The 54,263-nt window shown below is 40.6% G+C and carries 42 protein-coding genes, 8 tRNA genes and 1 pseudogene; 36 read left to right on the top strand and 15 right to left on the bottom strand.

The features are described from left to right. Positions 1-94 precede the first annotated feature (94 nt). Positions 95-319, bottom strand: a complete 225-nt coding sequence (locus tag FTU09_RS10760; protein WP_180080282.1) for a hypothetical protein — start codon at positions 317-319, stop codon at positions 95-97. Positions 320-383: 64 nt separating this feature from the next. Next, on the bottom strand, positions 384-2,441 hold the full coding sequence (gene metG, locus FTU09_RS10755; protein ID WP_180080279.1) for a methionine--tRNA ligase: 2,058 nt from the start codon (positions 2,439-2,441) through the stop codon (positions 384-386). 278 nt (positions 2,442-2,719) lie between these two features. On the opposite strand from metG, the gene apbC reads away from it, so the two are divergent. From apbC to FTU09_RS10720, 7 genes are all read left to right on the top strand, one after another. Next, complete coding sequence (apbC, locus tag FTU09_RS10750) at positions 2,720-3,973, top strand: iron-sulfur cluster carrier protein ApbC (RefSeq protein ID WP_004975505.1); 1,254 nt, start codon at positions 2,720-2,722, stop codon at positions 3,971-3,973. Positions 3,974-4,345: 372 nt separating this feature from the next. Beyond that, positions 4,346-4,939 (top strand): LysE family translocator, encoded by a 594-nt coding sequence (locus tag FTU09_RS10745; RefSeq protein ID WP_070152620.1) that lies wholly within the window; start codon positions 4,346-4,348, stop codon positions 4,937-4,939. 446 nt (positions 4,940-5,385) lie between these two features. Then, positions 5,386-5,955 carry a dCTP deaminase gene (dcd, locus tag FTU09_RS10740; protein WP_004975507.1) on the top strand — a complete coding sequence of 190 codons (570 nt, stop codon included), beginning with the start codon at positions 5,386-5,388 and terminating at the stop codon, positions 5,953-5,955. 243 nt (positions 5,956-6,198) lie between these two features. After that, complete coding sequence (locus tag FTU09_RS10735; RefSeq protein ID WP_180080277.1) at positions 6,199-8,289, top strand: hypothetical protein; 2,091 nt, start codon at positions 6,199-6,201, stop codon at positions 8,287-8,289. A 13-nt stretch (positions 8,290-8,302) separates the two neighbouring features. Next, positions 8,303-9,022: a hypothetical protein gene (locus FTU09_RS10730; protein ID WP_179989682.1), complete on the top strand. Its 720-nt coding sequence runs from the start codon at positions 8,303-8,305 to the stop codon at positions 9,020-9,022. Positions 9,023-9,055: 33 nt separating this feature from the next. Further along, complete coding sequence (locus FTU09_RS10725; RefSeq protein WP_180080274.1) at positions 9,056-11,302, top strand: DUF6160 family protein; 2,247 nt, start codon at positions 9,056-9,058, stop codon at positions 11,300-11,302. Positions 11,303-11,316: 14 nt separating this feature from the next. After that, on the top strand, positions 11,317-12,723 hold the full coding sequence (locus FTU09_RS10720) for a hypothetical protein (protein WP_180080271.1): 1,407 nt from the start codon (positions 11,317-11,319) through the stop codon (positions 12,721-12,723). A 58-nt stretch (positions 12,724-12,781) separates the two neighbouring features. On the opposite strand, the gene FTU09_RS10715 is transcribed toward FTU09_RS10720, so the two are convergent. From FTU09_RS10715 to FTU09_RS10700, 4 genes are all read right to left on the bottom strand, one after another. Further along, positions 12,782-14,497, bottom strand: a complete 1,716-nt coding sequence (locus tag FTU09_RS10715) for a proline--tRNA ligase (RefSeq protein ID WP_167846167.1) — start codon at positions 14,495-14,497, stop codon at positions 12,782-12,784. A 123-nt stretch (positions 14,498-14,620) separates the two neighbouring features. Beyond that, on the bottom strand, positions 14,621-17,725 hold the full coding sequence (locus FTU09_RS10710) for an efflux RND transporter permease subunit (RefSeq protein WP_180080268.1): 3,105 nt from the start codon (positions 17,723-17,725) through the stop codon (positions 14,621-14,623). A gap of 63 nt (positions 17,726-17,788) precedes the next feature. Further along, positions 17,789-18,922, bottom strand: a complete 1,134-nt coding sequence (locus tag FTU09_RS10705) for an efflux RND transporter periplasmic adaptor subunit (RefSeq protein WP_180080264.1) — start codon at positions 18,920-18,922, stop codon at positions 17,789-17,791. 49 nt (positions 18,923-18,971) lie between these two features. Next, positions 18,972-19,616, bottom strand: coding sequence for a hypothetical protein (locus tag FTU09_RS10700; protein ID WP_180080262.1), 645 nt, complete (start codon positions 19,614-19,616; stop codon positions 18,972-18,974). 275 nt (positions 19,617-19,891) lie between these two features. Between FTU09_RS10700 and pilG the strand changes: the two genes are divergently transcribed. From pilG to FTU09_RS10670, 6 genes are all read left to right on the top strand, one after another. Beyond that, entirely contained in the window at positions 19,892-20,275 is a 384-nt protein-coding gene (gene pilG / locus FTU09_RS10695) for a twitching motility response regulator PilG (RefSeq protein ID WP_004975524.1), read from the top strand. A 32-nt stretch (positions 20,276-20,307) separates the two neighbouring features. Then, a complete protein-coding gene (locus FTU09_RS10690; RefSeq protein WP_004975526.1) occupies positions 20,308-20,676 on the top strand; it encodes a PleD family two-component system response regulator in 369 nt (122 codons plus the stop codon). Positions 20,677-20,679: 3 nt separating this feature from the next. After that, positions 20,680-21,216, top strand: a complete 537-nt coding sequence (locus FTU09_RS10685; protein ID WP_004975527.1) for a chemotaxis protein CheW — start codon at positions 20,680-20,682, stop codon at positions 21,214-21,216. 46 nt (positions 21,217-21,262) lie between these two features. After that, entirely contained in the window at positions 21,263-23,338 is a 2,076-nt protein-coding gene (locus tag FTU09_RS10680) for a methyl-accepting chemotaxis protein (RefSeq protein WP_179988579.1), read from the top strand. 169 nt (positions 23,339-23,507) lie between these two features. Continuing rightward, positions 23,508-28,082, top strand: a complete 4,575-nt coding sequence (locus FTU09_RS10675) for an Hpt domain-containing protein (protein ID WP_180080259.1) — start codon at positions 23,508-23,510, stop codon at positions 28,080-28,082. A gap of 3 nt (positions 28,083-28,085) precedes the next feature. After that, a complete protein-coding gene (locus tag FTU09_RS10670) occupies positions 28,086-28,544 on the top strand; it encodes a hypothetical protein (protein WP_167846162.1) in 459 nt (152 codons plus the stop codon). 81 nt (positions 28,545-28,625) lie between these two features. Here FTU09_RS10670 and dapE read toward each other — a convergent pair whose 3' ends face one another. The 3 genes from dapE to FTU09_RS10655 form a co-directional block, all read right to left on the bottom strand. Further along, positions 28,626-29,759, bottom strand: coding sequence for a succinyl-diaminopimelate desuccinylase (dapE, locus tag FTU09_RS10665; RefSeq protein WP_179988577.1), 1,134 nt, complete (start codon positions 29,757-29,759; stop codon positions 28,626-28,628). 141 nt (positions 29,760-29,900) lie between these two features. Continuing rightward, positions 29,901-30,047 (bottom strand): entericidin A/B family lipoprotein, encoded by a 147-nt coding sequence (locus FTU09_RS10660; protein WP_004968261.1) that lies wholly within the window; start codon positions 30,045-30,047, stop codon positions 29,901-29,903. Between the two features lie 120 nt (positions 30,048-30,167). Beyond that, positions 30,168-31,052, bottom strand: a complete 885-nt coding sequence (locus tag FTU09_RS10655) for a DUF1853 family protein (protein WP_154320467.1) — start codon at positions 31,050-31,052, stop codon at positions 30,168-30,170. An 87-nt stretch (positions 31,053-31,139) separates the two neighbouring features. Here FTU09_RS10655 and FTU09_RS10650 point away from each other — a divergent pair, with 87 nt between their 5' ends. The 11 genes from FTU09_RS10650 to FTU09_RS10600 all read left to right on the top strand — a co-directional run bounded on the left by FTU09_RS10650 (position 31,140) and on the right by FTU09_RS10600 (position 33,873). Continuing rightward, positions 31,140-31,520 carry a YbaN family protein gene (locus FTU09_RS10650; RefSeq protein WP_004968265.1) on the top strand — a complete coding sequence of 127 codons (381 nt, stop codon included), beginning with the start codon at positions 31,140-31,142 and terminating at the stop codon, positions 31,518-31,520. Positions 31,521-31,529: 9 nt separating this feature from the next. After that, positions 31,530-32,054, top strand: coding sequence for a cell wall-recycling L,D-carboxypeptidase ElsL (gene elsL, locus FTU09_RS10645; protein WP_131261501.1), 525 nt, complete (start codon positions 31,530-31,532; stop codon positions 32,052-32,054). Between the two features lie 273 nt (positions 32,055-32,327). After that, positions 32,328-32,403 (top strand) — tRNA-Val (locus FTU09_RS10640). Positions 32,404-32,429: 26 nt separating this feature from the next. Continuing rightward, a tRNA-Asp gene (locus tag FTU09_RS10635) sits at positions 32,430-32,506 on the top strand. A gap of 51 nt (positions 32,507-32,557) precedes the next feature. Beyond that, positions 32,558-32,634 (top strand) — tRNA-Asp (locus tag FTU09_RS10630). A gap of 20 nt (positions 32,635-32,654) precedes the next feature. Further along, positions 32,655-32,730, top strand: a tRNA-Val gene (locus FTU09_RS10625). Positions 32,731-32,744: 14 nt separating this feature from the next. After that, positions 32,745-32,821: transfer RNA gene (locus FTU09_RS10620), tRNA-Asp, on the top strand. A 101-nt stretch (positions 32,822-32,922) separates the two neighbouring features. Next, a tRNA-Val gene (locus FTU09_RS10615) sits at positions 32,923-32,998 on the top strand. Positions 32,999-33,063: 65 nt separating this feature from the next. Next, positions 33,064-33,140 (top strand) — tRNA-Asp (locus FTU09_RS10610). A 101-nt stretch (positions 33,141-33,241) separates the two neighbouring features. Beyond that, a tRNA-Val gene (locus FTU09_RS10605) sits at positions 33,242-33,317 on the top strand. Between the two features lie 94 nt (positions 33,318-33,411). Further along, the gene (locus FTU09_RS10600; RefSeq protein ID WP_004977378.1) at positions 33,412-33,873 is read left to right on the top strand and encodes a DUF2750 domain-containing protein; all 462 of its coding nucleotides are present in this window, start codon (positions 33,412-33,414) and stop codon (positions 33,871-33,873) included. 25 nt (positions 33,874-33,898) lie between these two features. Here the strand turns inward: FTU09_RS10600 and FTU09_RS10595 are convergent, their stop codons facing one another. The 4 genes from FTU09_RS10595 to yccS form a co-directional block, all read right to left on the bottom strand. Further along, positions 33,899-34,717 carry a YdcF family protein gene (locus FTU09_RS10595; RefSeq protein WP_131261500.1) on the bottom strand — a complete coding sequence of 273 codons (819 nt, stop codon included), beginning with the start codon at positions 34,715-34,717 and terminating at the stop codon, positions 33,899-33,901. Between the two features lie 167 nt (positions 34,718-34,884). Next, positions 34,885-37,503, bottom strand: a complete 2,619-nt coding sequence (locus tag FTU09_RS10590; protein ID WP_180080256.1) for a sulfite reductase flavoprotein subunit alpha — start codon at positions 37,501-37,503, stop codon at positions 34,885-34,887. A 156-nt stretch (positions 37,504-37,659) separates the two neighbouring features. Next, entirely contained in the window at positions 37,660-38,220 is a 561-nt protein-coding gene (locus FTU09_RS10585) for a YcxB family protein (protein WP_004977388.1), read from the bottom strand. A 147-nt stretch (positions 38,221-38,367) separates the two neighbouring features. Beyond that, positions 38,368-40,542 carry a YccS family putative transporter gene (yccS, locus tag FTU09_RS10580; protein WP_026438465.1) on the bottom strand — a complete coding sequence of 725 codons (2,175 nt, stop codon included), beginning with the start codon at positions 40,540-40,542 and terminating at the stop codon, positions 38,368-38,370. 251 nt (positions 40,543-40,793) lie between these two features. Between yccS and FTU09_RS10575 the strand changes: the two genes are divergently transcribed. The 3 genes from FTU09_RS10575 to gltS all read left to right on the top strand — a co-directional run bounded on the left by FTU09_RS10575 (position 40,794) and on the right by gltS (position 45,502). Beyond that, positions 40,794-41,978 (top strand): multidrug effflux MFS transporter, encoded by a 1,185-nt coding sequence (locus FTU09_RS10575; protein ID WP_180080285.1) that lies wholly within the window; start codon positions 40,794-40,796, stop codon positions 41,976-41,978. A gap of 400 nt (positions 41,979-42,378) precedes the next feature. Continuing rightward, positions 42,379-43,644, top strand: coding sequence for a DcaP family trimeric outer membrane transporter (locus FTU09_RS10570; RefSeq protein WP_180008760.1), 1,266 nt, complete (start codon positions 42,379-42,381; stop codon positions 43,642-43,644). Positions 43,645-44,260: 616 nt separating this feature from the next. Beyond that, positions 44,261-45,502: a sodium/glutamate symporter gene (gene gltS, locus FTU09_RS10565; protein WP_180080253.1), complete on the top strand. Its 1,242-nt coding sequence runs from the start codon at positions 44,261-44,263 to the stop codon at positions 45,500-45,502. Between the two features lie 91 nt (positions 45,503-45,593). Here gltS and chrA read toward each other — a convergent pair whose 3' ends face one another. After that, positions 45,594-46,820, bottom strand: a complete 1,227-nt coding sequence (gene chrA / locus FTU09_RS10560; RefSeq protein ID WP_180080250.1) for a chromate efflux transporter — start codon at positions 46,818-46,820, stop codon at positions 45,594-45,596. Positions 46,821-47,090: 270 nt separating this feature from the next. On the opposite strand from chrA, the gene FTU09_RS10555 reads away from it, so the two are divergent. From FTU09_RS10555 to FTU09_RS10545, 3 genes are all read left to right on the top strand, one after another. Next, entirely contained in the window at positions 47,091-48,065 is a 975-nt protein-coding gene (locus FTU09_RS10555; protein ID WP_165492535.1) for a patatin-like phospholipase family protein, read from the top strand. 355 nt (positions 48,066-48,420) lie between these two features. Next, positions 48,421-48,591 carry a hypothetical protein gene (locus FTU09_RS10550; RefSeq protein ID WP_004977313.1) on the top strand — a complete coding sequence of 57 codons (171 nt, stop codon included), beginning with the start codon at positions 48,421-48,423 and terminating at the stop codon, positions 48,589-48,591. A gap of 358 nt (positions 48,592-48,949) precedes the next feature. Continuing rightward, a complete protein-coding gene (locus FTU09_RS10545) occupies positions 48,950-49,471 on the top strand; it encodes an acyl-CoA thioesterase (protein WP_019837477.1) in 522 nt (173 codons plus the stop codon). Positions 49,472-49,656: 185 nt separating this feature from the next. Here FTU09_RS10545 and FTU09_RS10540 read toward each other — a convergent pair whose 3' ends face one another. Further along, entirely contained in the window at positions 49,657-49,869 is a 213-nt protein-coding gene (locus FTU09_RS10540) for a hypothetical protein (protein ID WP_096901473.1), read from the bottom strand. 521 nt (positions 49,870-50,390) lie between these two features. Between FTU09_RS10540 and FTU09_RS10535 the strand changes: the two genes are divergently transcribed. From FTU09_RS10535 to FTU09_RS10510, 6 genes and pseudogenes are all read left to right on the top strand, one after another. Further along, entirely contained in the window at positions 50,391-51,413 is a 1,023-nt protein-coding gene (locus FTU09_RS10535; RefSeq protein ID WP_180080247.1) for a GTP-binding protein, read from the top strand. Between the two features lie 92 nt (positions 51,414-51,505). Then, complete coding sequence (locus FTU09_RS10530) at positions 51,506-52,036, top strand: YaeQ family protein (protein WP_131262033.1); 531 nt, start codon at positions 51,506-51,508, stop codon at positions 52,034-52,036. 58 nt (positions 52,037-52,094) lie between these two features. Then, on the top strand, positions 52,095-52,436 hold the full coding sequence (locus FTU09_RS10525) for an FKBP-type peptidyl-prolyl cis-trans isomerase (RefSeq protein ID WP_004977304.1): 342 nt from the start codon (positions 52,095-52,097) through the stop codon (positions 52,434-52,436). A gap of 146 nt (positions 52,437-52,582) precedes the next feature. Beyond that, a complete protein-coding gene (locus FTU09_RS10520; RefSeq protein ID WP_180080243.1) occupies positions 52,583-52,783 on the top strand; it encodes a hypothetical protein in 201 nt (66 codons plus the stop codon). A 220-nt stretch (positions 52,784-53,003) separates the two neighbouring features. Further along, a complete protein-coding gene (locus FTU09_RS10515; RefSeq protein ID WP_180080240.1) occupies positions 53,004-53,678 on the top strand; it encodes a hypothetical protein in 675 nt (224 codons plus the stop codon). A 93-nt stretch (positions 53,679-53,771) separates the two neighbouring features. Beyond that, positions 53,772-54,263: pseudogene (locus tag FTU09_RS10510) on the top strand (RNA-guided endonuclease TnpB family protein); the annotation flags it as partial.

Genomic DNA, 54,263 nt, shown 5'->3' with positions numbered 1-54,263 from the left:
TCAACAATACAAAAAATTTCTGTAAAATCGTACATGGTAGTTAGAGCCTTTGGGTTGTGTCGTAACTTTCTAAATGGCTCTAACTACCTTTTTTTCAAGGGCTTTTCTTATCCGTAATTCGGGTTAAATATGTTCCAACATCAATAAAGTGGCCTGCTAAATTAAAGTACAACTTTAATACAATACTGTTTTTATCATATTTATCCAACGCATTTAATGTTACTTCACAACCTAGTAGAGCATCAGACCATTCATCTTGATCAATATAGTTGGAAATAGCATTTATCGTTTCGTTAATTTTTTGTAGTTCCAGTTTCATTTTGAATTTTTTATAAAAAAGCCCTACTTGAATATAGCAGGGCTTTTTATAAGTGTCTAAAATCTTAAGACACTTTATCACCTGGTTTAGCGCCAAATTCAGGTGAAATCACCCAAACACCGTCGCCATTACCTGCTGCAAGCACCATACCGTTTGAAATACCAAAACGCATTTTACGTGGTGCAAGGTTAGCCACCATCACCACCAATTTGCCTTTTAAATCTTCTGGTTGATAAAATTCACGAATACCACTAAACACATTACGTGGCTCAGCTTCACCTACATTTAAAGTTAATTGAAGCAGTTTGTCTGAACCTTCAACGGTTGCAGCCTCTAAAACTTCTGCAACACGTAAATCAATTTTGACAAAGTCATCAATCGTGATAATTTCCGCTTCACCGACTTTAGGTTCTGCTTTTTTCTCTTTGGCTTTTTCTTTTTTCTTTTCCGTTTTTGGTGCTTCAGCAGGTGCGGCTAAAGAATCTTTAGATGCATCTACCATTGCAGCTACCGCTTTCGGATCAACACGTTGCATGAGTGGTTGGAACAACGCAATTTCATGACCGACTAAAACAGTTTTACGTGATTCAAAGTTAAAGCTATCTAACTGCAAGAAAGCTTGAACCTGTTCAGCCAAAGTCGGCAATACAGGAGCCAAGTAAATCGCCAATTGACGGAACAGGTTAATCCCCACAGAACATACGTCATGAACTTGCTGTTCTTCACCTTCAATTTTGGCTAAAGCCCAAGGCTTTTTCTCATCAATATATTGGTTGGCGCGGTCTGCAAGTGCCATAATTTCACGAATGGCGGCAGAGAACTCTCGCTCTTCATAGGCATTGGCAATTGAATCACCTGCAGCAATAAAGCTTTGTACTAACTCAGGTTCTGCACAGCTCGCACTTAATTTGTTATCAAATTTGGTGTTGATGAATTTGGCACAACGGCTGGCAATATTTACCACTTTACCTACAAGGTCAGAGTTTACTTTCTGCACAAAATCATCCAGATTTAAGTCAGAGTCTTCAACTTTATCAGACAGTTTTGATGCAAAGTAATAGCGTAAATATTCAGGATTTAAATGCTGTAAATACGTTTCTGCTTTAATAAATGTGCCGCGAGATTTCGACATTTTTTGACCATTTACAGTCAAGAAACCATTTACAAATAAACCTGTAGGCGTGCGATAACCCGCACCATCTAACATTGCAGGCCAGAATAAAGCGTGGAAATATACGATGTCTTTACCAATGAAGTGATAGACTTCTTTGTCTGAATCTTTTTTCCAATAATCGTCAAAATTTAGGTCAGGGCGTTTGGTTTTTACGTAGTTTTCAAAACTCGACATATAACCAATTGGTGCATCAACCCATACATAAAAATATTTATTTGGTGCGTCTGGAATTTCAAAACCAAAATATGGTGCATCACGTGAAATATCCCAGTCATTCAAGCCATTTTCAAACCATTCATCTAATTTGTTGGCGATCGAAACTGGCAAACGACCTTCATCGCGCGTCCATTTTTGCAAATATTCGCCAAAATTAGGCAATTTAAAGAAGTAATGATCTGATGATTTTTCTACTGGCGTTGCACCGCTCAAAGTCGATTTTGGATTAATCAGCTCAGTCGCATTATAGGTTGTGCCGCAAACTTCGCAAGAATCGCCATATTGATCTTCCGCTTTACATTTTGGGCAAGTGCCTTTAATAAAACGATCTGATAAGAACATGCCTTTTTCAGGGTCAAATAATTGCGTGACGGGACGAACAGCAATATTGCCTGCATCACGGTTTTTGACATAAATTTCGCTGGCACGTGCGCGGTTGGTGTCGCTATGCGTTGAATCATAATGATCAAAATGCACGCCAAAACCGTCAAAATCGCGAATGTGTTCTTGTTGCACATTGGCAATTTGCTGTTCAGGGCTAATCCCGTTGGCTTCGGCACGCAGCATGATTGCTGTACCATGCGCATCATCCGCACAGACATAAGTCACGTCATGTCCCATTGCACGCATGGCGCGAACCCAGATATCTGCCTGGATATAACCGAGTAAGTGACCCATATGGATCGGACCATTGGCGTATGGTAGGGCGTTAGTGACTAAAATTTGACGCACGGATATAACTCTCTCAAATAGGGACGATGCAATTCGGGCAATTTTACCTTAGATAGCACATAGATGCACAAGGGATTCCAGGAATTCTTTTCAAATCCGCTTAGAAGGCTAAATACAATATCGAAACAAGCTCTTGGTCTGCATTTGAAGATAAATCATGTCAAAAACCAAGCAATATACTCAGAATTAAGTATTTCAGTGATAGCACGACTTAACCTTATACTGAATTATCGTTACACTATCAAAATCGCGGTATTTCCAAACTTTGGAGTAAATCTATGTCTTGGCTTTCTTCACTTAAATCAGTTTTTTCACCTTCGCATACGGTGAATGAGGAAGCTATTCAGCACGTGCTACAAAGTTATATATTGCCTGAATCTGAACATGCTTTAAAAGATCGTATTTCTCAAGTGAATGTGCAAGGTGATATTCTGCAAATCACCATCAATACTTATCCTGAAGAAAAACAACATTTACAACAAATTCATGATGAACTGGCAGATGCTTTAGAAAAATGCGGCATTAAAGAACTGAATATGCATGTGATTCAGCAGAAATCTGGACAGAAAAAAGAAAGTTGTGGGCATCAACATGCTGAAGATGAAAGCTGCGCAACATCGACCACACAGACTGCAACATCTCATTTACCACCGGTGGTCGATGCTGCGGGCCAAAGTTCAATGCAAGAAGCCGATCCGAATAATCCACCGATTCAAAAAGCTGCGCCACACCAACGTGATGTGCCGAAACATCCGCGTATTCAAAACGTAATTTTGGTATCTTCAGGCAAAGGCGGGGTTGGAAAATCTACCACTACAGTAAATTTGGCTTTAGCTTTGCAAAAGCTCGGCTTAAAAGTTGGCGTATTGGATGCCGATATTTATGGTCCAAGTATTCCGACCATGCTCGGCAATGCAGGCAGAACCCCAATGATTGAAGCCGAGCAGTTTGTACCGTTGGATGCTTTTGGGATGCCTGTGTTATCCATCGGACATTTAACAGGTGACCACAATACACCTGTAGCGTGGCGTGGACCAAAAGCCACAGGTGCATTAATGCAGCTCTTTAATCAAACCTTATGGCCAGATTTAGATGTGTTGATGATTGATATGCCACCAGGAACGGGGGATATTCAACTGACCCTTGCACAGCGTATTCCTGTAACGGGAGCGGTGATTGTGACTACACCACAAAATGTTGCCTTAATGGATGCTGTGAAAGGCATCGAGCTGTTTAATCGTGTGCAAATTCCTGTGATGGGCGTAATTGAGAATATGTCGACGCATATCTGCTCAAACTGCGGCTACGAAGAACAAATTTTTGGTCAAGGTGGTGGCGATAAACTGGCAGAACAATATGACATTCCGTTACTTGGGCGTTTACCATTGAATGTCAGTATTCGTGAAAATGTCGATGCAGGTACGCCGTCAGTGATTGCAGGCGATGATGCTGCCGATAGTTACATTGCGATTGCCAAGCAAATTGCAAAAAAACTGCCTAAAGCTGAAAAAGATCAGAATCGTATTTTCTAGTGAGGGATCTCAGCTTGGAATGATTGCAGTTGCAGTCATTAAGTTATCATCCTTTAAATTTTGACTGATTCACCTTTAAAAGCTAAATCACAATATTTTGAAAATTTGGCTCACTTCGGTGAGCTATTTTTTTTGATTAAAAAATACACAAGCATCTGATTTAATGGTGTTTAATCTCTAAATACCTTAAAAATGTTAAGATAAAATGACTTATAAGTTACCATTTAATTAAAAAATATTTTTTATATAAGTGATTGAATAAAATAATAAATTTAAAATGTTAAACTGATCAAGAATTTGTCTTACAAAATACTTTTTGCCAATTGCAATGAACTATTTTAATCTGCGCTCATTCAGTAGTGAGGTCAATGCATGATTTCATGGTTTTTTATCGGTTTGGTGATCACAATTTTATTGACACCAGGGCCAACCAATACCTTGCTTGCATCATCAGGTATTCAGGTTGGTATCCGCAAATCTTTCCGATTAATTCCAGCAGAAGCATTGGGTTATTTGATTTCTATTACACTTTGGGGCGCCTTAATTGGTACGGTGTCTACTCATCTCCCGTTGTTGCCCACCATTCTAAAATTATTCAGTGCAAGCTATATTATTTTCTTGGCGATTAAATTATGGCGCACGGCTAAAGTCGAGCAAAGCTTTAATCAACCTACGATCCGTGCGAGTGAGCTATTTTTAGCGACTTTACTGAATCCTAAAGCATTGTTGTTCGCCTCTGCAATTTTCCCAACGATTGCATGGGTAAAAGCAGACTATTATGTGGCACACATGCTGGCATTTTTATGTTTAATCGTGCCGATTGCCTTTTTCTGGACATTTATTGGTTCCGTGCTTGCTAAAAATAAAATTAGCTGGCTCAATCAGTGCAATCTACAAAAAACAGCTTCTATTGTGTTGCTGAGCTTTTCAATTCCTTTAAGTTATTCGGCTTTGTTGAGTCTATAAAACCAAAGTTGTATCTAAAAGTTGTATCTACTGGAAATAGGGTCTGTTGACATTTCATAAATGGCTTGCGCTGTAGGCTAAAACTGAGCAGATCAGGCATGAAACGCAGGGAATAGTGGGTCTATTGCCAAGTTTCATAACGCAATCTGAGAAAGTTTTAGCCACATGAGCGAGAACAAAGCATTGCTTTGTTTGCTGCGCAAGGGGACAAGCATATTTTTTGCTGCTATTGCGTTATGTGCCAGTCATTTAGAATGACTAAATTTCCTGTCCCATGCCTTATATCAGCTAAAAAATATGCGTTGTCGCAAACATAGACGAATTGTCAACAGACCCTAATCATTGCACTTAAAAAAGCGATGTGAGGGAAACGGCTGGTTTTCATTAACTTAGATTTCAGTTAAAGTACAGCACAGTTAAACATTCATATTTTGGATAGAAAATAAATGGCAATTAAGTCTGATCGTTGGATTCGCGAAATGAGCGAAAAACACGGCATGATTGAACCGTATGCAGAAAACCAAGTTCGCTTTGACGAAAATGGCGAGAAACTCATTTCTTATGGTGTTTCTAGTTATGGTTATGATGTACGTTGTGCACGTGAATTTAAAGTCTTTACCAATGTTCACTCCGCAATTGTCGATCCAAAAAACTTTGATGAAAAAAGTTTTATCGATATTGAGTCAGATGTGTGCATCATTCCGCCAAACTCGTTTGCATTGGCGCGTACCGTTGAATATTTCCGTATTCCGCGCAATGTATTGACAGTGTGTTTAGGTAAATCGACCTATGCACGTTGCGGTATTATTGTGAATGTGACGCCACTGGAACCAGAGTGGGAAGGTCATGTAACTTTAGAGTTTTCCAATACCACGAACTTACCTGCACGTATTTATGCAGGCGAAGGTGTGGCACAAATGTTGTTCTTTGAATCAGATGAAGTTTGTGAAACCTCGTACAAAGACCGTGGTGGTAAATATCAAGGGCAGACAGGCGTGACCTTGCCTAAAGCATAAGTGATTAACCCATCACAATTTTTCTGTTGAACAAGCGAGCCAATGTGCTCGCTTTTTTTTCATTCATCGGAAAGCTGTGCTGTTTAGCCAGTTTGTTTTGCATTTGCATAAATATTCAGCATAATTAAATATGAGAATGGTTTGGCATAATCACGTTTTTAAGGATAAAAACACTCAAATAAATAGCCAAGCTATAGATAAATAAAAGAAAGATGCGGAGCATCAGATAAAAGGAAGGTCGAGATGACTGAACACGCAATTACTTTCCCTTTTCGTAAGCGTTGCTTAGCCACTGCTATAGGCTTATTTTTGACGAACCCGAGTTATGCTTTACAAGCACTCTCCGATGACTCTTTGTCAAATACCACAGGCGAAGGGGTTGCTTTAGTCCTTGATGATTTCAAAATGGTGTTTCAGCAACCGAATGACCTATCAACAGGGTCGAGCTATACACGTGGGCTAGAAAACCCAAGTCAATATGATACGGGCTTTATTCGTATTATCCCGACGGGGGAGAATTATGCGCAGTTGGCAGAAAGTGCATACCATACGGTTTATAACAATACTTATAATCAAAGTGTTTTAGAAGGTAAGGCAGCACATAAATATAACGAAACTTACCGTTCAACTTATGAACAAACCTATACAAGTCAATATTCAACTCTGTATCAAGAATATACTAAAAATATTGAAAAAGATGTTGAAGCGAAAACAGAAACATTTACATTTGATGTTCGTGAAGGTTTTTTTAATAATGAGACACTCAAGTATTATTACAATCAACGTCTTGCAGACTATAGGGATGGGACTTGGGGGCGTAGAAAGAGTTTAAAAAAAGATGGAACTACTGCATATACCACACGACCAGTTAGCGAGGATCCAACTGGCGTTTTAGAGTATGAAAAGAAAGCAAAAGAATATGCTATTACAAACACTTATGAAATGCTTGATCTTTTATATGGGAGTCGGTCGGCAGAAGCTAATAATGATTTATTGAATTCTGATTTTTATAAAGGGCTTGGCAACTTTACTCGAGCAGACCAAGTTGGCTCACAAGTAGACACATTAATACAGGCTGAAATAATCAAAGAAACAGCATCGGCTGATATTCGGGCTAAATATAATGCGAGTCAACTTGCAGAAGATACAGCCAAGTCTGCTGTGGCAGAAGTTTATGCTCAAATTATACAATCGGCTGAACAGGCAGCGGAAATTGCTGCATTAGGTTCTCCTGTGCAATCTTTAAGAACCAAAGCAGATGTCTTTATTTATGGTCTGGCATTATCTAAAAGTGATAACTCTTTAAGCAGTCGTTATAGCAATCAGGGTTTTAACTGGGGTTCTGCAGACAATCCATGGTTATTCCGTGCAGGTACAGAAAAAGTCAAACAATTTAAAAATGTAGAAAAAGATGTCGGTTATTTGGCACTTGAGGCACCGCTCGCAACTACTACAGCAACTGAAAGTGATAATAATATTAAATTGGGCTTTTGGACTGATATTTTTTCGCGTCAGTTGAAATCAAGCGCAGAGGTTGATCCGAGCACTGGAGCACCAAAATCGGGTTTAGATAAAGAGCACCGTTTACGCACTCAGTTTGTTGCCAATGGTTTAAGTCTAAATGGTTCACAGACCCGAATATTTCAGACTTTAGACTCGGATAACCCAAATCATCATCAAACCTTGGGTATGGCAAGTGTATTGCGTTTAAATACCAATGATAATCCTGCGAATTTAAGTTTCACAGATTCAAACTTAGACAGTAAAGGGATCCGCATTAGTACAGCAGCGAAATCAGATACTTTGGATGGAACGGCGGTCACACCAGCAATAGATGGTTCATTGGCACCAGTTTTTCATGATACAGAGGGTTTGTATTTATACAGTCCGAATATAAATTTAGTTTTAGGGAATATGTATCAGCCTTTTGTGGTTGGTTCTGAGGGCAATAATATTGTGCTAGAAGTAACACGTATTCCGAATGTTCCTGAAATTTACAATAAAATTTATCAAAATTATGAAGATGGAAAGGGTGGGTATTTAGGTTCTACAGCATTTACAGGTTCTACCTGTAATGTGGTGAGTTGTGGCACACCGCTAAAAGCCAATGTCAATGACAGTGCTGCGATGTATCAAGGACGTAATGCGACGCATAGTAGTATTGCAATTGGTACTGTAGAACGCTTGCCAAATAATATGTTGCGTGCCAAAGATCATACGGATGCCACAGGTGTTGTATTTAAGGGTGTAGATGGTACTGCTAAGAATCTAGGTTCAGTTGCAATAGATGGTGTGCTGATTCAGCACCTTAAATTTAAAACAACAGGTCTATAAAAGGAGAATCATCATGTTGAAAAAACTGTCTTGTATTGCATTGATGTGTAGTCCTTTGACCCATGCCAATTTAATTGCACTGGAAAATCATGAATTAACGCAGGCTACTGGTCAAGGTGGAGCAGACCTCAGTTGGACGTTATCGTTAAACCATGAATATGCCGAAAATTTAGAACTCAGCAATATTTCTAAATTTAATGGTGGGACTAAACCTACAGAAGTTTATTATCGCTATAGTAAAAATTGTGCTGACAATAATGTGCTTTGTCGTTTAGCGATTGCACCCAATAACCATGAAGATAATAACGGCAATAAAAAATGGCTGGTATTTAAACAAATTCAGGGCACCATACAAATAGATAAATTTTCTTTAGATGGCACGACTATTATTAATCATAAAAATGACCCACAAACGGCAATGCAGCTTAAGTTTTATGATGATAAGCCATTAAAAATAAGAAATTTGGGTTTTGCAACCATGGCGATCGAAACAGGTACAGGGCAGGGAGCAAATGAAGGTTATGCAAATTCAGAGGTATATACCAAATTTCAAGGAAGAAATTATCAGCAAAATGGTAGTTATAGCCCAGTTGAGCAAGAAGATGTCCCTTTGTTTGATCAGGGCGCTGAAAAAGGATTTATGGGCTTAAATATTCACGGCAATATGCACATGTCTGGCAATGTGAAAATATTTAGCTACAACTGTACAGGTTCAGCAGCAAGCCGTTGTTGAATATAGGATTAAGTACAGTATCGGGAAATAAAAATGAAAAAAATAATGCAGTTAAATTTATTAACATTGAGCGTACTTTGTGCGCAACAAGTATATGCTTTAGAGTTGATTGCAGACCAGCATTTGTCTGATGTAAGTGGGCAAGATGGTATTGTAATCACCCATGAAATGTCCAAAGCCACGATTAATCAAGTCAATTGGTATGATCCTGATTTAGTGGGTGGAGCTCAACTGGGTCTAGGCTTACATAATGTAGAAATTAAAGGACAGAATAACCAGCCTATTATCAGTAAGCTTGCTTTAGATGTGGGTAAAACTGATGTTGGTGCAGGTGTGCGTATCGATGCGAGCATTGATGCTTTTCAATCGACTGCAGATTTAAACTTAGTCAAAAGAAACTGTGTTGGAAATAGTTGTACCAAGGAAACACAAAGCTTGGGTCAGTTCGGCTTAGAAATTAAATCACCTTTAAAAGTTCTGTTAGAAACCAAAGCAGGTTTATTTAATCAAAATGAAACGGCACATTTAAATTTTCAGCTGCAGAATGCCAAAATTAGTCATGGTTTAGGTAAGCATCAATTATCTATGCATGATTTTAACTTTAATTTTGCGACTGACGGCTATATGTACATTGATGCCGATGAGGGATTGGTCTTTACCACTAAAAATAGTACCACCGACCATTTTGTTAATCTTGGACGAGTGAAAGACCTGAGTGATGTTGCTAGTAGCCGACAAAATGCAACTAACCCTGGGGTCAATATTGACTTGCGTTATGATGATAAAAATTTAATTCGCTTTGGTGCATCAGGTGCGGTAAGCAATGCGAAATTGTTTTTTAATGGGCATCAAAAAAATGTTGCCAATTTTGACGTTTCGAATAAGGTCAATGGTGTAATTGAAACTAAAAATACTGCAGTTACAGGCTACGATACTGTGGTGGGGCAAGGTGGTTTGCATTTGGGCTTATCTGCTGATTTTACCAATCAAAATACGGCAGGCTTGGCTGCAGGGCAATTACCAACAACCTTAGAAATTGGGCACACAGGAAAAGGCAGTTATGCGGTTGAGTTTTCGAATTTAAGACCGCTAACCACACGTGATGCACAAGGTGCTTTGCACAATAAAAATGCTTATATTGATTTTGGCGATATTTATATTAATACCGTACAAGCGAAAAACCTCAATTTTTTAGTCAATGAAAATATTAAAAATACCATTGGTGCAACCAGTCCTATTTTAAACCAGTTGCTATCGAGTAAGCTTGAAGGTGACCAGTTCTCACTGATCGCTGTTCGTGGTATGGACTTTCAGTCTATTGCAGCCAAAGCTAGAATTATTTCTGACAACTCTTTAAATGAATTGACAGGAGATGGTGGTTCTTGGGGTATTGGGATTCCAATTTATAATTTAAATGCCAATGTGGCCTTGTCGGGTAAACAATATCTGTCACCTTATGATGGAACGAACAAAACTGGAATTGGTTATAACGCTATTGTTTCTACCGAAGGTTATGGCATTGATTCAAAAACAGGCTTACCAAGTACCACTTCTATTATCTTAATTGACGGGCAAGACAGCCTGCATGCTGGTGAAGCTGTCAACTATTATGCTGGTTTAAGAAATATTGATGCATTAATTCAGTCCGACGGTGTGATTGGTTATGAAGATGAAGGGATTTATATTCGTGCAGATCATTTATTAGTTGCAGCAAAAGCAGAGTTAGCGATTGGACAATTACCAGGTTCGAAATACAACTGCGTCACAGGATCAACTAAATGCGGTGGTTTTGTACCTTACGATAATTTCTCTAAGAAAGATGATGTGTTGACCACAATTGCTTTTAAATTAGATGGCAATGGTGAATTGTTGGTAATTCCTGGAATGGATCCTACCGATACTAATCCGAACTCAAACTTTTTGTCTTTTGATGCGAACTTTAAGTTTAGAAGTTTAGATAGCACAGAAAAGTCGAATCCGAAGAACTTAGGTAGTTATTTTAGTTTAATTAATGAAGATCAAGTGAATAATGAAACTGTTCAAACTTCTTCAATAAACTTGAATCGAATGGAAGGTCATTTAGGTGTTAAAGGAAAAGTTGTTGTCAGTGCAGATACGGTCACTTTAGACAATCAAGTTAAATTTAATTATAAAAATGATATTGCTCAACCCTTTAAAACAGACTTTGCAATGTCTACCAATGGCAATATGCAGAAAATCGCATCTGTCGTGCTTACAGGTGGAACCATGCGCAGCACATTGGGCATTACGCCACGCTAAAGGATAGAAATAAAATGAAAAAAACAATTTTAGTTGCATCTATTTTAAGTACAGCTTTTTCATTCAATTCTGCTCAAGCGATGCAGGCTTTAAATGATGATCAGTTATCTCATGTACAAGGTCAGGCACTTTTGAACCTGATGACTGCGACAGATCAATCGCAAGGGTTAAATTTTTATAAACTAAGTGTTGATGCACTCATGGAGCTTAATGCCAACATTAAAACGCTACAATTAGGTTGTGGCGGTGTAAATAATGCGATTGGTGGTAAAGCGGGATGTGATATTGATATTTCTAATATTTCGTTAAGTGGTTTGAATGAATCCTATGATTCAACAGGTAGTCCCAAGTTTAATGGTGAACGTGCGGGTACCAGTGCACAAATTACCAATCCATTTATTGAATTTGCGATTAGTGGAAATAGTGCGTCAACACGTGAAGTGGTTGGTTTTCGCTTAGGTGCAGAAGAAATTTTAGGTCTACTGACTTTGGGTACAGATAACGTGCAAAACCCAAATGACGGGATTAAAAGTTTCAGTGGTTATATGAAAATGGCACAAACGCAAGGGCATTCATTTACTAAAGAAGCTAAATTTGGTAATGCCTCTGACCAAAAAATTAGTGGGATACTGACTGCGTTGGGGCAGGATCGTGTCTATACAAGTAAACCTGGCGCAGAAGGACATACTGGGATTACCGTTCCATCGATGCGAGCTGATTTTACGATGCCTGAAACAGTAGTGACTGGTCAGCGTATGGAATCCGCTGTAGTTACGGGTATCCGTTCAACATTAGCTTCTATTCCGCTAGCGGCAACAGAGTCTGGGACATACACTGGTGATGTAAATGGAACACCTGACTTTTCAAAAGACCAGTTATATGTCACATTTCCTCCTTTATTGTTTGGTTCTGTTGGTGATCACTCATTCTTTAAAATGAGTAAGGGTTCTACATTAGAAAATTTGAATATGGATATTACTTTTGTCCAAGCCCTAAATATGATTCACAATATTCCTCTGACAGGAACAGGTGGATATTTATCTTTACAAAGCAAGCCAGTGCAGTGGATGGGTGCAGATGAAAAAGATATTGCACAACAAGGTTGGTGGATGTCGTTTAAGGAACCAGTGCAATTAGGTTATTTGGCAACTGCGGATTTGGTAGATGTTTCTGCAGTACTACCACAGGTCGCAAAAGCATTAACTTCTGAGTTAATGCAAGATAAGCATAATGTAGATGTAAGTTTGTTAGAAGCATTAGGTTCATTGGCTGGTACACCAATCGAGCGTAAAATGAATATCGATGTTGGTAGTTACACAGGATATTACACGGGTCAACCAGCCAGATTAACACTTAATAATCAGGTTTTACAAAACCAAAATGTTACCCCTAACTGTTATGGTGGTATGAAATTCTGCTAATCCCAAATGAAAAAAATCCCGCAACTTGTGCGGGATTTTTTATACTCAGTGTTCAATCTTATTTGGCAATTTTGATGAGTAATTCTTCTTTCGTTAGGTTGCTAGATTCAGCATCACGACGACCTTTATATTCAAAAGTACCTGCATCTAAACCTTTCTCACCAATCACAATACGGTGCGGAATACCTGTAAGCTCAAGGTCAGAGAATTTCACCCCAGGACGTTCATTACGATCATCCAGTAATACATCATAACCCGCAGCTTGAAGTTCAGCATAAAGTGCTTCTGCTGCTTCTAATGTGCGAGGTGATTTATGTGCGTTCATTGGTACAATCGCAATTTCAAATGGTGCGATGGCTGCAGGCCAAATAATCCCTTTATCATCAAAATTTTGTTCAATGGCAGAGGCAACGACACGTGTTACTCCAATCCCATAGCATCCCATGGTAACAGTAAACGGTTTGCCATCTTCACCTAATACTTTGCAGCCCAACGCTTCTGAGTATTTAGTACCAAGCTGGAAGATATGACCGACTTCAATACCGCGTTTAATTTGTAGAGTTCCTTTGCCATCTGGAGATGGATCGCCCTCAACGACGTTACGTAAATCGTAAACTTCAGTATATTGCGCATCGCGTTCCCAGTTCACACCTGTTGCGTGTTGATCAACTTGGTTTGCACCTGCAACGAAGTCAGACAATATCGATGCAGCACGGTCTACAATCACTGTTATGCCTTTTTCAACCAAACCTTGTGGACCAACAAAACCAGCAGTTAAACCTAAAGCTGCAATTTGTGCATCGGTTGCAAAAGTAAGTGGTGCAGCAATCTGTGGATGCTTTTCTGCTTTAATTTCGTTGAGTTCATGGTCACCGCGCAGGAATAATGCAATCACAGGCACTTGACCTGTTTCATCTGCAATACCTTGAACCAAGAGCGCTTTGACTGATTGGTTGCTATTTGTACCTAAAAATGCAGAAACTTCCGCAATGGTTTTTTGATTTGGTGTATCTACAATGTTGAGTTCTTGCGTTGCAGCAGCACGTTCACCCACCAAAATAGCTTCAGCCATTTCAATATTGGCTGCATAATCAGATTCGGTAGAGAAGGCGATATCATCTTCACCGCTTGAAGCCAGAACGTGGAATTCATGTGAACCAGAACCACCAATAGAACCTGTATCAGCTTGTACTGGGCGGAAGTCTAAACCTAGGCGCGAGAAAATACGGCAGTAGGTGTCGTACATTACATCGTAGGTTTCTTGTAAAGAAGCTTGATCGGTATGGAAAGAATAAGCATCTTTCATAATAAATTCGCGTGAACGCATTACCCCAAAACGTGGGCGAATTTCGTCACGGAATTTAGTTTGAATTTGATAGAAGTTGATTGGCAATTGCTTATAGCTTTTTAATTCATTACGCGCCAAATCGGTAATGACTTCTTCATGTGTTGGGCCAAGTACAAAAGGATTGTCGTGGCGATCTTTAAAGCGTAGTAATTCAGGACCGTATTGCACATAACGCCCTGATTCTTCCCAAAGTGAGGCAGGCTGAGTGACAGGCATAAAAGTTTCTAAAGCACCTGCGCGATTCATTTCTTCACGAACAATGGCTTCAACTTTATTTAGCACACGCACACCCATTGGCAGCCAAGTATATAAACCTGAAGCCAATTTACGAATCATACCCGCACGTAACATCAGCTGGTGAGAAATCACCTCGGCATCGTTTGGGGTTTCTCTTAACGTAGCAAATAAAAAGCGACTCGCGCGCATGGAAACTGTCCTAAAAAGTGAAGCGTTAAATGGAGTTTTTTCAAAGCCAGATTATACAATAAAAATCGGGCTAAACTTGCGTTAAAATTTAGCCCGAGCGATTGTGTGATTTTACGTGAGATTTTAAGAAATGAGTTTACGTGTTTGGCGTAACATAAAATTCTTAAAATCGTCTAAATAAGTGAAAATGACAGGTACGACCACCAAGGTGAGTAGGGTGGATGTAATTACACCGCCAATGACTGCGTGTGCCATAGGCGCACTTTGTTCGCCGCCTTCACCCAAGCCAAGTGCGAGTGGCACCATCCCCATCACCATTGCACTGGTGGTCATTAAAATAGGGCGTAAACGGGTTTTCCCTGCAGCTATAATTGCATCATAACGTGAATCGCCCTGATCCATGGCTTTTTTAATAAAATCAATTAGTAAAATCGCATTTTTGGTGACCAATCCCATCAGCATAATAATACCGATAATAGAAAACAGGTTCATGGTCGAGTTAAAAATAAACAGTGCCAAGAATACTCCAATCAACGATAAAGGTAGGGAAGCCATAATTGCTGCGGGGTGAATGAAACTGTTGAATTGCGAACCTAAAACAATATAAATAAACACAATAGACAGGGTAATTGCAGTCAGTGCATAACCTGCAGATTCAGCCATGTCAGCATTGGCGCCTTGAGTGTCGAAGCTATAACCTGCGGGTAATTTAAAGTTATCCTGAATTTTTTGAATGTCGGCACCAATGTCACCTGCAGGACGTCCAGCAGTGTTAGCTACGACCAAAACTTCACGGGCCAAATCACGGCGGTTGATTTGCGCTGCACCTAAACTTTCTTCAAACTTCGCCACACTTGCTAGAGGCACTAAAATATTTTGTCCATTGGCATCGGTTTTTTGTGAAGTTAAATACATATTTTGCACATCGCTCGGCAAGCTACGATGGTTTTCTGTAAGGCGAACATTGACATCGTAGGTTTCGCCACGTTCATCTTGCCAAGTGGTGACATCATCCCCCGCAATCAGTGGGCGGATAATATTGGCAATTTGATTCACCGATAGCCCTAAATCGCTGGCAAGGACACGGTTAATATGAACACCTAATGTAGGTTTAGGAGCTTTTAGCGAGCTTTCTAAATCGACAATACCATTCACCTGAGCAATTTCGGTCATAAAGCGGTCAGAGATTTTTTGTAATTCTGCTAAATCAGGGCCTTTAATAGACACCATCACAGGTTTTTGCCCACCAGAAACCGTTTCATCGGCAGATGCGACAGAGGTAATGGTGATGCCTGCAATACTTTGTAGACGCTGGCGAAATTCGTTATTGAGTTCGGTCAGCGTTTGTTGACGTTCATTACGCGGGCTGACAGTTACACGCAAGTTAACATGATTTTTCCCGCGATCTGTCACGCTGTTAATGGCTCCGTAAGTCGCGCGAACTTCAGGGTGTTGACGGATGATTTGATCTACTTGTTTTAATTTTGCTTGTGAATATTCAAGTGAGGCATCCACAGGTGTTTCAAATTTAATCCGAATCTCACCTTTGTCGGGTACAGGTACAAACTCCGTACCAATCAGTTTGGATAATCCGAGTGCTGCAAATAATGAGCCCACTGTAATCAATAAGGTAATAACGCGAAATCGTAGTGCCAATTTTAAAAGTTTTTCATAATGATGGCTTAAATTGTCGAGTTTGTTAGAAATCCAGTTTAAGAAGCGTTTTACCCGTCCAGGTTTTTTATTCGGATTTGCTTTTTCTGCCCAGTGTGCAGAAAGCATTGGATCCAGCGTAAAACTGACAAACATGGAAATCAGTACGGCAGTACTGACGGTGACACCAAATTGATAGAAAAAGCGTCCGATAATCCCGCCCATAAATGCCACAGGTAAAAATACAGCCACAATGGTCAGGGTAGTTGCTAAAACCGCCAAGCCAATTTCTTTAGTACCATCCAAAGCAGCCGTGACATGGTCTTTACCCATATCTGCATGACGCACGATATTTTCACGTACCACAATTGCATCATCAATCAATAAGCCAATACTGAGCGAGAGCGCCAGTAAGGTCATCATGTTGATGGTAAAGCCAAATGCCCAAATAAAGGTGAGTGTGCCGAGTAGGGCGATTGGCAGGGTCAATCCTGTAATGGCGGTAGAACGGAATGAACCAAGAAACAACAGTACAATCAGGACTGCCAGAATCGCACCCTCAATAATGGTGCGCGCTACATCACGGATACTGCCACGAATCCCTTTAGAAGAATCCACCACGACCTTTGCAGTCATGCCTACAGGTAGTTGGGTCTGAATACGTTCTAAGGTTTTGTAGGTGTTATCAACCACTTCAATAACATTAGAGTCTGAACTACGCAAGATATCGACAGCAACCGCAGTTTGCCCATTTAAAAATGCACTGGTTTCCAGCTCTGCCTGACTGTCTTGAATTGTGGCAACTTGTTTTAAAAAGATTGGCGCACCATTTTTATTGGCAATAATTAAATCGCCAAAAGCCAGAGGATGAATGACTTTGGATTGGATTTCGACCACCAATTCACTATTGGCTTGTTTGAGTGTGCCGCCAGGTACTTCAATATTTTCAGCTTTGAGCGTGTTGATGACCTGATCCACACCCAGTCCAAAACTCATTAACTTTTGTGGATCTACCTCAATCCGAATTTGTCGCTGTGCATCACCCAATAAATTAACAGTTCCGACACCAGACACAGTGCGCAGTTGCGGTACAACTTGTTGATCTAAATAGGAACTTAAATCACGCAAAGACATTTGTGAGGATTCAAACACAATCGACATGACTGCATTGGCAGTTGGGTCGTAGCGCTCCACCACAGGGTCTTGAATTTCATCTCGAAAGCCTGCACTGACAGACGAAATTGTATCGCGTACATCTTGTGCCGCCACTGCCGAAGGAACATCTAAATTAAACTCGGCAATAATAGTAGATAGCCCTTCACTGGATTGTGAAACCAGTTGTTTGAGTCCAGAAATGGTGTTGATCTGATCTTCCATTTTCTTGGTGATTTCAGATTCAACTGTTTCAGGTGATGCACCCGGATAACTGGTATAAACCACTACAAACGGAAAATCGACGTCAGGAAATTCTTCCACGCCCATACGTTGCCATGAAGCCAAGCCAAGCACCATTAGACAAAACATCATCATGATGGTAAAAACGGGATACTTGACGCTAACTCGGGTAAACCACATAACAACGATCCTGATTTTTTATTTATTGGACATCTGCACTACTGCATTGAGATGAAATTCAATTTATTGAGGGTTATTTTGAATGATCACCTGCTGCTGAATTTGATCGGGATTGAACACCACTCGACTGACTAGATCACTGCTCTGTAAGCCTTGAATCACAGCAGTATTGTCACTATAGCGCTGTTCTAAAACTGTGATATCCACGCGGGCAATTTTTTGATCTCGAATCACCCAAACATAAGGTTTGTTTTGGATATCGTGAATGGTATTGAGTGGGATGATTTGCCCTGAAATTGTCGTGTTCGCTAAAATATAACCATCCACAAATGCCCCAATACTTAAAGAGGGAAGACGATCAAGCGGGGTTGCAAAAAACTCAATTTGACGACTGGCTAAATCTGCCACTGGGGAAACGCGGCTAATTTGTGCATTAAATGTGTTTGCTTGCCCTTGGAGTTGATATTCAATTTTTTGACCAATTTTGAGTGCGGCTTGTAAGTCGCTTGGTAATTTGGCTTGAATTTCTAATTGGTTCGGATCGACGACTTCAAATAAGGTTTGTCCTGCAGCCACAGTTTGCCCAGGCTCAACCTGACGTTGGGTAATGACACCGTGAATTGGACTGGTAATCGTGCCATCCTGATCGGCTTTTAGTGCAATATCGACATTGGCTTGTTGGGCGCGTACATTTTCCATTTGCGCACGATAATCTAACTGACTTTGCTCATATTCCACTTGTGAAATAAAACCCTGATCGAGCAAACGTTTTTTTCGTTGCATCATGTTGTGGGCTTGGTTGGCTTGCGCTTGCGTTGCAGCTAAATTGGCGCGAGCTTGTGCTAAACGCGCAGCATTATCCTGATTATTTAAGCGTAGCAAGGTTTGACCACGTTGTACGCTATCGCCCACTTTGACATAGACTGAAGTTGCTGTGGCAGTCACCTGTGCTTGAATACTACTTTGATTGACTGCACGCACTGTGCCTGTAAAGGCAGTTTTACTGATTGCGCTGCCTTGTTGTGGTGTCACTAAATCTTGCTGAATGAGTTCAATTTTTTCTGATACTGTTGTTTTATTTTCAGTTTCTGTTTTTTGGCAGGCACTCAGCAAAATACATAAGCCGATTGCACCAATACGAAAAATGGGTAAATGCTGCCGATTAAACCTAACTGCGATACGCTGTGCAATGTGCATGCATATTTGTCCTTATTGATTGCCAAAATGACAAGGTAATTCAAATCAACTATTCAAGTGCTTTTAAGCGAGTAATAATTCTGTCGTATTCTGCTTGTGTATTTCGATAGCTTGTTTGTAAAGATTGAATCATATCTTTTTTAAGCTCGATGTTTTTTAAGTTATTGTCCAAATTGGTTTTTAGTTGTGCAGGCACAGGTTTGACCTTGCGTAAATATTCCATTTCTTGACGTTTAAAAGTAATACGGTCATTTTGCAGCTGTTTGAGTTGTTCTTGTTGGAAAATAATTTGCTTTTTAATATGCGCTAAAGCGTTATTACGTTTAGTGATTGCGGTTTGACTATTGGTATAGGCGTTTTTCAAACGCTGATCAGATTCCATTTGATACGCTTGAGCAGCACGTTGTGGGGCTTTTTTAATATCCATTTCAGTGTTGTATGGACGTGCGCGCTGAATTACTTGCATGTTACGGTCTAATGCTTCATAGCCATGACGAATATGATTAGGTGTCACATTACTACTAATATTTGCAACGCCATGTTGATCATAATAGCGATACCACACCGCTTTGTTCTGGCTGTCAGCCATGAGTGGGGCAGAGGACAAGAGCAGTAAAGCAAGCATGCCCAATTTAAGTGACTGCTTATTTTGTTTTAATTTGACAGCGAGTGATTTTGCAAAAAAAGTGCTCACGTTGTCCCCCACAATAAAGTTGACTAAATTACTTAAATTACACGTAATAATAGTGTTATATTAGATCAAAATTAGGAATTAAAAAAATACAACCGATAAAAAATATCAATGGTCACACGAAAGTGTGAGCGGTTTGGTGATAATGGTGTAAAAGTGTAGATTTACACTAAATATGTTCATTGAAACTACAAGTAAAGATATGTTAAAAATACGATCAATGTGTAAGATTTTTCTACTCAGTTGCTTGTACAAACAAAAATGGGAAGGGTCATTGAATGGACGATAAATTCCAAAATCTAAAAGTCATGGTGATTGATGATTCAAAAACCATTCGCCGTACAGCTGAAACACTTCTGCAGCGTGAAGGTTGTGAAGTGGTTACCGCAGTTGATGGATTTGAAGCTTTATCCAAAATTGCAGAATCAAATCCAGATATCGTATTCGTAGATATTATGATGCCACGCCTAGATGGTTACCAAACGTGTGCCTTAATTAAAAACTCGCAAAACTACCAAAACATTCCTGTCATTATGCTATCAAGTAAAGATGGTTTATTTGACCAAGCTAAAGGACGTGTCGTGGGTTCTGATGAGTATCTGACTAAACCATTTAGTAAAGATGAATTATTAAACGCCATTCGTAACCACGTGACCGCATAATTATTAGTTAGTTAGATTTATTGGGGAAAATAATGGCTCGTATTCTTATTGTAGATGATTCACCTACAGAAACATTCCGCTTTAGAGAAATCTTGACCAAGCATGGTTTTGAAGTCATTGAAGCAGCGAATGGTGCAGATGGCGTGACCATGGCGCAAGCTGAATTACCAGATTTAGTATTAATGGATGTGGTTATGCCAGGCGTGAATGGCTTTCAGGCAACACGTCAAATTTCGCGTGGTGACACCACCAAACACATTCCAATTGTAATTGTGAGTACCAAAGATCAGGCAACTGATCGTGTTTGGGGAAAACGCCAAGGTGCAAGCGATTACTTAACTAAGCCTGTTGACGAAAAACAATTAATTGATGTGATTAATCAACACCTTAATGCAGGATAAGCTATGGCTGCAAATGGTTTTATTGAATTGCTTCGGTTATCTAAACGTGGAAACAAAAACTACGTTAGTACCGAAAATGAGGTAAACCGCTGGTCAGGCATTGCTTTTGAGATGATGGGGCAATATTTCGTTGCTCCATTAGGAGAAGTTTCTGAGGTTATTTATCCACCGAAATATACGCCAGTGCCAAATACCCAACCTTGGGTAGTAGGTTTAGCGAATATTCGCGGAAGATTACTTTCAGTTTCAGATTTGGCACATTATGTTTCTGGGCAAAGCAGCCAATATTCACCTACTCAAAAAGTAATGTGTATTAGTCATAATGACCATTATGTCGGTTTAGTTGTAGATCAAGTTTTGGGTATACAGCACTTTAATAAGAAAAGTTTCTTTTCTAAACACAATGATTTAGATAGTAATTTACAAGAATATTGTCAGGGGTATTTTCACCAACATAACCAACAATGGCATGTTTTCTTATTTAGTCGTTTATTGCAAAACCCAAAATACATGAACGCATCTATAAAATTTATAAATTAACTGTCGCGCACCTAAAAAATGAAGGCGTCAATCGGGGAGAAGCTGCATGGGCTTTAAACTTAAAAAGAAAAATTCAGGCGAAGAAACCGTCCGTAAAGCAAGTGGTCCAGGTTTTTTTGCAAAATTACAGGCGCGAACAGAAGAGTTTGCGAGTGTATTTGGCGAAACAGAAAAATCTAAGCCACTTATTTTAGGCGCAGCTTTTTGTATCATCTTATCGCTTTTCCTGTTGTTATACCTTTTTTATAGCGTGCCGCGTAATAACGATTTTACCCGTAGTTTGGGTGATTTACGTCTGTTGTCACAAACCATTTCACGTCAAGCAACCGAAGCGACTGCATCAGGTACGCCTGAATCTATTAAAAACTTAACAGATTCACAAAAAGCCTTTGCTGCTCACTTAGAAACAGTGAAGGATATTCATGCCAGCACAGATACACTGCGTGAAGTGGAAACACAGTGGAAATCGGTTTCTGAAAATATTGATTTGATTGCTTCGCAACAAAAAATCATTAACCAACTCTATGACACCAACATTGCAATTGGTGAAACCATTCCGGGTATTCAGGCTGAATATAACTTGATGGTTGACCAAATGGCACGTCAAGACATGCCAAGTAGCCAGGTGGTTATTGCAAAGAACCAAGTATTCATTGCAGAACGTATTTTACGTTCAATCAGTTCTGTATTAACAGGTACAGACAGTTCACGTGAATCTGCAGATGACTTTAGTGCCGATACCGAAACGTTTGGTGCTTACTTGGCAGCACAGTTAAATGGTAGTGCGGAACTTGGTGTACAACGTATTACTCAAGAAGATTTACGTAGTTCATTAGAAGGTATTCAAGCAGAATATGAAGATGTATTGAAATCTGCTGCTGCAACAGTTTTAAATAACTCAACACAAATTGTAAAAGTACGTCAGGCATCATCTTCTATTTTTGATCAGTCAGATAAGCTTTTAACCAATTTAAATAAATTGTCTAGCGGTTCAGGTTGGTCTATTGCAATTCCTGCAATTGGCTTAATTGCAGCATTACTTGCGTTCTTATTCTGTGTATTCAAACTCTTGAACTTACGTGGTGAAGCCGATAAAACTCGCGTGGTTCGTCTACAAGATGAATATGACCGTAACCAGAACGCGATTTTACGTTTACTCGATGAGATTGCCGACCTTGCAGATGGTGACTTACGTTCATACGCAACAGTATCGGAAGACTTCACGGGTGCAATTGCCGACTCGATTAACTTCGCAATTGACCAATTACGTGACCTTGTATCGCGTATTCACGAAACATCGCACGAAGTTGCACAATATACGGCAACCACACAGAACATTACCAACCAGCTTGCTGAAGCATCTGAGCATCAGGCGCAAGAAATTGCAGGTGCATCTGCCGCAATTAACGAAATGGCAATGTCGATTGACCAAGTATCTGCCAACGCTGAAGAATCAGCAGCGGTAGCAGAACGTTCAGTACATATTGCATCGAATGGTGCAGACGTTGTAAACCGTTCAATTGAAGGTATGGATATCATTCGTGAGCAGATTCAAGAAACCTCTAAACGTATTAAGCGTTTGGGTGAATCTTCACAAGAGATTGGTAACATCGTTGCCTTGATTAACGATATTGCCGACCAAACTAACATCTTGGCATTAAACGCAGCAATTCAGGCGTCTATGGCGGGTGAAGCAGGTCGTGGTTTCGCAGTCGTAGCCGACGAGGTACAGCGTCTAGCGGAACGTTCAGCATCTGCAACCAAGCAGATTGAAACACTGGTTAAAACCATTCAGACCGATACCAACGAAGCCGTAATTTCGATGGAACAAACCACATCGGAAGTTGTACGTGGTGCGAACTTATCTAAGGATGCGGGTGTTGCACTGGATGAAATTCAAACGGTATCGACCAACCTTGCGAAATTGATTTCTAACATTTCGGATGCTGCAAAACTTCAGTCTGCTTCTGCAGGTCACATTGCAACCACGATGAACGTTGTACAGGAAATTACCTCGCAAACGACCAGTGCAACTTTCGATACTGCACGTTCGGTATCTGAGTTGGCCAACATGGCAGAATCATTACGTGAATCTGTAACTGACTTTAAACTACCTGAATAAGCGGGATTCCAGCTTGGGGAAAGGTGTACCTATACACTGTTATGGGTACACCATCATTCAGAGATAAAGCATCGCAAAGATGAACTTAACTTTTGGGTTAGGGGCATTCAGGATGGTTACAATTAAGTTGAAGTGCCTTTTGGTGCTGAAAACGTAAGAAGCCTTAGCTATGAAAGAAATATTAAAAAATTTAGTCGAAACAATGACGCTTCCTGAAGATAGTTATCTTGAGCAAGATGCGGAAATTCTTGAAATTTTTGTCGAAGAAATTGAAGAAATCTTCGAAGAATTAAATCCATTATTTACAACTTGGTTTGCGAACCCAACAGATCAAGAAACTTTAGTAACTATTCGTCGTCACTTTCACACTTTAAAAGGCTCGGGTCGCATGGTGGGTGCGAAGTCTGCGGGCGAGTTGGCATGGACGGTTGAAGATACTTTAAACCGTGTGCTTTCGGGTGCGGTAACACTCAATACTGATATTCAAAAATACGCAAAAACTGTTTTAAATATTTATCAATACAAGCTTTATCCAATTTTTAAGCAAGTCGGTTTAATTGATCTTGATTTACGCCCATTGGTGCTTTTAGGACAACAATTACAGCAAAACCAAAGTCCTGAACCTGCATTGGAAGAGTTGCTGGTTTTAGCAGATCAACTGACTGCCACTGATATGCCGACAGGACTAGAATTGACGGATGCTGCAGTTGAAACAGCAGCTGTCGCAGCAGTTGAATCATCTGAAGATGTAATGACTGCTGAAGAAATGCCGCAGACAGAAGTTGCACAAGAAGAGGCTGCTGATGCGAGTCTATTGGCTGAAACTCTGGCTATTTTTGTAGAAGAAGCTGAAGAGCATTTAGCGACCATTGATCAGTTCTTGGCACAAGATCAGATTTACTCACAAGACTATAATGGCTTAATCCGTGCATTACATACACTGCGCGGCAGTTCGTCTATGGCGCAAATTGATCAAGTTTTTCAAGCCAGTTCTAAAGTTGAAAACTTGTTTAAAGCGTTTGTACAAGATGAAATTGAATCTACATCAAAAGAAACTGCGCTGTTGGTGCAATATGCAGAATTTGTCCGGGATTATCTGCATGTACTTCGTCAAGGTCACTGTGATGGTTTAGATGTAATCTATGCAACTTTTAATAAAGCATGGGATAGCTACGGCTTTAGCACCAGCGATACAGAAGACTCTAATCCTCAAGGTTTAGTATCGAAGCTAATCGAACTGAATATTGATCGTTTACTTGATGCCGAATTTGAATTTGATAAATTGGCGCAAGCGCAATTCCCAAGCTATTTAGAAGAACTCAGCGCACAAGCGCAATTGTTGGTAGAGCATACCGATAACCGTGCGTCTGTGGGTATTCATCAATTTACTGAAGAACTTAAAGCTGCTTACGACAGTGTTTTAGCCAAACCAATTCTGCTTAACTCTGAATATGGTTATGAGTTATTTGCACAGGCACACCAAGAGTTTATTCATTTATTCGATACCTTGGCTGCGGGACAGCGTGTTACGGTTACAGAAGACATTCAGAAAACCTTAAATGACTTAACTGCATTTGTGCAGCAAGACATTGATGCAATTGCACTTGAAGATGCTGAAACATCAGTGAGCGACAATGCTGTAGAAACAACAGTTGTTGCAGAACCTGAAGCGGTGCCTGCTGCAGTTGCTAGCGAAAATTCGGGCACAGTGAATTTGGCGCAATTGTCACAACGTATTGCATCAGATCAACAAAACATGCATGCCGATGATGCCAACAAAGACTTCGATCCTGACTTGCTGGATATCTTCTTGGAAGAAGCAGAAGAGCTTTTGGTGGGTATGGATGAAGATGTCAATACTTGGTCAAAAGACGCCAGCGATACTTCGGCTTTAAACAACTTAATGCGTTATTTGCACACTTTAAAAGGTGGTGCAAATATGATTTCTGCGACGCATATTGGTTTAATTGCACACAACCTTGAGTCGATTTACGAGCGTATCATTAACAACCAAATTGTTGTTTCACCTGCGTTAATTCAAATTATTCGTTTGGTGCAAGATGATATTGCAGACCGTATTCAGACCATTCGTGATGAGCGTGTGGACTATGCTGCGCCAGAGTCGATTGCAATTTTAGGCAACATTGTTAGCTTGGCACAAGGCGATGCAGATGTGTCAGTTGCAAGTGCGACAACCGCAGCGCAGCCTGAACAGACTATTGACGCAGTAGAAGAGGTTGATGCACAGCCTGAGTTGGCGGTAGAAGCGTTGCAAGATACAACTGCAGATTTAGCTGAAGATGACGCAGTTATTGCTGATGATGCACATTTTGAAGACGCTGCTGCTGCGGAATTTGAGCCGATCACAGAAACTGTAAGTCTTGAAGCAAGTGCTGAATCTGAAGATGAGCAATTACATTCAATTGTGGTTGAGACTTTCAGAGAAGAAGCGGAAGAAATTTTGGATGCTGCAGATCAGCGCTTGAAACAATGGTTTGAACAGCGTAGTGACCGAAGTATCTTGCTTCAATTACAACGTGCGGCGCACAGCTTAAAAGGCGGTGCACGTATGGCTGAAATTGAGTCTGTTGCGCAAATCGCCTATCAACTTGAAAGTGCCTTTGAACAGTTTGCTGTGCATCAATTTAACTCAAATGTTTATGATGCTTTATTGCAAACCACGTTGGCGTGGTTGCGTGATGCAATCTTCAAAGCAGATTACAGCAATTATGACAGCTTAAAATCTAGCTTGTCGGCGATGCAGTTTGTAGATGTATCTGCGCAATTGCCCGAGCGTTTAACGCATACCGACTTGTTATCGCCAAGCCGTAGTTATGAGTTTGTTCAGGGTGATGGTACAGAGCCACCTGCAATGTCGGGTGAGTGGGGCGAAACCACACAGCTGGATAATAGCAATGAGATGATTCGTATCTCTGCCGATTTAGTCGAGAAGATGATTGACTTGTCAGGCGAGAACTCGATTAACCGTTCACGTATTGAAATGGAGCTTGGGCAACTAGGCGGTACGTTGAATGAGATGGAATTGGCGATTAAACGTCTTGCCGATCAGTTACGCCGAATGGAAGGCGAGCTGGAATCGCAAATTATTGCCAAGCATGGTTCTGAAAACTCACGTTATGCAGACTTTGACCCATTAGAGATGGACCAATATTCATCGTTGAATCAGTTGTCTAAATCTCTGGCGGAATCTGCATCGGACTTGGTGGACTTTAAGAGCACCTTGGCTGAAAAAATTCGTGATGCCGAAGGTTTGTTATTACAACAATCACGTATTCAGGCTGAAATTCAAGAAAGCTTGATGCGTACACGCCTTGTACCATTCTCACGTTTATTGCCACGTTTACAACGTATTGTGCGTCAGACTTCATCGACCTTAAACCGTCCGACAGAACTGGTGGTTTATAACACTGAAGGTGAATTAGACCGTACCATTCTAGAGCGTTTGGTGACACCGTTTGAACACATGCTGCGCAACGCGGTCGACCATGGGATTGAAGACCCTGCACAACGTGCTGCAGCCAATAAACCTGAAGTTGGTAAAATTGAACTGAACATTACCCGTCAAGGCACAGATGTTGTGGTGACTTTTGTGGATGATGGTAAGGGTATTGATGATGCCAAGATTAAAGAAAAAGCATTGAGCTTAGGTTTAATCAAAGCCGATCAGAATTTAGATAAAAACGAAATTCTGCAATACATTTTCCACCCAGGCTTTACAACAGCACAATCGGTTACACAAATTTCAGGTCGTGGCGTTGGTTTAGACGTGGTGCAAAGTGAGATTAAGGCGCTCGGCGGTCACGTTTCTGTAGATTCAACATTAGGTCAAGGCACAACCTTTAGTATTCGTGTACCAACGACGGTTGCGGTATCCGATGCCTTAATGGTTAAAGTTGGTGATCAACAATTTGCTGTACCGTTGGCGCAAATTGACCGTATTGTACGTATTGCACCAACCACTTTGGAATCTTACTTCAACAGCAATGAAGATTTCTTCCAAATTGACAACCAGAACTACAAGTTACGTTACTTATCTGAGTTCGTTGGCAATCAGCCATTACCGCGTTTAAGCCATGTGGGTCATTCACTACCTGTTCTGTTAATTAAAGGCAGCACAGGTCAAACCATTGCTTTACTAGTCGATCAGTTGATTGGTTCGCGTGGTCAAATTGTTGTGAAACCAATTGGACAACAGTTCTCAAGCATTGGTGCAATTGCAGGCGCAACTATTTTGGGTGATGGTCAAGTTTGTTTGATTTTGGATGGTCAGAACATTGCCCGTCAAATTCTTGCAACGCAACGTACCAAACAAGCCAGCGATCAACGTGATAGCCAACGTCGTGATACGCGCCGCTTAATTATGATCGTGGATGACTCAGTCACCGTACGTAAAGTAACTTCACGTCTGCTTGAGCGTCAAGGTTATGATATCGTGACTGCTAAAGATGGTGTCGATGCCATGGAGCAGCTTGAAAACGTCAAACCTGACTTGATGTTACTGGATATTGAAATGCCACGTATGGATGGTTTTGAGGTGACTAACCTTGTGCGCCACCACGACATGCATAGCAATCTGCCGATCATCATGATTACGTCACGTACAGGTGAAAAACACCGCGAACGAGCGTTTAGCTTAGGTGTGACGCATTACATGGGGAAACCGTTCCAAGAGGCAGAATTGCTTGCCAATATTGAACAATTATTAGCAGTCAGTCAGGGGTAAACGATGAGTCAGACGAATAGTCCAAATTTACTCGGGCAAATCAGTCAGCAAGAGCTGCAACATTTAATTACCGTATCTACCGGTTTTATTGATGCTTATATTGTTGAATGTCATGGTAAACAACCGATGCTGATACCTCAAAATATTGTGTTGTCAGCGCTGGATAACGCCACTCAAGTTAAAACTGTGGAATGGCACGAATCGCAATTGCCTGTTTATGCAGTCAATGACCCAGAGAAAAAAATGGGCGTGGCACTGGTCATTGAAGGTGATGAAATGGAGCAGCGTTTTGCTTTGATGTGCAATGAAATGCCTAAAACACTGCGCTTGCGTATTTCTGAAGTGGTAGATGATGACCAACAAACCACGACTGATCCTGCGGTATTCCAATATGTCCGTATGGGTGAGCAGGTCTTTCATGTACCAAATTTACAATACATTCAAGAAAACTTGACGGCTTAAACGCAATTTTCTCCGTTGTAAAATAGAAAAGGAACTCAAATAGAGTTCCTTTTCTGCTTCATGCAACTAATCTTATTGGATTTAAGTTAGTAATCCTTCCAAAATCTGTTCATAAATTTCTGCCAATGGCTCTAAATCAGCCACATCAACATGCTCGTTAATTTGGTGAATGGTGGCATTGAGTACGCCTAATTCCAACACTTGCGCACCTGTTGGCGCAATAAAGCGACCATCAGATGTACCGCCACTGGTCGATAATTCTGTTTCAACACCTGTGACATTGCGAATGGCTTGACGTGCAGCATTAACCAATTCACCTACAGGGGTTAAAAATGGCAAACCTGAAAGCGTCCACTCGATTTCATAATCCACTTGATGGCGATCTAAAATTTCCAAGACGCGAGCTTTTAGTTCATCTGCAGTCACTTCAGTCGAATAACGGAAGTTAAAGGTCACCGTCATATTGCCAGGGACAACATTGGTCGCGCCTGTTCCTGCTTGAATATTTGAAATTTGAAATGAGGTGGCAGGGAAGTATTCATTGCCATGATCCCACACCGTTTCACAAAGTTCCGAAATCGCTTTAGACGCGGTATGAATCGGGTTAATTGCCAAGTGTGGATAAGCCACATGACCTTGTTTACCCTTTACCGTTAAGACACCATTAAGCGAACCGCGACGCCCATTTTTAATAATATCGCCTAATTTATGGGTACTTGAAGGTTCACCCACCAAACACCAAGTCATTTTTTCATGACGTGCTTCCAACGTTTCTACAACTTTTACGGTGCCGTTAATAGAGGGGCCTTCTTCATCTGAGGTGATTAAAAAGGCAATTGAGCCTTTGTGGTCAGGATGTTTGGCGACAAAGCGTTCAGAGGCAACGACCATGGCTGCCAATGCTGTTTTCATGTCGGCACTGCCACGACCATAAAGTTTGCCATCACGAATTTCAGGTACAAATGGATCGGTATTCCATGCGTCTAAATTGCCTGTCGGTACAACATCTGTATGACCTGCAAAGCAAAAGACAGGTGCTTCTGTACCTTTACGCGCCCAGAGGTTATCTACATCGTCAAAACGCATAGATTCAATCTTAAATCCAATTTTTTCTAAGCGTTCTGCCATGAGGTTTTGACAGTTGTGATCGACAGGAGTGACAGACGGTTGGCGTAAAAGCTGAAGGCTTAAATCCAGAGTAGCAGAAGAGGTCATGAGAGTTTCAGACGTTTATCAAGAGTAAGTGCTAATAATAGGGGAATAATGCAACAAAAGTGAAATTTTAGCGTGAAAAAACCTTGTCCGAGAACAAGGTTTTTTGTGGTTTTTGTGAAGATATTCGTGAAATACTCAGAATTATTTGCGAATTTCTTGTTGGGTTTTTTCAGCAGTGTTACTCACCGCATGACCTGCAGAAGATACGTCTTCGCCCACGCCTTTAATTGTATTACAACCCGTTAAAACAAAGGTTAATAGCAGTGAAGTCACTAGAATTTTTTTCATGATCATCTCCAATATGCTCTAGATAGATTATTTTGATGTGTTTTTTAGCTTAGGAAATAAACAGAATAATAAATAGGCAACTTTTATGGTGCTTACGTAATAAAATGTTGAAACAGTTATTCAGCGTGTTAAAGGGGGATAGCTAATCAGCGGTGCAGCACGATACATATAAAATTGTGAATGTGCCGCCCGATAATACAAGCCATCTCCCCACCATTGATTCGGTAGGCTACTGGCTTGAGCATTTTGACAAATCCATTCATGACGTTGTAGGCGATAAAACCGTTCTGCTTGGGCAGGAATATCACTCCCCCAAAGACCTAAACGACGAGCGCGATTAATCCAGTGTGGCGTAAGTGTTGTAGATGATTGTGCCAAGTGATGTATGGCGAAATACAATTGTCCTTTGAGTACAGCAAAACGGCGTTGAATCGGCACATCCAAGGCTTGCTTAAATTGAAATTGCTTTTGACTAAAATGATTCAGTTTACGCGCCAAAGTATCGGAGCGGTTTAAACCATACCAGTGTGCCAAAGAGCAATCCGCTTCGGCTAAGTAGTATTTTAATGCGACTTCCCAGTGTTCAACCTGCTGCGTGTCATGGTTGTGCAGTAAAAAATCCAGTTCACCCACAGTTTTAGCACCATCAATAATTTGAATACTGTGCCCCAATAATTCGAAGGGATGATAGTCACGATCACGCAGCCAAAACCACATCAACATTTCAAAGCGTAAGCCTAAACGGGTACTTTTCAGTTGATTTAAAAAATCGTAAACCGCTTCGGGATGTGAATCTAAATAGGCTAAACGTGATTGATAAGCGTGATAATGGTGTTGCCAAAAAGTATCTGAATGGAATTCAAAAGTATGTTGAATGGGCAATTGCTCAGGCACAGCACATAAAATATTCGGACTTGCCACACTAAAAGCCAACTGACGGATAAGCGGGGTTTTGTAGGTCAGCCATACTTCGGGCAGAAGCTCGGGTTGATGCAACTCAATCATTATGAATCCATGCTGAAAAATGCAGAATTACAACGGAAAATTAAAAAACGCTTTATACTACCGCAATTCGTAGTTTAGGACAGTGGTATGCAAAGCTTGTTATGGCGAAGTTTAGTGGTGATCTTTGTCATCCTTGGCTTTATTGGTGCATTGTTGCCGGGTATGCCTACTACAGTTTTTTTGATTTTAGCAGCTTGGGCATCGTCACGCGGTTGGCCGCAAATGGACAACTGGTTACTGAATCATCCTAAATATGGCAGTACACTCAGAGATTGGCGCGCCAATGGTACTGTACCGCGTAAAGCCAAATGGTTTGCAACGATCATGATGAGTATTAGTGCCGTGATCATGCTGTTCACAACTGCGCCCGTTGCGGTCAAAATTTTTACCAATACCACCATGTTGGTGGTGTGTATTTGGTTGTGGTTACGTCCTGAACCACAGCCGCCCACGAAAGAAGAAGAATAGGGTAGCGCAATGTCTTTTTTATACACACAAGCAGATATTTTGATTGATTTAGCCGAGCAAACTTTATATTTGCCGAAGCATCAGAAACTCTACGTCATCTCGAGTGGTGTGAATGGCATTGGTGAAACTGAAAATAGTGGTAAAACACCACGTGGCTGGCATGAAGTCGCTTTAAAATTTGGTGAAAATGAACCTGAAAATGCAGTATTTATTGCGCGTCAACCGACAGGTGAAATTTACAATTTAGATTTAGCTGAACAATTTCCTGAACGGGACTGGATTTTAAGCCGCATTTTATGGCTCAGTGGTTTGCAAGAAGGTTTTAATCAAGGCATTGGCTGCGATACTTTTCAGCGCTATATCTATATACATGGCACACCAGACACAGAACCGATGGGAATTCCTGCATCGCATGGCTGTATTCGGATGCGTAACCACGATATTTTAGAATTGTTTGAACTGATTCCAGAAAAAGCCTTGGTTTATATTTCTGAACACAAGCTAGATTTAAATAGCTTAGGGTTGCTTGGTTGATGGTGCGTTGATGGTGCGAGTCAATTGAATAAAGTTGTATTCATCGCAACATAAAAAACCAATACATTGAGCAGGTAGAGTGCAACGCTAACAAGTTGAAAAGCACATTAATTTTGCTTGAAAACTAAAATAACTTGCAGAATTTGTTTGTTTTTATAGCGGATCACCTATTTTTTAATCACTCAGTCACAAAAAACTGAAAACAAGCCGAAAAGCGTTTGACAGGCGGTAAAGATTCTCTATAATGCACCTCACAAACGATAAAGACGTTAAGGGCGCTTAGCTCAGTTGGTAGAGCGTCTGCCTTACAAGCAGAATGTCGGCGGTTCGATCCCGTCAGCGCCCACCAAGCCTTTACGTTATAGATTCTTACGTGCAGCGGTAGTTCAGTTGGTTAGAATACCGGCCTGTCACGCCGGGGGTCGCGGGTTCGAGCCCCGTCCGCTGCGCCACTTAAGATTCTTTAACCATTGTTTGTACCACAATAGTGACTTTGTGTAAGTGCAGCGGTAGTTCAGTTGGTTAGAATACCGGCCTGTCACGCCGGGGGTCGCGGGTTCGAGCCCCGTCCGCTGCGCCATTTACATAAATTGCTTTTGAGGGCGCTTAGCTCAGTTGGTAGAGCGTCTGCCTTACAAGCAGAATGTCGGCGGTTCGATCCCGTCAGCGCCCACCAGATTCTTTTGCGATGCAGCGGTAGTTCAGTTGGTTAGAATACCGGCCTGTCACGCCGGGGGTCGCGGGTTCGAGCCCCGTCCGCTGCGCCATTCAAAAGAAAAGTTTAGTTTGCCTGATAGACTTAAATTGAAATGATGCAAAGTTTGACAGTTTTGCAAAATCAGAACAAAATATTGTTTTGATCTTATCAGGGCGCTTAGCTCAGTTGGTAGAGCGTCTGCCTTACAAGCAGAATGTCGGCGGTTCGATCCCGTCAGCGCCCACCATATTTTAGTATCTATGCTTGTCATATATACAAAAAAGACCTTAATTGCTTAACGCAATTACCGTTGCAGCGGTAGTTCAGTTGGTTAGAATACCGGCCTGTCACGCCGGGGGTCGCGGGTTCGAGCCCCGTCCGCTGCGCCATTTTTCATTCCCTGATGTGAAAAATGTATTTCAAAGTTCAAGACGACGTGCTTCGCTTGTCTTGCATCATAAAAAATAACGATGTTATTTTTTAATCTTCAGGGCGCTTAGCTCAGTTGGTAGAGCGTCTGCCTTACAAGCAGAATGTCGGCGGTTCGATCCCGTCAGCGCCCACCATATCCTTTCATCCTCATTTATCTTATATTACTTGCGTATTGCAATAAATTCGCCTAAAATTTTTATTTAATAATAATACTAATATCCGTGACTTATGCGAAATCCTTATCAACGTAAAGCTGCATCTAAGCAAGCAACGCAAACTTATAATGCACAAGATATTTACAAGCAATTTATTGAGACCATTGTGTCTCAGGGGCATGTTTTTGCATTGTATGAAGATGGCTGGGCGCTCTGTGCCACGCCTACAGGGCAACGTGCTTTTGCAATGTGGCAAAATAAAAGTCTGGCAAAACTGTTAATTAAAGACAATTGGGCCAATTATCAAGTCGAAGAAATTTCACTGAAAGATTTTATTGAAAAAGTGATTCCATTTTTACGTCAGGAAGCCACCAATATTTCGATGAATCTAAGCCCAGAAGGGCAGAATGTATTGGTTGCCCCTGAAAAGTTATTGCTTGATCTAAAAAATTATTTGTATCAGGTGTATATGCAAAAACCTGAATTTTTTAAAGATATGCAAATTCCTTTACCACGCTCGATACGTTTGAATTAAGCGATCTGCTTGCTAGATTTTATTTTTAATACTCATTCAGCAGCCAACCACTGATATAAGCAAAATACTCGCGTAACCATGCGTTATAGCGGGTATAGAGTGGTGTCGTTGCACTGAGCATGCTGAACTGTGTGTATCCTTGTCGTTTGGCAATGGCTGCTGCACGTGGTGTGTGAAAGTCGCTGGTGACAATTATAATCGGTTGGGTTTTATCTGTGCCTAATGTATGCAGCAAGGGCTGACTGTTTTTCAAATTAAGTGCCGTACTGGTGCTTTGGGTTTCCAAGATAATGTGTGATGCTGCAATTGCATAACGTTGTTGCAAATAATTAGACATCACCTGTGCTTCAGTGAGTTGTTCCGCAAATGCAGGGCCACCACTAACAATGAAATAACTTTGAGGATGCTCCAAGGCATACGCGGCTGCAGTATCCAGTCGTTTGGCGAGCGTGGGCGATGGTTGTCCATTTTCAATGCCACTGCCGAGTACAATCACCACTTTAGCATTGTTGGTTACAGTATTTTGCTGCTGTGTACTGAAATGAATATAAGTAAAAAAGATCAGCAGGCTGATGCACCACAGCCAAAATACGCCCCAACCGAATTTCCACAGCCAATCTAAGCGTGTATGTTGTTTTAAGTAGCTTTGAATCCAAGTATAGAAAATGGCATAACACAGCAGCATCATGCCTATTAAAACAGGTAAAACGGTGCCGAAATGAATTTTCTTTAAGCTGATGAGATAGGCACCATCCAATACTAAAATTAATCCAATTAGGCTACTCAATATTCTTTTAAATAGACTAAATTGTGTTTGTACGTGACTTGCTTGCATGCCTTGCATAATTTTATTGTACTGTGATGCTGTACAAACAGTATAGCCGAAGCTGCTGAAAAATTTTGCCTCAACTGAATTATGTTTCGGCTGAGGCTATGGATAAAACTTGGGTGAATTGCCAAGTTTTAGCTATAGAGCTACAGCGCAAGCCATTTAAAAAGTGTCAACAAATCCTAATACACATCTCGGCGATAACGTCCTTGCTGACGTAATTGTTCCAGTTGAGTTTCACCTAGAATATCTTTTAAGGCTTGGTCGACATCACTGGCCATGCCTTGAATGCTACCGCAGACATAAATCACGGCATTTTGTTCAATCCAGCGTTTTAATTCTTCAGCCTGTTCGCGTAACTTATGGTGTACATAGACTTTTTCGGCTTGATCACGGGAAAAGGCCAAATCAAGGCGTTGTAGCATACCTGTGCTTTGCCAAGCCTCGATGGTGTGCTGATAAAAGTAATCGTGCGCTTGCTGACGTTCACCAAAAAACAACCAGTTTTGGGTGTAATTCAGGCGGGTACGTGCATGCAATAAGCTCATTAATCCTGCAAGCCCTGTACCGTTGCCAATACAAATAATTGGGCGGTCATCATCAATTAAATGGAAAGATGGATTATTGCGAATGCGTAATGCGATATTTTGCCCAAGTGCAGCATGTGCAGTTAACCAACCTGAACCTAAGCCAAGCTCGCCTTGAGCATCGAATTTTTGACGCACCACAAGTCTTAAAACCTGTTGTGAAGGAATACTGGCAATTGAATATTCACGACTAGGCAAGGGTGAAAGTTGTGCCAATAATTCATCCGCAGTTTTAAATGTCTGAATTGGCGCGGTGAGGTCTTTATCTGCCAAAGCCTGTACTAAGGTTTGCTGACCATCAGCAAGAATTGTATTGGCATCGAGTTGATGCTGTTTTAAAAAGGCGTGAATCCGTGCAGTGCTGTTTTCAGGCTGAATTTCTGCAATATCACCTGCAGACCAATGCACATCATGTTGTGCTAACAGTTCAATATTGAAGGCGGGTGCGCCTAAACTGTTGGGATTTAGCAAGTCACGTTGCTGTAAGGTCCATGTATCAAAAGTTTTTTCGATATGCATACTTGGTAAGTCAAGTTGTGTGACCTGTACCAAAGCCTGATTCCAACGCTGTATGTCTGCAGGATTGGCATTATTTACTTCAATGGTATTGAACAAGGCATGTGCTTGATTACGTTGCAACCATGCAGCAATCGTATGTCCAAAACGGCAGTAATGATCTGCATATTCACGTGAACCTAAAGCCAGTACTGCATAACGCAAATGACTCAGGTCACAGGTTTGCGGTAGGATTTTTTTCACAAAACTTGAGGTCAAATCGGGTGCATCACCTGTGCCATAAGTGCTAGCAATACATAACAGTTGGGTGGTGTTTTTAAGATCTTCAAGGCTGAGATGTTGCAGGGCTTTGACTGTGACAGGCTGATGTGCTTCTTGCAGACTAGTAGCGGTGCGCCATGCCAATTGTTCGGCAGTACCTGTTTGGCTGGCATAGACAATGAGCCAGTGTGCAGCATTTGGGTCGATCTGAAATTGAGTCTGGTTTTGACGTGCAGCAAGAGTCAAACGCTTTTGTTTACGACGTTTTAAATACAGCATCCAACCTGTGACGAAAAACAGCGGCATCATCAATGCAGAAAGCATGGCTAAAAATTGATAAACAGGCCCAAAGAAACTACCGCGATGCACAGGCAGCATACTGCTCATGATTTTTTCATTAAGCCGTTTGTCTACATATAATTCAAGTTGAGTAATACGTGCTTGTTGATAATCAAAAGTTGCGTTATTGCGGGCACGTTCATGTTGTGGAATGACATCGACAAAGTTAATTTCAATTTCACTATTGGCGTGTTTAGGCACATTAAAAGTGATACTGGAATAATCCTGCCCCAATTGCTGCGGGAAATGTTGCCATGCCTTCGTCAATGCCAGATTGATTTGTGCCTGATCCAGCGTATTCTGCTTGGCTGGTTTTGTAGTGTTTGCGCGGCGTCCTGCAGTTTGTGTTTGCGCAGCCTGATGAAGTGCTTGAGCATTTGAATTTACAGGTTTGTTGCGTCCATCTGCTTGCAATTGCGCTTGTGGTCTTTCCACACCCATGACTTTAAACATGCCATTGCGCCACCACTCATACGACCAATATAGCCCTGTGCATGCCAAAACTAGATAGAAAATCACCACCCATGTACCTACTACGGCATGTAAATCCCAAATAAAATTACGTCCTTTTAATTGAGGTTTGAGCGCAAACCATTGTTTGAATGAATGACGTTTTGGCCAGCGTAAATAAATGCCACTTAACACAAAGAAAATCAGAATAAGCGTACATGCGCCTGTGATTTGTTTACCGACTGGCCCAACGGTTAAATTGCGGTGTAATTGCTGAATAAACTGAAAAAATTCGCGTCCTTTAACTTTTGGAAGTTCTTCTGCCGAATAGGGATTGATGAGAATATTTTGCCCGCGTTTTGAACCTTCTTTGGCAATATTAATGCTTGAGGAGGCCGCAGGGTCTTTGGCAATGCTAATGCTATTGATTTTATAATCGGGTTGTACTTGCTGAAAATGTGTATAGATTTCAGCAGGTGTCAATTTGGCTGTTTGCTCAACTTGTACCTGATAACTTTCAGGATTCATCCATTTTAGAATTTCTTGTTCATAAGAATAAATTGCACCTGTCACGCCCATGAGTGACAAAATAAGCCCAGCGGTAATACCAAGGAACCAGTGAATTTGGAAGAATGTTTTTTTCAACATAAGGCGTGGGTGTTGAGAATGAATTGTGATGAAGAATAATACAGGTGTAATACGTATTGCAAATAATATTTATTCTCATTATCGTTTATTGTTTTAATTTTAATCAAAAAAAACCTCCATCACAGGGGATAGAGGTTTATTTTTAAATAGGGATATTTAGATTTGCTTGGCTTCGCCTGCAGCTTCAGTCAAATGCTTGCGAATGGTGTTGAACGAAAAGTTCTTGCTGTCCATACGCTTAGGCAGAATATAAGCACCTTGCTGACCTTTTACTTTGAAGTTCATCAAGATAAACTCAGGGGTATTGTACCATTCATACACATCTTTCCAGCCAATTGCACCCACGCCTTCTTGAGCGCCCATTTGCTGACGCATCACGATACCGTGCGGCTGTACGCCTAAACGAATCCCTTTAATTTCTTGAACAGGAAATTCATTCATTTTTCGCTTAACGTACCATTCCAAGCCGTATTTACGCACGAGCAGGTAGAGCACCACACAGACAATGGCAACCCAGCAGAAAATTGTCGAATAATTTTTTAATAGCAGAATGCCTAAAATGGAAAGGGCAACAATCACACCCATAATAATCCATGCTTTCATGCCAATTTTATTGGTACTGCGCCAAATTACCAGTTGTGCGTGACGTTGTTCTTCTTCAGAAACTTCGTAGATCACAGGCTGTAGGGTATAGGCGTATAAACTTTTCGCGGTCATAGTGAAACTAACAAATTTAAAACTATAAAAAGTTTAGCATTAATTGCTGTCATGCAGTGAGTATATTGTCGCAAAATCATGCTAAGGTCGGTGAATACTTGTGCAGCTTAGGGCGAATAAGTAGGCACTGACCGTTTGCAGGATTGTTTATAAAGACGCCAGTTCCGTTGCATCTTGATCATGTTCGTGGCTTAAACTTTGTTTTAAGCGACTTAATTGCTGCAAGATACTCATCATCAAAGATAATTGCTGCAAAATAATTAATGATTTTTGATCTTCTTCTTTGTTTTGGCTTAAACGCTGACGAATGGTTTGCAACATGTTGTGTGCACTTAAATCTGGCGTTTCATCTTTCAGTAAAGCACCTTGAATATCGTCCATTGCTTGATCGAGCAGTTGCAAGACTTCCTGATCATCAATTTTGTCACGATGTGCACCAAGTGCAGCAATATAGCTAATAAAGGTGTGATTTAGACACAAGAACTCAAAGGCTTGAGCTTTTTGATTGGGGTCAAAATCAGGTTCGGTGGCGAGTGTTGAAATCAGTGAAGCAACTTCTGCATCGGTATTATGAGCAGCACGGCGCACCACACGATAATTCAAGCCGTTATTGCGTCCATTTTTATATTGCTCAATCACTTCTGCCAAATAGCCACATTGCGCGGTGAGTGAGCGGCGAATCGTGCGTGATAAACGACGGAATTTCCAATCGGGGAAGATAAAACTCACGCCAAACCATGCTAGCGCACAACCAATTAAGGTATCGACCATACGTGGTACGGCTGCAGCATAGCCTAAACCCTCTAGGTTAAAGTTCATCAGCGCCAAAATGGTCATAAAGGCAGTGGCTTGTGCATATTGTTTACTACGCAATTCAAAGAACAACATGCCACTAATCACTAAAACCAGTAATTGTCCTTCTACAGATGGTACAAAATATAAAATGGTGTAGCCGACTACAATCCCTGCCAACGTCCCAATAATACGCAAACGTAAACGTCGTTTGGTGGTGTTAAAGTTGGGCTGCATCACAAACAGGGCGGTCAGTAAAATCCAGTAGCCATATTGAATATTGGTGACTTGCACAAAAATATAGCCAATCAATAGTACAATCGACAAACGAATGGCGTGGCGGAACAAGACCGATTCTGGGGTTAAATGCTGCTTGATCCGAATGACAATATCATCCCAACTTTTTAAGTCGTCATCTTTCAGTTGTTGTTCAATATGTTTTGATTTATCCAGTTTAATATTGCGTTCGGTTTCAAGGTTACGCAATTGAGCATCAATAGATTTCAGGTTTTGGTATAGGGCAAACAATGCATTAATCCAGACTTGGTCATATTGCTGTTCACTGCGCAGTTTTTCTAAAGACTGTTTAAGATTTTCAAAAGCATGTTTAAAACGCTTGTTATGCACATAAGGTTTACGATGCAAAATGCTTTCGCTTAAATCTTTACAGGCTTTGCCTTGAATCGACAAAATACGCTGGAAGCGAAATAAAATATCGCTGTGCTGAAATATTTTCGCCAGTTTTTGATAATCAATATGTGCAGAGTCGGCACGTTCGTGAATGTCTTGTGCGACAAAGTAATACTGTAAGCTACGTCGGGTATCTTTTTGCCCGCGGTCACCTTTTAAACGGGTCAGTAAAGCGGTTTTTAAGTCGTTAAAAATCGCAATTAATTTGCCATTTTCAAGTGATAAATCAATGATGCTTTGTTGATAACTCGGTGCAGTCATATCCACATCAAATAGATTTGATTTGGCAAATAAAAAATCACCCAAAGAAGAATAACTGAGTGAAAGTTTGTCTTGTAAGGCACGAACAGGGAACAGTAAAAAGCTGATGGTCGAAATTAAGCCGTACCAAATTGCGCCCGAAACCAAAAGCAGCGGCTGCATGTACCAGTCATCAAATAGGTTGACGCCAAGCATGGAATAGACTGACACCACCAAACAGCCATAAGAAATGGTGGCATAACGTCGTCCGAGCGAACCGAGCAAAATTAAGACAATACACGACAGGATTAAGCCTGTAGCAAATAAAATAGGATGCGGAAATAAAAACTGAATTGATGTGGCGGTAACAAAGAAACCAATATAGGTATAGAGCTGATTGACAATACGCACCGAAAAACGGTCATCAATATCACTCAAACCTGCGGCAAGCACACCTAAAGTTAAAGGAATAGTGGCAAGCTGAATCCCCATAAAATAGGGAACAAAAGCAGTTCCCGCAAATGCAATGAGCATGCGGATGTTATACATAAATGTGGTGTTATAGGTCGCTTGTTTGAGCTTTATCAGCCAAGGTTTCAACATCATTCCTTTAAGTAAACTTTTCTGTCTAAACAGAGATTTATGCTGCAAGATGAAGGTTTGCGTACATTGTAACTGTAGATGAGATGTTTAGAGTACCTAATATGTGAAAATTCATCTTTGATCACAACAAATCATACTATGGAGCGTGTAAGCTTGTCTGTACATCTGTCATTTCATCATAAAATATGAGCATATCGAAAACGCTGCCAAGTTCAAGCAGTACGCCACCATCTGCGCAACAACCCAACATGCGGCAATATTCGACTGCGTGGATTTTATTGTTGGCGTTATTGACTTCGCTTGGGCCTTTATCGATTGATATGTATTTGCCTGCCTTGCCCGTTATGGCAAGCGAGTTTGGCGTATCGACCCAAATGGTCGCAAACAGTTTGCCTGCCTACTTTTTAGGTTTGGCATTGGGTCAACTGATTTACGGGCCGCTGAGTGATCGGATTGGACGTAAGCCGCCTTTATATTTTGGCTTGGCACTATTTTCACTCGCCAGTATGTTGTGTGTGTTTGCACAAAATGAATGGGGACTGATTGCTGCACGTATTTTGCAGGCTTTGGGTGGCTGTGTGGGTGTGGTAATTGCACGAGCAGCTATTCGTGATCGCTTGGATTTGCAAACATCCGCTCAAGCTTTTTCGAGTATGATGATTGTGATGACCATTGCGCCCATTATTGCACCTACGCTGGGGGCATGGGTACTTAGATGGATGAATTGGCAAGCTATTTTTGTAGTGCTGACCTGCGTTGGAATTATTTGCTGTTTATGTGTGCACTTCTTTTTTAAAGAAACTTTGGCGAAAGAACGTCGTTTAAATTTGAACTTTCAGCAAGTCCTGACCTTGTATTTTGCCATTTTAAAAGATCGTGATTTTCGTTTTCCAATGTTGGCAGGCTGTCTGACAGGTGGGGCATTATTTTGTTATATCAGCGGTTCAAGTGCGGTCATGATGGATCAATATGGCTTGAGTGAAACGGCTTTTGCTTATGTGTTTGGTGCCAATGCGATTGGTATTATGTTGTTTTCGGCTTTGAATAAAAAAATCAGTGGCAAATTGGGTGTGCTGCAACGCTTAAAATTGGGCAGCATCATTCAACTGAGTGGTGCGGTCATTCTACTGCTTGCAGGTAGTTTGGGGTATGCACCTTTGGCATTGGTGATGGTCGGTTTATTTCTTGCCGTGTCTGGGATTGGTTTTACAGGCCCGAATGCCATGGCACTAGCTATGGCAAAACAAGGCGCACGTGCAGGAACAGCCAGTGCGGTCATGGGCAGTGTGCAATTCTTTTGTGGCTTGATTGGTGGAGTGTTACTCAACTTTTTAACAGGCAGTGCTTTGCTGAATATGGCTGTATTAATGCTGCTATTTATTGGGTTTGGGATGTTTGCCGTTTTTCATATTTTGCAACCTCAATCAGATTGAGTTGGGGTCAATACTTTTTCAAATGGTGATTTTTTTCGAAAAAATCGGGCTTTTAGACAGAACTGAAATATATACAATAGTCTAATGGTGGTGTAAATACTTGAATAATCCACCTATTTAAAGTATTGAATTTTATATGGTTTAATTGTTTAAATCTATAATTATGATTAATTATGATTTCTTATTCGGGAAAACTGATTTTAATAAACGTCATAACTTGATAGATTGAAGCCTGTAATAAATGACACAAATTGTAATATTTTAAATATTTGGGTGTCTTGGACTATTTGGCAAAAGTGTTTTGATTTTTAAGCCATTTTTATAATTCGATGTGAAATCGATAGATGACGAACAAAATCATCATGCACGGATGCAGCGTTGTTTTATTTTGGAGAAATGAATGAGTCAATTACTCAACGGTCAGTTTATGATCAAAGGTTTAGCTATTGCTGTTACAACTTTAATGGTAGGTACTGCACACGCAGCAAAAACTGAGCAACAACAAATTCAAGAACTTCGTCAAGAAGTTGAAGCGTTGAAATCGTTAATTCAGCAACAACAGCAAGTACAACAACAGCAGCAAACTCAAATTGCCCAAGTACAACAGGCGAAGCCTGCTGCACCTGCAAGTGCATTAAGCAGCTTAAAGTCTAAATCTGGTGCAGATGTTTCAATTTATGGTTTTGTACGTGGTGATGCAAACTATATTATTGAAGGTGGTGATAATGACTTTAACCGTGCGCATTTAAGCGAAAATAATGTAAAAGATAAGTTGCGAGCGACAGGGAAAGTGACTCGCTTAGGTTTGGACTTTAATACACCAGTCGGTGATAACAAAGTAGGCGGTAAAATCGAAGTTGATTTCGCAAGTGCAACTGATAACTTACGTATCCGTCATGCATATTTGACTTTAAACAATTGGCTATTTGGTCAAACAACTTCAAGCTTTGCTTCAGTACATGCACCAGAAATGATTGATTTCCATACAAACATTGGTGGTATGGGGGGGTCATCACGCGTGCCGCAAGTACGTTATAGTCAAAAACTAGCACCTGCAACGCAATTATTTGTATCTGCTGAAGAAGGTAATAGTACTGCAGACGGTAGTAGTGTAACTTATCGAGTGCCAACATTAACCGCAAAAGTCACTCAAGGCTTTGCGGAAGGTAAGGGTTTAGCTTCAGCTCGTGCCTTGGTTGAGCATTACAAAGCTAGTACGGGTGGTGATGATAAAACGGGTTGGGGTGCAGCTTTAGGTACGAACTACCAAATTTCCGAGCCACTGAAAGTCTCAGCTGACGTAACTTATGTAAAAGGACATAACAATCATTTGTATGGTAGCAATGCTGCTTTTACTTTAGATGCTAATAACAACATTGAGCAAAATGAATCAATTGCTGTTCAAACAGGTATTACATATAAGTTCTCACCACAACTGCGTTCAACTCTAGCTTATGGTGCATTATTTTCTGATGATGGTACAGACTATGCACGTTTAAATGATGGTGCTAACGAGAAAGTACAACAAGCATGGATTAACTTTATCTATTCACCTGTAAAACCAGTCGATTTAGGTATTGAATATATCAACGGTGAGCGTGAAACTTTCAAAGGTCAAAAATTCAGTGATGACCGCGTAGGCTTTATGGCGCGTTATAGCTTCTAAGTCGCTACTTTTGAGCAAAATCCAAAACAGAGCTTAATTTTAAGCTCTGTTTTTTATGTCTGAAATTTATGATATTAATTCAGTAACTTAAATTTTATTCACTTTTATAAAATGCTGTAACTTGCACTTATAGTTGAAAACAATCAATAAAATTTATAGAAATAACGCAGAAAATAGCAGCTTTTTGTCAAAAAAAATGCATAATGTTCGACCTTTAATCTTGCTGTTTTTTATCAAGTGATTGAATATCTTTATCGCAAGGTATTTATCCACCTCAGATATCTTGGAGCTTATATGAGATTACCTCTCAGTGTTAAGCCGTTTCAGTTGTTTGCACTAGAAGTCACCCCGAAAGTGAAATTGCTGTCTTTTGTCTTTCTTTTCTTCTGTTCTAGGCAAACGCAGATCATAATGCTTGAGTGAAACCAAAGGATGGGTTGGCTGAGCGAAATGCATACCTCTTAAACATCGGTCAAATTCGATACTGTTTTACATTCTTTATATTGCAGCTTTTTTTAGTTGATGTAGCGTGAAGACATGCTCAGCAAAATTGGGCTGGCATGTATGGACACACTTTAGGCTAAAAATAATTTGCAATCACTATATGGATATTGCCATGGAATTTACTTTTAATGCGTTTTATACGCTGATTGCTGCGGTCATCGTCCTGCTCTTAGGGCGACTTTTAGTCAATAAAATTGATTTTTTAAAACGCTATAATATTCCTGAACCTGTTGCAGGTGGTTTGGTTGCCGCAATTGTTTCATTGTTGGTGCATCAATTTTGGGGTTATAGCATTACCATCAGTAGCGCATTACAAACTAGTTTTATGCTGATTTTCTTCGCCTCGATTGGTTTAAGCGCGAACTTTACAAAATTGCGTCAGGGCGGAATTGGTTTAATTATTTTCTTGATTGCAATTTCCACATTTATTGTGCTGCAAAACTTTGTCGGCATTAGTCTTGCAACATTGTTAGGTATTGATCCACTAATTGGTTTAATTGCAGGTTCAGTTACCTTAACGGGTGGTCATGGTACTGCGGGTGCGTGGGGCGAAATTTTTGAAACCCAGTATGGTATTCAAGGGGCGTTGGCATTAGGTATGGCCAGTGCAACCTTTGGTTTGATCATTGGTGGTTTGATTGGTGGCCCTTTAGCCAAAACCTTAATCAACCGTCATCAATTGGCCGTACCACGTACTGAAGAACAAATTGAAAAACGTGACAATACGCCTGCAGATCAAGACTCTAATGAGTTTATTCCATTTGAATATCCGCATCAGGTGCGTTTAATCACAGCAGATAATGCCATTACCACTTTGGGTTTATTTGCAGCGTGTTTGGCATTTGCCGAGTTTATGACGGGCGCTGCCAAAGGTACTATGTTTGAATTGCCAACTTTCGTTTGGGCATTGGCGGGCGGTGTGATTCTGCGTAATGTCTTGGAAAGTATTTTTAAAGTCAATATTTTTGACCGTGCGATTGATGTGTTTGGAAATGCGTCGTTGTCTTTATATTTGGCGATGGCTTTGTTGTCGCTTAAATTGTGGCAATTGGCAGATTTAGCAGGTCCGTTGATGGTGATTTTAGGTGCGCAAACCATCACCATGGCGTTATATGCGGCTTTTATCACGTTCCGCATTATGGGTAAAAACTACGATGCAGCGGTATTGGCCGCAGGGCACTGTGGTTTTGGGATGGGAGCAACACCTACCGCGGTTGCTAATATGCAAGCCATTACCAATATGTATGGCCCCTCTTATAAAGCATTCTTGATTGTGCCGCTGTGTGGTGCATTCTTTGTCGATTTAATTAACGTTGCGGTGATTCAATCTATTCTAAAATTCTTTGGTGGCTAAGCTCCAAAGCATTCAGGCTTGATTCAGTCATCCACAAAAAATGCCAGTTCAATTGAACTGGCATTTTTATTTGATCTGTAGCATTTTTCATTTAAGCCATGAAATGCAAGAATGCTGTATAGACCAGGAAACTATTAATTAGACTGAGCCAAACAGGTAGTTTGGATTTTAATAATCCAATCACCAAAACAATAAACAGCAGATCAGCAATACTCAAAATATAACGCTGTGCCATTTCGAGCACCATATACAGCAGCAAACCGACTACAGCTGCATTAATACCTGTTACCGCATGACGGATATAGGCTTGCTGCATTAACCAAGACCAATAAGGCAAGGTCGCAAATACCAAAAAGAAAGACGGCAGAAAAATCGCCAACGTGGCTAAAGTCGTATTCAGCAGCGTTGATTCTGTCATTGGAATCAAACTGCCCAAATATGTTGCAAAGCTGAACAGTGGGCCAGGCACCAATTGCGCCATGGCATAACCCAAATCGAACTGTTCTGCACTGACTAAGCCTGTGCTAACAAAATCTTGATGCAATAAAGGCAAAATGACATGCCCACCGCCAAAGACCAAAGATGCGGCTTGATAGAAACTTAAATTAGCTGCATAGAGTAAATGAGGTTGTAGCCAGTTTAGACCTGACAGCACAATAAAGGGTGCAACAAATAGTACCGCCCAAAATACAGCATAACGACGATGTTTGAGTAAATGTGCCGCAGTAAAATGCGTATCTGTCGCCGTTGTATTGGTGGATGATTGTGCAGCAGTTGGTGCTGCGCGTTTCGCCATCCAAATGCCAAAACAAGCTGCAATCAGAATCACTAAAACTTGATTGAAGCTCAATGGCACCAGATAAATAAATAGGGCAGAAGCAAACATTAAGGCATATTGCCAAACCGTTTTACAAAAACTACGCAACATTTGCCAAAATGCCCAAGCCACCACGGCCAATACGATCAGTTGAATACTGTGAAAGCTATTTGACGACAGTACATCTAAATATTGATGTCCCAAAACTGCAACCAAAGCCATAAACAACGCTGAAGGTAGGGTGAAACCCAACCACGCTAGGACTGCACCCCAATAGCCTTTTTGCAAATAACCAATCGCTAACCCCACCTGACTACTAGTTGGGCCAGGTAAGAGTTGTGCAAGTGCGACAATTTGTGAATACTGGGATTCATCTAGCCATTTGAGTTGTTGCACAAAACGCTGATGGAAAAACACCAAATGCGCTGCAGGCCCCCCAAAAGACAGACAGCCTAATTGCAGAAAAATCCAGAATAATAAGGAATAAGAAGGTGTTGGCATATAATTTTAGACAGATTCGACTTGTGCGCCACTGTAGTCGCTAGACGTGACAGTTTAACGAATTACTACAAGGATCGGTTAAAATAATAGATAGACTATGGGCGCTCATGCAAGGTAAAAACAGAGAGCATAACTGTTGACGTTAAGAGGGTTGCTGTATCAAGTTAGCTGATCAACCTTGTCACGATTGGCGGTGAAATATCGACTGAAACCTATGGATTCAAGAAGGTCATTATGAAAATTGGGTATGTATCTCTTACAGCATTATTGATGGTGGGATGTCAGGCAGTGCCATCACAGCAGCAATTTTCGACTCAAACTTTACTTGAGTCGCAGCCCGTGGTTGAAGCAGAGTCGCGCCTGAATCAAATTGATTTTCGTCAGTTAAAACAACAAAAAAAACGTCCAGTTGTCGCCTTGGTTTTGGGCAGTGGTGGCGCACGTGGTTATGCACATATTGGGGTGATTGAAGTACTTGAGCAGTACGGTATTCATCCTGATTTTATTGTGGGCAGCAGCGCAGGCAGCATTGTCGGTTCAATTTATGCCAGTGGTAAAAATGCACAGCAATTACGTGAAATTGCCATGAATATGAAAGCCAATGATGTGCGGGATGTGACTTTAGATTTAAAAGGCTTTTTTGATGGTAAAAAAGTTGAAAATTATGTCAATGCACAAGTCGATCAACTCCGTTTGGAGCAATTTAAAATCCCGATGTACGTGGTGGCGACTGAATTAAAAGAAGGCAAAAAAGTTGTATTTAATTATGGCAATACGGGTCAAGCGGTGCGTGCGTCAGTGTCTATCCCAAGTATGTTTGTACCTACTAAAATTGCAGAACATGAATATGTCGATGGTGGTTTAGTGAGCCCTGTACCTGTCAAGGTTGCACGCGATTTAGGGGCAGATATTGTGATTGCCGTGAATATTTTGGCGCAGCCTATTCATACTGAAACCAGTAATGTGTGGGGATTGTTTAACCAAAATATTAATATTATGCAAAAGCATTTGGCCAATGAAGAATTGAAACTGGCAGATGTGGTCATTCAACCCGATTTACGTGAAAAAGCCCATATTTTTGATGTGAAAGGGCGCGAAGCGACCATGTTGGCAGGCGCAGAAGCAACTGCAGCGCAATTAAATAAAATTGATCAGGTCTATCAACAGCATCATTATGCGCATGGGCATAGAATTGTAGACTATAAAGTGAGTAATACTTTTGGGCTTTATGGACAGTTTAAATAGCTGTCCAGATCCTTCATTTAGGTCAATTCAATGAAATCAACAGATTTAACTTAAGTCTAATTAGGTGCTTGATAAAAATAACTTTAATGTTAGATTGCTTAGATTTATTCTTTGTAAGTATTTGATATTATAGTTTAAAAATAAAGATACCCTAAAGATATCTAAATACTGAGATGAGGTATTTAGACTTAAAATCAATTTTTTAGCGTGTTCTTTCGCACCGTTTCCATTTATTCTATGTAGCATTTACTGAATTCGTTTTTTAAGCAGTTTACCAATTGAACATGCTTCCAAGACAGCCTAACTTTTGTGCTTCAGGACTTTAAAACTTTATAAAAAATCGAGGGGATACTTCATGCACGGCTTTGAAATTGGACAGCAGGTGAAACTTGCCACTATGGAGCAAGTTATTTTTACAGTGACGATGATTAATCCAGATGGTTCTTATGTGATTGAAGCTGCACTGAGTACCGAACAAACTTTGACTTATAGCAATGTGTCGCAGGAAATGCTGCGCTTGGTTTAAATGTCGCAGCGAAGTTTGAAAATTTACGGGGAAATTGAACTTTTTTTCGTGTAAATTCGCCGAAATTTGCTTGAATAATCCATTGAATAAAAGATTTTAGATTGTTTTTTGAACACTTGAATCAGGGGGATTCACGTAATATTCAATTTGAACAAATATTCTAAAAAATCAGAAATGGATTAAAAAATAACAGCTTGGGAGTCTTAGTCTTTAGTCTTATAATTTTAAATAAATGTTATCATAAACAATATAAATAATAATGATGCAGTTGTTGCCGAAATGAACATTCAAACTTTTATAAACGCGATATAATAATACGCTCATATCTTACTGTCTTTAAAAGAGTCTAGAGAACGCGATGTCACCATTAGATCAAATTGCCCCAGTGTTAGATGACCAGTCAGAATTAACCATGACCGTGTTAATGACACCCGACATGGCAAATTTCTCAGGGAATGTACATGGTGGAACAATTTTAAAACTATTAGACCAAGTGGCGTATGCATGTGCAAGCCGCTATTCGGGTAGTTATGTGGTGACTCTTTCGGTTGATAAAGTGAACTTTAAAGAGCCGATTCATGTGGGTGAATTGGTGACTTTCCTTGCTAGTGTGAACCATGTCGGTCGTACTTCAATGGAAATTGGGATTCGTGTAGAAGCACAAAATATCCAAAAGCGTACAGTGCGCCATACCAACAGCTGTTACTTCACTATGGTTGCAGTGGATGAAAATGGTAAACCAAAACAAATCCCTGCGTTGAAATTAGACAACGACTGGAAACGATGCCGCTTTGAAGCAGCGGAGCAACGCAAAGTTGCGCGTTTGCAAGAAAATCATCATCCATCTTGCAGTATTTATAAGAAAACTGAAAAAACCTAAGTTTTCATCAAATTTAGCTGAAAACCTGTTTGCAATTGTAGACAGGTTTTTTTGTGCCTATTTTTTAATTTTGTCCAAGGCAATATTGATTGGCTTTGTAGATAAACAAAAACTGAGTAAAGCGAGAGAGTGGCTTAAAACTCAGTTTTTGTATTCAATTTACATTTTAAAACGTATCGGTTTTTTTAAGGTTGTTGGGTCGATGCTGCTGGTGTTTCAGTGCTAGCTTCAGATGCAGGTTGTGCAGCAGCTTGTTCTGAAGCAGGTCCAGCCACAGTTTCCTGCGTTGAAACAACCACTTTTTCCTGTTCTGTTGCTGTCGATTCAGCCTTTGCAGCAAAAGTAGTTGCAGTGGCAAAAGCAAAAGTTGAAGCGAGTAAAATTTGTGTCAATTTCATGGTTTGGCATCCTTATTTAAAGTTTTTCATGAGTAGTAGGGAGTGCTCAGCACAAGCATTAAGTAAAAAAACTTATTGCGGCTAAAGTGTTCAAGTCAGTCATCACCTGATTTGAACGGGCTGAACAGGAACTCATGCTAAAGAGCCAAAGCTATGGGATCAATGCTTGCAACAAAGCAAAACAATGGCGGTTACTTGAACCGCACAATGATGATGAATAGGTCGTAGTTTGGTAATTTTTGTTTTAAATATGCAGTCAAATCCAATCAAAATGGCTGTGTTTTCCGCAATAAAATTGCGTGGTTGGCAATAAAACATAACATCAAGCGGCTAAAACTCGTGTATTTCCCCAAATAAGTTGCAGATCATCACGTAATAAATGTAAGCGAATTTTTCAAATCATGATGGTGATAGATGTGCTGAAATGAATAAATTTCAGTGTGTTTAGATTCAGATTGAACTAATCGCTAAACTTGCTTAGCATGCTTGAGTTGTTTGAAATTCAATAAAGTGAGCTTATTTTGAAATTAATTGCACCACAAAAAGCAGTCCCGACGCATATTATTTCTGGTTTTCTCGGTGCAGGAAAAACCACCTTATTGAAACAGTTACTCAGCCAAAAACCAGAACATGAAGTTTGGGCGGTGCTGATGAATGAATTTGGACAAATCGGGGTCGATCAACAACTCTTACCTCAGCAACAGGGTTATCAAGTCAAAGAATTATTGGGCGGTTGCTTATGTTGTAGCAGCCAATTGCCTATGCAAATTGCTTTGTCGCGTTTATTGTCCGAAGCGAAGCCTGACCGTTTATTCATCGAGCCGACAGGTTTGGGGCATCCTGCGCAACTCTTGGAACAACTGACCGAACCACATTGGCATACGCATTTATCGATGCGCGCCTTGGTGACGGTAGTAGATGGTTCGCGTTTGCATGATCAGGCGTGGACGCAGCAAAACCTGTATGCCGATCAGCTCAAAGCTGCACAAATTATTGTGGTGTCACATGCAGACCAAATGCAGGCGGCAGATGAGCAAGCCCTCATACAACTACAACAGGAATATCAAGCCTACGCGCAAAAATGGTTGAAAGCAGAACAGGGTCATCTGGCTTTGACCGAAATGGATATACCGTATGTCGGTACACAGCGTAAAATTCAGCCGTTGCTAAAATTGCAACAGAAGGTCAGCTCTACAAATCTGCAAGAGTCTGCAGAAATCAAACAATTGCCATATCACTATGTCGAAACTGCACAAGGATATGCAGTCGCAGGTTGGAAATTGCCTAAACGTTGGCAATTCGACTTTTATCTCTTATTAGATTTACTCTGTGAACAGCAAGATTGGCTGCGTATTAAAGGAATTTTTTATACCAATCAGGGTTGGAAAAGTTTCAACTTCAATCCGCAGCAATTTAATTATCAATCTACCGATGAAGGCATAGACAATCGGTTGGAAATTATTTATCAAAGCGAGCGTGATTGGGCAAAGTTTGAGGCTGAACTATTGGCGTATCGGGTCGATGCTGCTGCGGTTCTAGACTGAAATCTATACGTTATCGGGCAAACGATACAGCAAAATCACAGAAAATCCATTATGCTTAGTGGCAAATTTAAACATAGTTTTAGGAATAGACAATGGCGCTGAAAGCGACAATTTATAAGGCAGATTTGAACATTGCCAATATGGATGTGCATCAATACGGTGACTATCAGCTCACCATGGCATTGCATCCTTCTGAAACTATTGAGCGATTGATGGTGCGTATTTTGGCATTCGCACGTTATGCAGATGAAGCTTTGGAATTTACCAAAGATTTATTTGAAACCGATGAGCCTGCTTTGTGGGAAAAAGACTTAACAGGGCAGTTAATTAAGTGGATTGAAGTCGGTTGCCCAGATGAAGACAAAGTCAAAAAAGCCAGTTCGCGTTGTAAGCAAGTTGCGATTATTGCTTATGGTTCATCGGTAGATGAATGGTACAAACGTAACAGTAAAATCAAAACTTTAAATAATGTTGAAGTGTGGCAACTATCGCCAGCGAGTACCGAAGCCGTTCAAGCTTTATGCGAACGTACCATGCAATTGCAGTTGAATGTAATGGATGGCGAATGGACATTGATTGGCGATCAGACACAGGCTCAGATTGAGTGGACACAGTTGCAATAACACTTGCACGAGCTGGAAATTATCTTAAACATCGAAGTGTAAATATTTGGAGATGAACATGAGTGCAGAATTAGAAATTATTGATTTGGTGGTGGGTGAGGGGAAAGAAGCGGTTAAAGGCGCTTTAATTACTACGCATTACACAGGCTGGTTGGAAGATGGCACAAAGTTTGATTCATCCTTAGACCGTGGTAACTATTTTGAAACCGTGATTGGTACAGGTCGTGTCATTAAAGGCTGGGATCAAGGCATCATGGGGATGAAAGTGGGTGGTAAACGCAAACTGATCGTACCCGCGCATTTGGCTTATGGTGAGCGCAAAATGGGCAATATCATTCCTGCTAATTCTAATTTGATTTTTGAAATTGAATTGTATGATGTGAAAACACGCGATCAATAAACACCTTTCAACTTAGCCAAACCGCTAGAATTTAAGTCATTCATCCGATGCCAGTAAGGTCTAGCATAAATGACTTAATTTTTTACTTCAAATTTAGTGCAAGAACGATTAGATTAAAAAACAAGCACAATAGGACTTTTGCATTTTTGAATTTCACTCGGATGTGGCACAAGTGTGCATTACTCTTCTTAATTTTACTGTGCAGTGTACTCACACCACCGCGTGTGTTGGCGCAGTATGAGTCTGCACCTGAATCTTACTATCTACATCAACAACTGCTCAATTCTGTTCAATTTACTGAAGATCAATCGAGTATTTTGACTGGGCGATGGTTGTTTTATCCGTAACAATTGATTCAAGAACCCAGTGCGGTACTGGCATCGAATACCGTTGAATTGCCTGCTTCATTTGAAGATTTAATGGGCAATGCCAATACTTACGGCACTTTTATTGGGCACTTTTATTGGGCACTTTCAAATTCCAAAAGAATTTCTAGGCAGACGTATTGCGATTTAGATTCCCAACCAATATGGCGCCTATCGGGTATTTTTAAATGGCGATCCACTGGTGCGTGTTGGCACAGTCGGTGTAGATGCGAGTAGTCACCAAACCGAAAATGCCCCACGAATTGCATATTTTGTTCCTGAAAGTGAATATTTTACCCTGACCATTCAAGCGTCTAGCTTTCAGAGCTTGCAAGGTGGTTTAAAAAATCCAATGAAAATTGGTTTAAGTCGCACCATCAATCAACAGTATCAGCGTTTGATGATGAGTATTGCCATGATTTGTGGGGCAGTACTTGGTATTGGTTTGTTTACCTTGATGTTTTCGGCATTTAGTCTTGCAAATGGTGGAAAGACCAAGCGTATTTTTATTTTCGGCATTTTTATTGTTTTTCTGGCATTACACAATTTATTTTCTGCACCCTATGCCTATACCACTTTCCTGAATTTAAGTTGGTCTTGGGGAATAAGACTCGAATATTTATTTAGTTTTTTAGCGATTTTATTTTTCCTGAGTTATATGTTTTTGCTCAGTTCGCGCTATTTGCATCGTTGGGTATATAGCGCGGCAATGCTGTTATTGAGCTTTAATATTGGGGTGACGCTGTGGGCAGAACCCACTATTTTTCAGCAGTTGGCATTTTATAGTTCTTTTTTCTTTGTGCTGATTTTGGCAAATTTTGCTTATGGATTTTATCCACTGGAGCGAAAAACCTCGTGGTTCAGCACGAGGATATAAGCGACTGGAGTAAACCATATGAACGACACGAAATGTCGTTTTAAATACTTGTAATATAGTCACTATTAAGAAAAATACTGTTAAAATAATTGGATGAAGACACTCAAATTACGCATAAAAGACAAACATTGCAAGGTGCTAAATCAGTTAGCATCCGAAGTAAATTTTGTCTGGAATTATGTCAATGATTTGTGTTTTAAGCATCTGCAACGTAAACAACAATTCTTTTCAGCATACGACCTTGCAAAATACACGAAAGGCGCATCGAAAGAATGCAACTTGCACAGTCAAACTATTCAGGCAGTGACAGAAGAATTGGTCACAAGACGCAAGCAGTTCAAAAAAGCAAAACTAAAATGGCGTGTCAGTAATAAAAAATCAGCTAGACGTTCACTGGGTTGGATACCGTTTAAAAAGGTTGCAATCAAATATGCTGATGGCTATGTTCAATATGGCAGGCATCAATTTAAACTATGGGATAGTTACGGATTAAGTCAATACAATATCAAAACAGGCACATTCGTAGAAGATAGTCGTGGACGTTGGTATGTTTGTCTTGTAGTTGATGCAGTCAAAATAGAAAAA

Origin of the sequence: Acinetobacter sp. YH12058 (assembly GCF_013419805.1) — a bacterium.
Classification (GTDB): Bacteria; Pseudomonadota; Gammaproteobacteria; order Pseudomonadales; family Moraxellaceae; genus Acinetobacter; species Acinetobacter towneri.
The sequence above is the reverse complement of the archived record's forward strand: the minus strand, read 5'-3'. Positions and strand labels throughout refer to the sequence as shown.

What these genes read in the sequence shown, in the direction of transcription:
- FTU09_RS10760 (WP_180080282.1), bottom strand. Translation starts at nt 319, where the DNA reads ATGAAACTGGAACTACAAAAAATTAACGAAACGATAAATGCTATTTCC.
- apbC (WP_004975505.1), top strand. Translation starts at nt 2,720, where the DNA reads ATGTCTTGGCTTTCTTCACTTAAATCAGTTTTTTCACCTTCGCATACG.
- FTU09_RS10745 (WP_070152620.1), top strand. Translation starts at nt 4,346, where the DNA reads ATGATTTCATGGTTTTTTATCGGTTTGGTGATCACAATTTTATTGACA.
- dcd (WP_004975507.1), top strand. Translation starts at nt 5,386, where the DNA reads ATGGCAATTAAGTCTGATCGTTGGATTCGCGAAATGAGCGAAAAACAC.
- FTU09_RS10735 (WP_180080277.1), top strand. Translation starts at nt 6,199, where the DNA reads ATGACTGAACACGCAATTACTTTCCCTTTTCGTAAGCGTTGCTTAGCC.
- FTU09_RS10730 (WP_179989682.1), top strand. Translation starts at nt 8,303, where the DNA reads ATGTTGAAAAAACTGTCTTGTATTGCATTGATGTGTAGTCCTTTGACC.
- FTU09_RS10725 (WP_180080274.1), top strand. Translation starts at nt 9,056, where the DNA reads ATGAAAAAAATAATGCAGTTAAATTTATTAACATTGAGCGTACTTTGT.
- FTU09_RS10720 (WP_180080271.1), top strand. Translation starts at nt 11,317, where the DNA reads ATGAAAAAAACAATTTTAGTTGCATCTATTTTAAGTACAGCTTTTTCA.
- FTU09_RS10715 (WP_167846167.1), bottom strand. Translation starts at nt 14,497, where the DNA reads ATGCGCGCGAGTCGCTTTTTATTTGCTACGTTAAGAGAAACCCCAAAC.
- FTU09_RS10710 (WP_180080268.1), bottom strand. Translation starts at nt 17,725, where the DNA reads ATGTGGTTTACCCGAGTTAGCGTCAAGTATCCCGTTTTTACCATCATG.
- FTU09_RS10705 (WP_180080264.1), bottom strand. Translation starts at nt 18,922, where the DNA reads ATGCACATTGCACAGCGTATCGCAGTTAGGTTTAATCGGCAGCATTTA.
- pilG (WP_004975524.1), top strand. Translation starts at nt 19,892, where the DNA reads ATGGACGATAAATTCCAAAATCTAAAAGTCATGGTGATTGATGATTCA.
- FTU09_RS10690 (WP_004975526.1), top strand. Translation starts at nt 20,308, where the DNA reads ATGGCTCGTATTCTTATTGTAGATGATTCACCTACAGAAACATTCCGC.
- FTU09_RS10685 (WP_004975527.1), top strand. Translation starts at nt 20,680, where the DNA reads ATGGCTGCAAATGGTTTTATTGAATTGCTTCGGTTATCTAAACGTGGA.
- FTU09_RS10680 (WP_179988579.1), top strand. Translation starts at nt 21,263, where the DNA reads ATGGGCTTTAAACTTAAAAAGAAAAATTCAGGCGAAGAAACCGTCCGT.
- FTU09_RS10675 (WP_180080259.1), top strand. Translation starts at nt 23,508, where the DNA reads ATGAAAGAAATATTAAAAAATTTAGTCGAAACAATGACGCTTCCTGAA.
- FTU09_RS10670 (WP_167846162.1), top strand. Translation starts at nt 28,086, where the DNA reads ATGAGTCAGACGAATAGTCCAAATTTACTCGGGCAAATCAGTCAGCAA.
- dapE (WP_179988577.1), bottom strand. Translation starts at nt 29,759, where the DNA reads ATGACCTCTTCTGCTACTCTGGATTTAAGCCTTCAGCTTTTACGCCAA.
- FTU09_RS10660 (WP_004968261.1), bottom strand. Translation starts at nt 30,047, where the DNA reads ATGAAAAAAATTCTAGTGACTTCACTGCTATTAACCTTTGTTTTAACG.
- FTU09_RS10655 (WP_154320467.1), bottom strand. Translation starts at nt 31,052, where the DNA reads ATGATTGAGTTGCATCAACCCGAGCTTCTGCCCGAAGTATGGCTGACC.
- FTU09_RS10650 (WP_004968265.1), top strand. Translation starts at nt 31,140, where the DNA reads ATGCAAAGCTTGTTATGGCGAAGTTTAGTGGTGATCTTTGTCATCCTT.
- elsL (WP_131261501.1), top strand. Translation starts at nt 31,530, where the DNA reads ATGTCTTTTTTATACACACAAGCAGATATTTTGATTGATTTAGCCGAG.
- FTU09_RS10600 (WP_004977378.1), top strand. Translation starts at nt 33,412, where the DNA reads ATGCGAAATCCTTATCAACGTAAAGCTGCATCTAAGCAAGCAACGCAA.
- FTU09_RS10595 (WP_131261500.1), bottom strand. Translation starts at nt 34,717, where the DNA reads ATGCAAGGCATGCAAGCAAGTCACGTACAAACACAATTTAGTCTATTT.
- FTU09_RS10590 (WP_180080256.1), bottom strand. Translation starts at nt 37,503, where the DNA reads ATGTTGAAAAAAACATTCTTCCAAATTCACTGGTTCCTTGGTATTACC.
- FTU09_RS10585 (WP_004977388.1), bottom strand. Translation starts at nt 38,220, where the DNA reads ATGACCGCGAAAAGTTTATACGCCTATACCCTACAGCCTGTGATCTAC.
- FTU09_RS10575 (WP_180080285.1), top strand. Translation starts at nt 40,794, where the DNA reads ATGCGGCAATATTCGACTGCGTGGATTTTATTGTTGGCGTTATTGACT.
- FTU09_RS10570 (WP_180008760.1), top strand. Translation starts at nt 42,379, where the DNA reads ATGAGTCAATTACTCAACGGTCAGTTTATGATCAAAGGTTTAGCTATT.
- gltS (WP_180080253.1), top strand. Translation starts at nt 44,261, where the DNA reads ATGGAATTTACTTTTAATGCGTTTTATACGCTGATTGCTGCGGTCATC.
- chrA (WP_180080250.1), bottom strand. Translation starts at nt 46,820, where the DNA reads ATGCCAACACCTTCTTATTCCTTATTATTCTGGATTTTTCTGCAATTA.
- FTU09_RS10555 (WP_165492535.1), top strand. Translation starts at nt 47,091, where the DNA reads ATGGTGGGATGTCAGGCAGTGCCATCACAGCAGCAATTTTCGACTCAA.
- FTU09_RS10550 (WP_004977313.1), top strand. Translation starts at nt 48,421, where the DNA reads ATGCACGGCTTTGAAATTGGACAGCAGGTGAAACTTGCCACTATGGAG.
- FTU09_RS10545 (WP_019837477.1), top strand. Translation starts at nt 48,950, where the DNA reads ATGTCACCATTAGATCAAATTGCCCCAGTGTTAGATGACCAGTCAGAA.
- FTU09_RS10540 (WP_096901473.1), bottom strand. Translation starts at nt 49,869, where the DNA reads ATGAAATTGACACAAATTTTACTCGCTTCAACTTTTGCTTTTGCCACT.
- FTU09_RS10530 (WP_131262033.1), top strand. Translation starts at nt 51,506, where the DNA reads ATGGCGCTGAAAGCGACAATTTATAAGGCAGATTTGAACATTGCCAAT.
- FTU09_RS10525 (WP_004977304.1), top strand. Translation starts at nt 52,095, where the DNA reads ATGAGTGCAGAATTAGAAATTATTGATTTGGTGGTGGGTGAGGGGAAA.